This window comes from Streptomyces sp. URMC 129 (genome assembly GCF_051386415.1).
Taxonomy (GTDB): domain Bacteria; phylum Actinomycetota; class Actinomycetes; order Streptomycetales; family Streptomycetaceae; genus Streptomyces.
The window spans coordinates 1-56,978 of sequence record NZ_JBPQTQ010000003.1 but is presented as its reverse complement, the minus strand read 5'-3'; the positions used below and the strand labels follow the sequence as shown (position 1 = coordinate 56,978).

Annotated in this window: 54 protein-coding genes and 1 riboswitch (1 of these 55 running past the window's edge); of the genes, 46 read left to right on the top strand and 8 right to left on the bottom strand. The window is 74.7% G+C overall.

Annotated features, from left to right (window positions below; all coding sequences use genetic code 11):
* Positions 1–980 carry the 3' portion of a replication-associated recombination protein A gene (locus ACSNOC_RS01415; protein ID WP_436745323.1) on the top strand. The gene continues 391 nt to the left of window position 1, outside the view, so only the last 980 of its 1,371 coding nucleotides appear in the window; its start codon lies off the left edge, out of view; it ends in the stop codon at positions 978–980.
* 19 nt (positions 981–999) lie between these two features.
* Here the strand turns inward: ACSNOC_RS01415 and ACSNOC_RS01410 are convergent, their stop codons facing one another.
* On the bottom strand, positions 1,000–1,842 hold the full coding sequence (locus ACSNOC_RS01410; RefSeq protein ID WP_436745322.1) for a DUF2470 domain-containing protein: 843 nt from the start codon (positions 1,840–1,842) through the stop codon (positions 1,000–1,002).
* A 55-nt stretch (positions 1,843–1,897) separates the two neighbouring features.
* Between ACSNOC_RS01410 and rpsD the strand changes: the two genes are divergently transcribed.
* Entirely contained in the window at positions 1,898–2,509 is a 612-nt protein-coding gene (rpsD, locus tag ACSNOC_RS01405; protein WP_436745321.1) for a 30S ribosomal protein S4, read from the top strand.
* On the opposite strand, the gene ACSNOC_RS01400 is transcribed toward rpsD, so the two are convergent.
* Positions 2,497–4,770 carry an ATP-binding protein gene (locus ACSNOC_RS01400; RefSeq protein WP_436745320.1) on the bottom strand — a complete coding sequence of 758 codons (2,274 nt, stop codon included), beginning with the start codon at positions 4,768–4,770 and terminating at the stop codon, positions 2,497–2,499. The two genes, rpsD and ACSNOC_RS01400, sit on opposite strands and share 13 nt — an antisense overlap.
* Positions 4,771–4,980: 210 nt before the next feature.
* On the opposite strand from ACSNOC_RS01400, the gene ACSNOC_RS01395 reads away from it, so the two are divergent.
* From ACSNOC_RS01395 to nusB, 14 genes are all read left to right on the top strand, one after another.
* Positions 4,981–5,403: a DUF948 domain-containing protein gene (locus ACSNOC_RS01395; RefSeq protein ID WP_436745319.1), complete on the top strand. Its 423-nt coding sequence runs from the start codon at positions 4,981–4,983 to the stop codon at positions 5,401–5,403.
* A 6-nt stretch (positions 5,404–5,409) separates the two neighbouring features.
* Positions 5,410–5,763, top strand: a complete 354-nt coding sequence (locus ACSNOC_RS01390; RefSeq protein WP_436745318.1) for a DUF6167 family protein — start codon at positions 5,410–5,412, stop codon at positions 5,761–5,763.
* Entirely contained in the window at positions 5,763–8,432 is a 2,670-nt protein-coding gene (alaS, locus tag ACSNOC_RS01385; RefSeq protein ID WP_436745317.1) for an alanine--tRNA ligase, read from the top strand. Before ACSNOC_RS01390 ends, alaS begins: the two co-directional genes overlap by 1 nt.
* Positions 8,432–8,896, top strand: coding sequence for a Holliday junction resolvase RuvX (gene ruvX / locus ACSNOC_RS01380; protein ID WP_436745316.1), 465 nt, complete (start codon positions 8,432–8,434; stop codon positions 8,894–8,896). The genes alaS and ruvX overlap by 1 nt, the downstream gene beginning before the upstream one ends.
* A gap of 82 nt (positions 8,897–8,978) precedes the next feature.
* Positions 8,979–10,673 (top strand): endolytic transglycosylase MltG, encoded by a 1,695-nt coding sequence (mltG, locus tag ACSNOC_RS01375; protein ID WP_436745315.1) that lies wholly within the window; start codon positions 8,979–8,981, stop codon positions 10,671–10,673.
* Positions 10,673–11,509: a shikimate dehydrogenase gene (locus ACSNOC_RS01370; RefSeq protein ID WP_436745314.1), complete on the top strand. Its 837-nt coding sequence runs from the start codon at positions 10,673–10,675 to the stop codon at positions 11,507–11,509. Before mltG ends, ACSNOC_RS01370 begins: the two co-directional genes overlap by 1 nt.
* Positions 11,510–11,639: 130 nt before the next feature.
* Positions 11,640–12,824, top strand: a complete 1,185-nt coding sequence (gene aroC / locus ACSNOC_RS01365; RefSeq protein ID WP_436745313.1) for a chorismate synthase — start codon at positions 11,640–11,642, stop codon at positions 12,822–12,824.
* A 109-nt stretch (positions 12,825–12,933) separates the two neighbouring features.
* The gene (locus ACSNOC_RS01360; protein ID WP_436745312.1) at positions 12,934–13,449 is read left to right on the top strand and encodes a shikimate kinase; all 516 of its coding nucleotides are present in this window, start codon (positions 12,934–12,936) and stop codon (positions 13,447–13,449) included.
* Complete coding sequence (gene aroB, locus ACSNOC_RS01355; RefSeq protein ID WP_436745311.1) at positions 13,446–14,573, top strand: 3-dehydroquinate synthase; 1,128 nt, start codon at positions 13,446–13,448, stop codon at positions 14,571–14,573. The genes ACSNOC_RS01360 and aroB overlap by 4 nt, the downstream gene beginning before the upstream one ends.
* Positions 14,570–15,010, top strand: coding sequence for a type II 3-dehydroquinate dehydratase (gene aroQ, locus ACSNOC_RS01350; protein ID WP_436745310.1), 441 nt, complete (start codon positions 14,570–14,572; stop codon positions 15,008–15,010). Before aroB ends, aroQ begins: the two co-directional genes overlap by 4 nt.
* 103 nt (positions 15,011–15,113) lie before the next feature.
* Entirely contained in the window at positions 15,114–15,809 is a 696-nt protein-coding gene (locus tag ACSNOC_RS01345) for an AAA family ATPase (protein ID WP_436745309.1), read from the top strand.
* 61 nt (positions 15,810–15,870) lie between these two features.
* Positions 15,871–17,010, top strand: coding sequence for a M24 family metallopeptidase (locus ACSNOC_RS01340; protein WP_436745308.1), 1,140 nt, complete (start codon positions 15,871–15,873; stop codon positions 17,008–17,010).
* A gap of 64 nt (positions 17,011–17,074) precedes the next feature.
* Positions 17,075–17,641, top strand: coding sequence for an elongation factor P (gene efp, locus ACSNOC_RS01335; protein WP_436745307.1), 567 nt, complete (start codon positions 17,075–17,077; stop codon positions 17,639–17,641).
* 2 nt (positions 17,642–17,643) lie between these two features.
* Positions 17,644–18,069 (top strand): transcription antitermination factor NusB, encoded by a 426-nt coding sequence (nusB, locus tag ACSNOC_RS01330; protein WP_436745306.1) that lies wholly within the window; start codon positions 17,644–17,646, stop codon positions 18,067–18,069.
* A 47-nt stretch (positions 18,070–18,116) separates the two neighbouring features.
* Here nusB and bldD read toward each other — a convergent pair whose 3' ends face one another.
* Positions 18,117–18,617: a transcriptional regulator BldD gene (gene bldD, locus ACSNOC_RS01325; RefSeq protein ID WP_436745305.1), complete on the bottom strand. Its 501-nt coding sequence runs from the start codon at positions 18,615–18,617 to the stop codon at positions 18,117–18,119.
* A 198-nt stretch (positions 18,618–18,815) separates the two neighbouring features.
* On the opposite strand from bldD, the gene pyrR reads away from it, so the two are divergent.
* From pyrR to ACSNOC_RS01255, 14 genes are all read left to right on the top strand, one after another.
* Positions 18,816–19,391, top strand: a complete 576-nt coding sequence (gene pyrR / locus ACSNOC_RS01320; RefSeq protein ID WP_436745304.1) for a bifunctional pyr operon transcriptional regulator/uracil phosphoribosyltransferase PyrR — start codon at positions 18,816–18,818, stop codon at positions 19,389–19,391.
* Positions 19,392–19,465: 74 nt separating this feature from the next.
* Positions 19,466–20,464: an aspartate carbamoyltransferase catalytic subunit gene (locus ACSNOC_RS01315; RefSeq protein WP_436745303.1), complete on the top strand. Its 999-nt coding sequence runs from the start codon at positions 19,466–19,468 to the stop codon at positions 20,462–20,464.
* Positions 20,461–21,756, top strand: coding sequence for a dihydroorotase (locus ACSNOC_RS01310; RefSeq protein WP_436745302.1), 1,296 nt, complete (start codon positions 20,461–20,463; stop codon positions 21,754–21,756). The genes ACSNOC_RS01315 and ACSNOC_RS01310 overlap by 4 nt, the downstream gene beginning before the upstream one ends.
* A complete protein-coding gene (locus tag ACSNOC_RS01305) occupies positions 21,753–22,412 on the top strand; it encodes a hypothetical protein (protein WP_436745301.1) in 660 nt (219 codons plus the stop codon). The genes ACSNOC_RS01310 and ACSNOC_RS01305 overlap by 4 nt, the downstream gene beginning before the upstream one ends.
* A complete protein-coding gene (carA, locus tag ACSNOC_RS01300) occupies positions 22,409–23,563 on the top strand; it encodes a glutamine-hydrolyzing carbamoyl-phosphate synthase small subunit (RefSeq protein ID WP_436745300.1) in 1,155 nt (384 codons plus the stop codon). Before ACSNOC_RS01305 ends, carA begins: the two co-directional genes overlap by 4 nt.
* Positions 23,556–26,870: a carbamoyl-phosphate synthase large subunit gene (gene carB, locus ACSNOC_RS01295; protein WP_436745299.1), complete on the top strand. Its 3,315-nt coding sequence runs from the start codon at positions 23,556–23,558 to the stop codon at positions 26,868–26,870. Before carA ends, carB begins: the two co-directional genes overlap by 8 nt.
* A 6-nt stretch (positions 26,871–26,876) precedes the next feature.
* A complete protein-coding gene (locus ACSNOC_RS01290) occupies positions 26,877–27,992 on the top strand; it encodes a quinone-dependent dihydroorotate dehydrogenase (protein WP_436745298.1) in 1,116 nt (371 codons plus the stop codon).
* Entirely contained in the window at positions 27,989–28,834 is an 846-nt protein-coding gene (gene pyrF, locus ACSNOC_RS01285) for an orotidine-5'-phosphate decarboxylase (RefSeq protein ID WP_436745297.1), read from the top strand. Before ACSNOC_RS01290 ends, pyrF begins: the two co-directional genes overlap by 4 nt.
* Positions 28,835–29,063: 229 nt before the next feature.
* Positions 29,064–29,387 (top strand): integration host factor, encoded by a 324-nt coding sequence (locus ACSNOC_RS01280; protein ID WP_436745296.1) that lies wholly within the window; start codon positions 29,064–29,066, stop codon positions 29,385–29,387.
* A gap of 59 nt (positions 29,388–29,446) precedes the next feature.
* Positions 29,447–29,998 (top strand): guanylate kinase, encoded by a 552-nt coding sequence (gene gmk / locus ACSNOC_RS01275; RefSeq protein WP_436745295.1) that lies wholly within the window; start codon positions 29,447–29,449, stop codon positions 29,996–29,998.
* Positions 29,999–30,062: 64 nt separating this feature from the next.
* Positions 30,063–30,335 (top strand): DNA-directed RNA polymerase subunit omega, encoded by a 273-nt coding sequence (gene rpoZ, locus ACSNOC_RS01270; protein ID WP_059008417.1) that lies wholly within the window; start codon positions 30,063–30,065, stop codon positions 30,333–30,335.
* Positions 30,336–30,442: 107 nt separating this feature from the next.
* Complete coding sequence (gene coaBC, locus ACSNOC_RS01265) at positions 30,443–31,657, top strand: bifunctional phosphopantothenoylcysteine decarboxylase/phosphopantothenate--cysteine ligase CoaBC (RefSeq protein WP_436745294.1); 1,215 nt, start codon at positions 30,443–30,445, stop codon at positions 31,655–31,657.
* A gap of 267 nt (positions 31,658–31,924) precedes the next feature.
* Positions 31,925–33,133 carry a methionine adenosyltransferase gene (gene metK, locus ACSNOC_RS01260; protein ID WP_436745293.1) on the top strand — a complete coding sequence of 403 codons (1,209 nt, stop codon included), beginning with the start codon at positions 31,925–31,927 and terminating at the stop codon, positions 33,131–33,133.
* 77 nt (positions 33,134–33,210) lie between these two features.
* On the top strand, positions 33,211–35,343 hold the full coding sequence (locus ACSNOC_RS01255) for a primosomal protein N' (RefSeq protein ID WP_436745292.1): 2,133 nt from the start codon (positions 33,211–33,213) through the stop codon (positions 35,341–35,343).
* Between the two features lie 42 nt (positions 35,344–35,385).
* Here ACSNOC_RS01255 and ACSNOC_RS01250 read toward each other — a convergent pair whose 3' ends face one another.
* A complete protein-coding gene (locus ACSNOC_RS01250; protein ID WP_436745291.1) occupies positions 35,386–35,895 on the bottom strand; it encodes a hypothetical protein in 510 nt (169 codons plus the stop codon).
* Positions 35,896–36,148: 253 nt separating this feature from the next.
* On the opposite strand from ACSNOC_RS01250, the gene fmt reads away from it, so the two are divergent.
* From fmt to ACSNOC_RS01230, 4 genes are all read left to right on the top strand, one after another.
* Positions 36,149–37,081 (top strand): methionyl-tRNA formyltransferase, encoded by a 933-nt coding sequence (fmt, locus tag ACSNOC_RS01245; RefSeq protein WP_436745290.1) that lies wholly within the window; start codon positions 36,149–36,151, stop codon positions 37,079–37,081.
* A gap of 80 nt (positions 37,082–37,161) precedes the next feature.
* Complete coding sequence (locus ACSNOC_RS01240; protein WP_436745289.1) at positions 37,162–38,580, top strand: RsmB/NOP family class I SAM-dependent RNA methyltransferase; 1,419 nt, start codon at positions 37,162–37,164, stop codon at positions 38,578–38,580.
* A gap of 58 nt (positions 38,581–38,638) precedes the next feature.
* Positions 38,639–39,313 (top strand): ribulose-phosphate 3-epimerase, encoded by a 675-nt coding sequence (rpe, locus tag ACSNOC_RS01235; protein WP_436745288.1) that lies wholly within the window; start codon positions 38,639–38,641, stop codon positions 39,311–39,313.
* A gap of 161 nt (positions 39,314–39,474) precedes the next feature.
* On the top strand, positions 39,475–40,458 hold the full coding sequence (locus ACSNOC_RS01230; RefSeq protein WP_436745287.1) for a sugar-binding transcriptional regulator: 984 nt from the start codon (positions 39,475–39,477) through the stop codon (positions 40,456–40,458).
* A gap of 91 nt (positions 40,459–40,549) precedes the next feature.
* Here ACSNOC_RS01230 and ACSNOC_RS01225 read toward each other — a convergent pair whose 3' ends face one another.
* Entirely contained in the window at positions 40,550–41,470 is a 921-nt protein-coding gene (locus ACSNOC_RS01225) for an LLM class flavin-dependent oxidoreductase (RefSeq protein WP_436745286.1), read from the bottom strand.
* A gap of 257 nt (positions 41,471–41,727) precedes the next feature.
* On the opposite strand from ACSNOC_RS01225, the gene ACSNOC_RS01220 reads away from it, so the two are divergent.
* Together ACSNOC_RS01220 and ACSNOC_RS01215 are read left to right on the top strand one after the other, a co-directional pair.
* Positions 41,728–43,167 carry a GuaB1 family IMP dehydrogenase-related protein gene (locus ACSNOC_RS01220; protein ID WP_436745285.1) on the top strand — a complete coding sequence of 480 codons (1,440 nt, stop codon included), beginning with the start codon at positions 41,728–41,730 and terminating at the stop codon, positions 43,165–43,167.
* A 246-nt stretch (positions 43,168–43,413) separates the two neighbouring features.
* Positions 43,414–43,872 (top strand): phospholipase, encoded by a 459-nt coding sequence (locus ACSNOC_RS01215; RefSeq protein WP_436745284.1) that lies wholly within the window; start codon positions 43,414–43,416, stop codon positions 43,870–43,872.
* A gap of 25 nt (positions 43,873–43,897) precedes the next feature.
* Here the strand turns inward: ACSNOC_RS01215 and ACSNOC_RS01210 are convergent, their stop codons facing one another.
* The gene (locus ACSNOC_RS01210) at positions 43,898–45,127 is read right to left on the bottom strand and encodes an MFS transporter (RefSeq protein WP_436745283.1); all 1,230 of its coding nucleotides are present in this window, start codon (positions 45,125–45,127) and stop codon (positions 43,898–43,900) included.
* A 99-nt stretch (positions 45,128–45,226) separates the two neighbouring features.
* On the opposite strand from ACSNOC_RS01210, the gene ACSNOC_RS01205 reads away from it, so the two are divergent.
* From ACSNOC_RS01205 to ACSNOC_RS01165, 9 genes are all read left to right on the top strand, one after another.
* The gene (locus ACSNOC_RS01205; RefSeq protein WP_436745282.1) at positions 45,227–46,426 is read left to right on the top strand and encodes an ROK family transcriptional regulator; all 1,200 of its coding nucleotides are present in this window, start codon (positions 45,227–45,229) and stop codon (positions 46,424–46,426) included.
* Positions 46,427–46,519: 93 nt separating this feature from the next.
* Positions 46,520–46,650: riboswitch (FMN riboswitch) on the top strand.
* Positions 46,651–46,838: 188 nt separating this feature from the next.
* Positions 46,839–47,924: a bifunctional diaminohydroxyphosphoribosylaminopyrimidine deaminase/5-amino-6-(5-phosphoribosylamino)uracil reductase RibD gene (gene ribD / locus ACSNOC_RS01200; protein ID WP_436745358.1), complete on the top strand. Its 1,086-nt coding sequence runs from the start codon at positions 46,839–46,841 to the stop codon at positions 47,922–47,924.
* The gene (locus ACSNOC_RS01195; protein WP_436745281.1) at positions 47,925–48,560 is read left to right on the top strand and encodes a riboflavin synthase; all 636 of its coding nucleotides are present in this window, start codon (positions 47,925–47,927) and stop codon (positions 48,558–48,560) included.
* On the top strand, positions 48,557–49,213 hold the full coding sequence (locus tag ACSNOC_RS01190; RefSeq protein ID WP_436745280.1) for a nicotinamide mononucleotide transporter family protein: 657 nt from the start codon (positions 48,557–48,559) through the stop codon (positions 49,211–49,213). Before ACSNOC_RS01195 ends, ACSNOC_RS01190 begins: the two co-directional genes overlap by 4 nt.
* On the top strand, positions 49,210–50,511 hold the full coding sequence (locus ACSNOC_RS01185) for a bifunctional 3,4-dihydroxy-2-butanone-4-phosphate synthase/GTP cyclohydrolase II (RefSeq protein WP_436745279.1): 1,302 nt from the start codon (positions 49,210–49,212) through the stop codon (positions 50,509–50,511). Before ACSNOC_RS01190 ends, ACSNOC_RS01185 begins: the two co-directional genes overlap by 4 nt.
* 39 nt (positions 50,512–50,550) lie before the next feature.
* Positions 50,551–51,036, top strand: a complete 486-nt coding sequence (gene ribH, locus ACSNOC_RS01180) for a 6,7-dimethyl-8-ribityllumazine synthase (protein WP_436745278.1) — start codon at positions 50,551–50,553, stop codon at positions 51,034–51,036.
* A gap of 35 nt (positions 51,037–51,071) precedes the next feature.
* On the top strand, positions 51,072–51,344 hold the full coding sequence (locus ACSNOC_RS01175) for a phosphoribosyl-ATP diphosphatase (protein WP_436745277.1): 273 nt from the start codon (positions 51,072–51,074) through the stop codon (positions 51,342–51,344).
* A 61-nt stretch (positions 51,345–51,405) separates the two neighbouring features.
* A complete protein-coding gene (gene hisG, locus ACSNOC_RS01170; RefSeq protein WP_436745276.1) occupies positions 51,406–52,254 on the top strand; it encodes an ATP phosphoribosyltransferase in 849 nt (282 codons plus the stop codon).
* Positions 52,251–52,751 (top strand): PH domain-containing protein, encoded by a 501-nt coding sequence (locus ACSNOC_RS01165; protein ID WP_436745275.1) that lies wholly within the window; start codon positions 52,251–52,253, stop codon positions 52,749–52,751. Before hisG ends, ACSNOC_RS01165 begins: the two co-directional genes overlap by 4 nt.
* Here the strand turns inward: ACSNOC_RS01165 and ACSNOC_RS01160 are convergent.
* Positions 52,743–54,635: an AAA family ATPase gene (locus ACSNOC_RS01160; RefSeq protein ID WP_436745274.1), complete on the bottom strand. Its 1,893-nt coding sequence runs from the start codon at positions 54,633–54,635 to the stop codon at positions 52,743–52,745. The genes ACSNOC_RS01165 and ACSNOC_RS01160 overlap by 9 nt on opposite strands.
* A 51-nt stretch (positions 54,636–54,686) precedes the next feature.
* Entirely contained in the window at positions 54,687–55,265 is a 579-nt protein-coding gene (locus ACSNOC_RS01155; RefSeq protein WP_436745273.1) for a uridine kinase family protein, read from the bottom strand.
* 164 nt (positions 55,266–55,429) lie between these two features.
* On the opposite strand from ACSNOC_RS01155, the gene ACSNOC_RS01150 reads away from it, so the two are divergent.
* Positions 55,430–56,806 (top strand): peptidase C39 family protein, encoded by a 1,377-nt coding sequence (locus ACSNOC_RS01150; protein WP_436745357.1) that lies wholly within the window; start codon positions 55,430–55,432, stop codon positions 56,804–56,806.
* The last annotated feature ends 172 nt before the right edge of the window (positions 56,807–56,978 follow it).

The following is a 56,978-nucleotide window of genomic DNA, read 5'->3' as shown; positions in this document are numbered from 1 at the left end:
TCAGCAAGGCGCAGCAGGACTCGCTGCTCCCCGCCGTGGAGAACCGGTGGGTGACGCTGATCGCGGCCACCACGGAGAACCCGCACTTCTCGGTGATCTCCCCGCTGCTGTCGCGTTCCCTGCTGCTGACGCTGGAGCCGCTGACCGAGGACGACCTGCGCGGCCTGCTGCGCCGGGCGGTGGCGGACGAGCGGGGGCTCGGCGGCGCGGTGTCGCTGCCGGAGGACGCCGAGGGGCACCTGCTGCGGATCGCCGGCGGTGACGCGCGGCGGGCGCTGACCGCGCTGGAGGCCGGCGCGGGCGCGGCCCTGGCCAAGGGCGAGGCGGAGATCGGCCTGGCCACGCTGGAGGAGGCGGTGGACCGCGCGGCGGTGCGGTACGACCGGGACGGCGACCAGCACTACGACGTGGCCAGCGCGCTGATCAAGTCCATCCGGGGCTCGGACGTGGACGCCGCGCTGCACTATCTGGCGCGCATGATCGAGGCGGGGGAGGACCCGCGGTTCATCGCGCGGCGGCTGATGATCTCCGCCAGCGAGGACATCGGCATGGCGGACCCGACCGCGCTGCCGACGGCGGTGGCGGCGGCGCAGGCGGTGGCGCTGATCGGCTTCCCCGAGGCCGCCATCACCCTGGGGCACGCGACGATCGCCCTCGCGCTGGCCCCCAAGTCGAACGCCGCGGTGGTCGCGATCGGCGAGGCCCGGGCGGATGTCAGGGCGGGGCTGGCCGGCCCCGTGCCGGCGCATCTGCGCGACAGCCACTACCAGGGCGCCAAGCGGCTCGGCCACGGCGCCGGGTATCAGTACCCGCACGACCTGCCCGGCGGCGTCGCGGCCCAGCAGTACGCGCCGGACGCGGTGCACGGCAAGCGGTACTACCGGCCCACCCGGCACGGGGCGGAGGCGCGGTACGGGGAGATACTCGAGCGGGTCCGCCGGCGTCTGGCCGGGGACGAGGAGCCGCGCGAGGGCTCCTGAGCGCGGGTGCCCGGCCGGTTCAGTCGGCCGCCGCGGCCTCGAAGAGCCAGCGCAGGGCGTGGCGGAGCCGGCTGATGTCCCGGACGGGCTCGGGGAATTCGAAGCGGGCGTCGAAGCAGGCGGCGCCCGCCTTGAAGCGGATCCGCAGCCCGAAGCGGTCGAGCCCCAGCGGGGTGACCGCCCCCCAGGCCGCGCAGCCGGCCCCCCGGTCGCCCAGCAGGGCGCACAGGGACCGGAGTTCGGGACCGTGCGCGGCGGCCATGTGCTGCAGCAGCTCGGCCTCGTGGCGGGCCAGCGGGTCGGCCTCGGCCTCGGCCAGCTCCTCCGGCTCCACGTGCGCGGCACCCCACAGGTCGTCGGTGTACGCCTCGCCCACCTCGAGCCGCAGCAGCGCCCAGTCGGGGCCCGGCACCGGGCCGGCCGGGCAGTGCTCGGCGAGGAGCCGGATCCCGGCGTCGCGGTGCGCGCCCGTCACCGGCGTCAGCCAGCCGGCCACCCAGCCCCGGCCGCGGATCCGGTAGGGCACGGCGACCGGGGCGACATCGGTGATTTCCAGCACGGCCGTCACGTCGTCGTCCTGGGCGTGCGCCACGGCCCGCGCGGCGGGGGAGCGGGACGGGACCAGCAGCAGGACGTCGCCGGACGGTGTCACGGCCCGCGACTCGGGCACGGTGTGCCCGAGTTCGTCCAGCTCACAGCCCGGAATGGCGAGCGCGGCGGAGGCGTTGGACTCCAGGAGGGTGCGCACGCGCTCGGCGGCCGTGGGCTGCCGGGTGTCGTCGCCGGGGCGCGGCTGGCCCCCTTCCCGGTGTTCCTGGCTTCGGTGTCCGGTGCCGGGGGCGGGGTTCCCAGGTCGAATCATGCGCACTCCTCAGCTAAGGTAAGGCTCACCTAACTTACACGGAGGTCCGTTCAACGTGAACCAGTCGCGTCCCAAGGTCAAAAAGTCGCGAGCCCTGGGCATCGCGCTCACCCCGAAGGCCGTCAAGTACTTCGAGAAGCGCCCCTATCCGCCCGGCGAGCACGGGCGCGGCCGGAAGCAGAACAGCGACTACAAGGTCCGGCTGCTGGAGAAGCAGCGCCTGCGCGCCCAGTACGACATCAGCGAGCGGCAGATGGTCCGCGCCTACGAGCGCGCCCGCAAGGTGCAGGGCAAGACCGGCGAGGCGCTCATCATCGAGCTGGAGCGGCGGCTGGACGCCCTCGTGCTGCGCTCCGGCCTGGCCCGCACCATCTACCAGGCCCGCCAGATGGTCGTCCACGGCCACATCGCCGTCAACGGCCGCAAGGTGGACAAGCCGTCCTTCCGCGTCCGGCCCGACGACGTCGTCACCGTCCGGGAGCGCAGCCGTGCCAAGCACCCGTTCCTGGTCGCCCGCGAGGGCGGTTACGCGGCCGACGGCGAGACCCCGCGCTACCTCCAGGTCAACCTGGAGGCCCTGGCGTTCCGCCTCGACCGCGACCCCAACCGCAGCGAGGTCCCGGTCATCTGCGACGAGCAGCTCGTCGTGGAGTTCTACGCCCGCTGACCGCCGGCCGACCGCTCCTGCTCCCCGCCCTCCGTGCGGGGAGCGGGCGGCAGCGCCGGCCGGACCGGCTCCAGACCGGGCGGCAGCGCCCGGGACCCCCGGGCCCCCGCGTGCCCGCCGGTCTCCCCGGGCCAGCGGCGCAGCGCCCGCGCCACCGCCCGGTCGGTGCCCAGCCGTTCCCCCTCGTGGACGCACTCGCGGAACCGGGCCGCCCCCAGCCGCCGCAGCAGGTGCTGCCGGCAGGCCACGTGCGGCGCGTTGAACGCCTTCGAACCGAAGAGCTGCATCCCCACCGACTCCCACAGCTTGCCCGCCGCGCCCTGCAGCACGGCCGCCTCCGCCGGGTCGCCCTCGGTGGCCGTGATCCCCGCCAGCAGCTCCAGCGCCAGCACCGTGCCCACCAGGTCCCGGAAGGCGTAGTTCACCGGCAGCGACTCCTCCAGCAGGGCCCGCGCGGTGCCCGTGTCGCCCCGGCTCCACGCCGCGAACGCCAGCACGTACAGCGAGTACGTCCGCGCCCACCGCTCGCCGTGCTCGTCGGCCACCTCCCTGGCCTCCTCGCACAGCGCCACCGCCCCGGGCAGGTCGCCCTGGAACGCGATGGCCATGGCGAGCTGGGCCTGGCACATCAGCACGTCACTGGTCAGCTCCCCGGCCTCCTCGAAGCGGTCCAGCGCCTCCCGCAGCAGCCGTTCCGCGCGCTGCGTCTCGTCCTGGATCAGTGCCAGGCAGCCCGTGCGGTGCAGGCTGTACGCGGCGGCCCGCGCGTTGCCCGTGCGCTCGGCCCCCTCCCGGCACTCGTGCAGCGCCCGCACCGCCGCCTCCGGATCGCCCTGGAGCACCGCGACATAGCCCGCCACCCACAGGGCCTTCAGCCGCGTCTCCGCGTGCTCGGTGCGCAGTTGCAGCGCCCGGTCCAGCCAGACCCGCCCCTCGCTCAGCCGCCCGCAGCCGATCCAGCAGAAGGCCATCGACGCGGCCAGGTAGAGCCCGAGCCGCGCGTCCTCCTCGTCGCCGAGGGCGAAGTCCAGCGCGGCCCGCAGGTTGGGCATCTCGTCGCCGACGCGCCGCGCCACCTGCGCCTGGCGCGGACTGAACCACTCCAGCTCGCACCACGTCACCAGCCCGGTGAACCAGTCCCGGTGCCGCCGCCGCAGCCGCTCGGTGTCCCCGGTCGCCGCCAGCCAGTCCGCCCCGTACGCGCGCAGCGTGTCCAGCATCCGGTACCGCACCCCCGAGGGCGCGTCCTCACGGCTCACCACCGACTGCGCGACCAGTTCGGTCAGCACGTCGAGCACCTCCTCGGCGGGCAGGTCGGGCCCCGAGCAGACGTACTCCGCCGCCTCCAGGTCGAAGTGCCCGGCGAACACCGACAGCCGCGCCCACAGCAGCCGTTGCGCGGGCGTGCACAGCTCGTGGCTCCAGCCGATGGCCGTGCGCAGCGTCTGGTGGTGCGGCGGCGCGCCCCGGTGGCCGCCGATCAGCAGCCGGAACCGGTCGTCCAGCCGGGCCAGAGTCTGCTCCAGGGACAGGGTCCGCAGCCGGCCCGCGGCCAGCTCCAGCGCCAGCGGGATGCCGTCGAGCCGGTGACAGAGGTCGGCCACCAGCTTGTGGTTCGCCTCGTCCAGCGTGAAGCCCGGCAGCACGGCCGCGGCCCGCTCGGCGAACAGCCAGGCGGCCTCGCTCAGCGGCGCGAGCGTGCTCGCCTCGCCGGAGTCGGGGGCCGGCGCGTCCAGCGGGGCCAGCGGGTAGAGCCGCTCGCCCGCCACGCCCAGCGGGCAGCGCCCGGTGGCCAGCACCCGCAACCCCGGTGCCTGCCGCAGAAGTTCGTGCACGAGCGCGGCGGACTGCTCCACCATGTGCTCGAAGCCGTCCAGCACCAGCAGCAACCGCCGCTCGGCCAGCCGCTCCACGAGCACCACGCGCGGCGGGCGGCCGGTGTGGTCGGTGACCCCGAGCGCCTCCACCACGGCGTGCTCCAGCAGTTCGGGATCGCGGACCGTGGCCAGCTCCACCAGCCACACACCGTCGCAGAAGCGTTCCTGCGCCTGCCGGGCGGCCTGGATCGCGCAGCGCGACTTCCCGACGCCGCCCACCCCGGTCACGGTGACCAGCCGGGAAGTCGTCAACTCCCGCATCAGGGCGGCCACCTCGGTGTGCCGGCCGATGAACCTGGTGAGCTCCGCCGGGAGGTTGCCCGGCCGGCGCCCGATCCCCGGAGTCTCCCGAGCCGGAGGCTCGGAACCCTGAAAGCCTCGCATGAGACACGCAGCGTACTCGGAGGTATGCAGAACGTACAATTGTGGGCCGCCGCACTTGGCACGGGCGCCGGAATGCGGTACGAGCGCGGGCGCCGGGCGCGATAAGGTCGGGACCTGCCGCCGCACGCGGAACGGGCCGCCAGCCCAGACGAGCGGCGGCCGACCCGAAAGCTGTTCAGAAACAACCCGTCCGAGGGAAGCGGTGCGTTCGTGTCCGGTGGAGAAGTGGCCGGCCTCCTGGTGGCCGTCTTCTGGGCGATCCTGGTCTCGTTCCTCGCGGTCGCGCTGGTCCGGCTGGCGCAGACCCTCAGGGCCGCGACCAGGCTGCTGAACGGCGTGACCGAGCAGGCCGTCCCGCTGCTCGGCGAGGCGTCGCAGACCGTCCGCTCCGCGCAGACGCAGCTCGACCGGGTGGAGGCGATCGCCGTCGACGTCCAGGACGTCGCCGCCAACGCCTCGGCGCTGTCCGCCACCGTCGCCTCCACCTTCGGCGGGCCCCTGGTGAAGGTCGCCGCCTTCGGCTACGGCGTCCGCCGGGCCCTGCGCCGGCGCGGCGCCCCGCAGCCCGCCGAACCCACCGTCGTGGTCCGGCGCGTGCCCGCCGCCCGGCGCCGCCGGACGGGAAAGGACTGATTCCCCATGTTCCGCCGCGCGTTCTGGTTCACCACCGGCGCCGCCGCCGGCGTCTGGGCCACCACCAAGGTCCAGCGCACGCTGCGCCGCTTCACGCCCGAAAGCCTCGCGGCCCGGGCGGCGGACCGCGCCGTCGCGGCCGGACACCGGGCACGGCTGTTCGCCCTCGACGTCCGCGCCGGGATGGCGGAGCGGGAGAGCGAGCTGAACGAGGCCCTGGGCATCGGCCCCGAGCCGCCCGGCGCCGCCGGCCGGACGCTGCCGCCGCCGGCCCGCCGGGCCGCGCTCGGCCGGGCCCCCGACAACACCGCGGCCCCCGGTCACCGGGCTGCCTCCGAGTACGGAAAAGAGGACCACTGATGGAGTCGGCTGACATCCGCCGCCGCTGGCTGAGCTTCTTCGAGAAGCGCGGGCACACCGTCGTGCCGTCGGCGTCGCTGATCGCGGACGACCCGACGCTGCTGCTGGTCAACGCGGGCATGGTGCCGTTCAAGCCGTACTTCCTGGGCGAGGCCACCCCGCCCTACCCGCGCGCGGTCAGCGTGCAGAAGTGCGTGCGCACGCCGGACATCGAGGAGGTCGGCAAGACCACCCGGCACGGCACGTTCTTCCAGATGTGCGGCAACTTCTCGTTCGGCGACTACTTCAAGGAAGGCGCCATCCGCTACGCCTGGGAGCTGCTGACCACCCCGGTGGCCGACGGCGGTTACGGGCTGGACGCCGAGCGCCTGTGGATCACCGTCTACGAGCAGGACGACGAGGCCGAGCGGATCTGGCGCGACGTCGTCGGCGTCCCCGCCGAGCGCATCCAGCGCCTGGGCATGGGCCCCAACTTCTGGTCCATGGGCGTCCCCGGCCCCTGCGGCCCCTGTTCCGAAATCAACTACGACCGCGGCCCCGAGTTCGGCCCCGAGGGCGGCCCGGCCGTCAACGACGAGCGGTACGTGGAGATCTGGAACCTGGTCTTCATGCAGTACGAGCGCGGGCCGGGCGAGGGCAAGGAGGACTTCCCGATCCTCGGGGACCTGCCCGCCAAGAACATCGACACCGGCCTCGGCCTGGAGCGCCTGGCGATGATCCTCCAGGGCGTCCGCAACATGTACGAGACGGACACCCTGCGCGTCGTCATCGACAAGGCGGGCGAGCTGACCGGCGTGGCCTACGGCGCGGCCGAGGGCTCCGACGTCTCGCTCCGCGTGGTCGCGGACCACATGCGCACCTCCGTGATGCTCATCGGGGACGGCGTCACCCCCGGCAACGAGGGCCGCGGGTACGTGCTGCGCCGCATCATGCGCCGCGCCATCCGCAACATGCGCATCCTCGGCGCCACCGGTCCCGTCGTCGGGGACCTGGTGGACGTGGTCCTGGGCACCATGGGGCAGCAGTACCCGGAGCTGCTGACCGAGCGCAAGCGCATCGAGACCGTCGCGCTGGCCGAGGAGGCCGCGTTCCTGAAGACCCTCAAGGCGGGCACCAACATCCTCGACTCGGCCGTCACCGAGACCAGGGCCGCCGGCGGCACCGTCCTGTCCGGGGAGAAGGCGTTCCTGCTCCACGACACCTGGGGCTTCCCGATCGACCTGACCCTGGAGATGGCCGCCGAGCAGGGCCTGTCCGTGGACGAGGCCGGGTTCCGCCGCCTGATGAAGGAGCAGCGGGAGCGCGCCAAGGCCGACGCCCGCGCCAAGAAGCAGGGCCACGGCGACCTGTCGGCCTACCGCGAGGTCGCGGACGTCGCCGGCCCCTCGGAGTTCATCGGCTACACCCACACGGCCGGCGAGGCCACGGTGGTGGGGCTGCTGGTCGACGGCGTCTCCTCGCCCGCCGCGCAGGAGGGCGACGAGGTGGAGGTCGTGCTGGACCGCACCCCGTTCTACGCCGAGGGCGGCGGGCAGCTCGCCGACTCCGGCCGGATCCGGCTGGACTCCGGCGCCGTCGTGGAGATCCGCGACGTCCAGCAGCCGGTTCCCGGCGTCATCGTCCACAAGGGCGCGGTCCAGGTCGGCGAGGTGACGCTGGGCGCGGGCGCGCACTGCCAGATCGACGTCCAGCGCCGCCGCGCCATCGCCCGCGCCCACAGCGCCACCCACCTGACGCACCAGGCGCTGCGCGACGCTCTCGGCCCGACCGCCGCGCAGGCCGGCTCGGAGAACTCGCCGGGCCGCTTCCGCTTCGACTTCGGCTCCCCGGCGGCCGTGCCCGGCAGCGTCCTGACGGACGTCGAGCAGAAGATCAACGAGGTGCTGGCCCGTGAGCTGGACGTCACCGCCGAGGTGATGTCGATGGACGAGGCCAGGAAGCAGGGCGCCATCGCGGAGTTCGGCGAGAAGTACGGCGACCGGGTGCGCGTGGTCACCATCGGGGACTACTCCAAGGAGCTGTGCGGCGGCACCCACGTGCACAACACCGCCCAGCTCGGCCTGGTCAAGCTGCTGGGCGAGTCCTCCATCGGCTCCGGCGTGCGCCGGGTGGAGGCCCTGGTCGGTGTGGACGCCTACCGGTTCCTGGCCCGCGAGCACACGGTCGTCGCCCAGCTCACCGAGCTGGTCAAGGGCCGCCCCGAGGAGCTGCCCGAGCGGATCTCCGGGATGCTGACCCGGCTGAAGGACGCCGAGAAGGAGATCGAGCGCTTCCGCGCCGAGAAGGTGCTCGCCGCCGCCGGCGGCCTGGCGGCCGGTGCCCGCGACATCGGCGGGGTGGCCCTGGCCGCCGGGCGGGTGCCGGACGGCACCACCGCCGACGACCTGCGCAAGCTGGTGCTGGACGTGCGCGGCCGTATCCCGGCCGACCGGCCCGCCGTCGTCGCCCTGTTCACCGTGGTGGCGGGCCGTCCGCTGACCGTGGTCGCCACCAACGAGGCCGCCCGCGGGCGCGGCCTGGCCGCCGGGGACCTGGTGCGCACCGCGGCCAGGACGCTCGGCGGCGGCGGGGGCGGCAAGCCGGACGTCGCCCAGGGCGGCGGCCAGAACCCGGCCGCCATCGACGACGCGCTGGCCGCCATCGAGCGCCAGGTCGCGGGCGCCGCCTGATGCGGCGTGGCAGGCGGCTCGGCGTCGATGTCGGCGAGGCCCGGATCGGGGTCGCGAGCAGCGACCCCGACGGGCTGCTGGCCACCCCGGTGGAGACGGTGCCCGGCCGGGACGTGCCGGCCGCCCAGCGGCGGCTGGCCGAGCTGGTCGCCGAGTACGAGCCGATCGAGGTCGTGGTCGGGCTCCCGCGCTCGCTCAGCGGCGGCGAGGGCCCGGCCGCGGCGCGGGTGCGGGCGTTCGCCGAGCAGACCGCCCGCCGGATCGCGCCGGTCCCGGTCCGGCTGGTGGACGAGCGGCTGAGCACGGTCACCGCCACCCGAGGGATGCGGGCCTCGGGCGTCCGGGAGAAGAAGGGCCGTGCCCGGATCGACCAGGCCGCCGCCGTCGTCATCCTGCAGAGTGCCCTGGAGACGGAGCGGAGCGCGGGCCGTCCGCCCGGGCAGTGCGTCGAAGTGGTTGTCTGATCGCGGTACGGTAACGTTCGCGCGGAAGGGCAGTTGTGGGGTCCGGGGGAAGCGGCTGCCGCCTTGCGTCACAAGGGGATCGATGACTGAGTATGGCCGGGGTCCGGGCTCCGAACCGTGGCACCCCGACGACCCGCTCTACGGTGATCAGCACTGGGCGGGCGGCTACGACGGCACGGTCTCCCCGGAGGAGCAGCCCGGCTCCTGGGACCAGTACGCCGGGCAGCAGGAGCAGCACTACCCCCCGCATCAGCAGCAGCCGGAGCAGCAGCCGTACTATCCGGACCCGTACCCGCCGCAGCAGGGCGGCTGGGACACCGGTGGCCACTACTACGGCACCGATCCGTACGCCCAGCAGCACCAGCCGTCCGATCCCTACCCCCCCGCACAGCAGTACCAGGACCCCTACGCGGCGGCCCACGACCCCCACCACCCCCAGCAGCACCATCACGAGCAGCAGCAGTACGCGCCGGCCGCCCACCATCAGCAGCACGACCAGTACGACCCCCAGCAGCAGCATCAGCCGCAGCACGAGCCGCAGCACCGGCACCAGGCGCCGGCGCCCCACCCGGAGCCGGCGCCCGGGCCGGGCCGGGAGTCGGGCTGGGAGCCCGAACCCGCCCCGCGCGCACGGGACTTCTTCAGCCGCGACAACGACGAGGACGACGGCGGGGACCCGCCGGACGAGCCGCCCCGCCGCGCCGGGCGGCGCGGCGACCGCCCCAAGCGGCGGCGCGGCGGCCTCGGCTGCCTGGCCGCGGCGGTCCTGCTGGCGGGCGGCGTCGGCGGCGTCGGCTACCTGGGATACGGGTTCTACCAGGACCGGTTCGGCCCGGCCCCCGACTACGCGGGCGAGGGCACCGGCGAGGTGCAGGTGGAGATCCCCTCCGGCTCGACGGTCTCCCAGATCGCCAACATCCTGAAGGACGAGGGCGTCGTCAAGAGCCACGACGCCTTCGTGGCGGCGGCCGGTTCCGACGGACCGCTCATCCAGGCCGGCGTCTACACCCTCCGCGAACAGATGTCCGCCGAGGCGGCCGTCGAACTGCTCCTCGACCCGTCCGCCATCACCGCGCTCACCATCCCCGAGGGCAAGCGCGCCACCGAGGTGTACGCCATCGTCGACACCTACCTCGGGCTGGCGGAGGGCACCACCGAGGAGGTCGCGGAGACCGCCGACCTCGGCCTGCCGGACTGGGCCGAGGGCGACCCGGAGGGCTTCCTCTTCCCCACGCGCTACGACATCGCGCCGGACGCGTCCCCCGAAGAGGTCCTGACGCAGATGGTGGACCGCGCGGAGGCGGAGTTCGCCGAGATCGGCCTGGAGGAGGAGGCCGCACGGCTGGACCGGTCGGCCCGCGAGATCCTCGTCATCGCGTCCCTGATCCAGGCGGAGGCACAGGCCGACGACGAGTTCGGCAAGGTGTCCCGCGTCATCTACAACCGGCTGGACATCGACATGATGCTCCAGTTCGACTCGACCATCAATTACGCCATGGGGCGCTCCACGCTGGACACCTCCATCGCGGACACCCAGCTGGACTCGCCGTACAACACCTACCAGGTGTACGGGCTGCCGCCCGGCCCCATCGACAACCCCGGGCACCAGGCCATCGAGGCGGCGCTCAACCCGACCGACGGCGACTGGCTCTACTTCGTCACCGTCCGGCCGGGCGACACCCGTTTCACCGCCGACCCCGAGGAACACGACCGGAACGTCGCGGACTTCAACGAGGCCCAGGCCCAGGCCCGCGAGGAAGAGGGAGGGGACGGCTGATGCCCGCCGCACCGCCGGTCCGCCGCGCGGCCGTCCTCGGCTCGCCCATCGCACACTCGCTCTCCCCAGTGCTGCACCGGGCCGCGTACCGGGCGATGGGCCTGGCCGGCTGGACCTACGGCCGGTTCGAGGTGGACGAGGAGGGGCTGCCCGCCTTCGTCGCCGGGCTGGGCCCCGACTGGGCGGGCCTGTCGCTCACCATGCCGCTGAAGCGGGCGATCATCCCGCTGCTGGACGAACTGAGCGCCACGGCCGCCTCGGTGGAGGCCGTCAACACCGTCGTCCTCGCGCCCGACGGCCGCCGCCTCGGCGACAACACCGACGTGCCGGGCCTGGTGGAGGCGCTGCGCGAGCGCGGCGTGACCCGGGTGCCCGGCGCCGCCGTCCTCGGCGCCGGCGCCACCGCCTCCTCCGCGCTGGCCGCCCTGGCCCGGATCTGCGACGGCGAGGTGACCGCGTACGTCAGGAGCCCCGCGCGGGCCGCCGAGATGCGCACCTGGGGAGAGCGGCTCAAGGTGGCCGTCCGCACCGAGGACTGGTCCCTGGCCCACCGGGCGCTGGACGCGCCGCTGGTGATCGCGACCACCCCGGCGGGCGCCACCGACGCGCTGGCGGCGGCCGTTCCCGCGGCGCCCGGCACGCTCTTCGACGTGCTGTACGACCCCTGGCCCACCGCCCTGGCCGCGGCCTGGTCGGGGCGCGGCGGCGAGGTCATCGGGGGCCTGGACCTCCTGATCCACCAGGCGGTGCTCCAGGTCGAGGCGATGACCGGCACCGCGCCCGCCCCGCTGAAGGAGATGCGCGAGGCCGGACTGGCGGCCCTGGCCGCGCGCTGAGCGCGCGGGCCTGGCCCGCCCGTGTCGTCCGTGATCGTCTCGCAGGTCAGACGGCCTGGGGACGGGCGGTGCGGGCATGGCAGGATCGGGGACGACACACCGCACGGTCGAACAATCGCGAGGAGCACCCTTGAGCAGGCTGCGCTGGCTGACGGCGGGGGAGTCGCATGGCCCCGCACTCGTGGCGACGCTGGAAGGACTGCCCGCCGGGGTGCCCGTCACCACCGAGCTGGTGGCGGACGCGCTGGCCCGCCGCCGTCTCGGTTACGGCCGGGGCGCGCGGATGAAGTTCGAGCGCGACGAGGTCACGTTCCTCGGCGGCGTCCGGCACGGCCTGACCATCGGCTCCCCGGTCGCGATCATGGTGGGCAACACCGAGTGGCCCAAGTGGGAGAGGGTCATGGCGGCCGACCCCGTGGACCCGGAGGAGCTGGCCGGCCTGGCCCGCAACGCCCCGCTGACCCGCCCGCGCCCCGGCCACGCCGACCTCGCCGGCATGCAGAAGTACGGCGTCGCCGACGCGCGGAACATCCTGGAGCGCGCCTCCGCCCGCGAGACCGCCGCCCGGGTCGCCCTCGGCGCGGTCGCCCGCTCGTACCTGAAGGAGACGGCGGGGATCGAGATCGTCTCCCACGTGGTGGAACTCGGCGCCGCCCGCGCGCCGTACGGGACGTACCCGGTGCCGGGCGACACCGGGCGGCTCGACGCCCACCCGGTGCGCTGCCTCGACCCGGACGCCGGCGAGGCGATGGTCGCGGAGATCGACCAGGCCCACAAGGACGGCGACACCCTCGGTGGCGTCGTGGAGGTGCTGGCCTACGGCGTGCCGGTCGGTCTCGGCTCGCACGTCCACTGGGACCGGCGGCTCGACGCCCGGCTGGCCGGCGCGCTGATGGGCATTCAGGCCATCAAGGGCGTCGAGGTCGGCGACGGCTTCGACCTGGCCCGGGTCCCCGGCTCCCGCGCGCACGACGAGATCGTGCCCGGCCCGGACGGCATCCGCCGCGCCTCCGGCCGCTCCGGCGGCACCGAGGGCGGCCTCAGCACCGGCGAACTGCTGCGCGTGCGCGCCGCGATGAAGCCCATCGCCACCGTGCCGCGCGCCCTCGCCACCGTGGACGTGGCCACCGGCGAGGAGGCCCGCGCCCACCACCAGCGGTCCGACGTGTGCGCCGTCCCGGCCGCCGGGATCGTGGCCGAGGCGATGGTCGCGCTGGTGCTGGCGGACGCGGTGGCCGAGAAGTTCGCCGGCGACAGCGTGACCGAGACCCGGCGCAACGTGGTGGGCTTCCTGGAGAACCTGGAGGTCCGGTGAGCGACGGCCGCCGGGCCGCCGGGGGACACGGAGGACAGAGGCGGCAGTGTCGCCCGGCGTCCGGCCGGGACATGAGCCGCTGCCGCGGCGGGGCAAACGGGGAGGCACAGTGAGCGGACCCGCCGTGGTGCTGGTCGGGCCGCCGGGGGCGGGGAAGTCGACCGTGGGGGCGCTGCTGGCCGAGCGGCTGGGCGTCACCGTGCGCGACACCGACGCCGATGTGGAACGGACGGCGGGCAAGACCGTCGCCGAGATCTTCGTGGACGACGGCGAGCCCCGTTTCCGCGAACTGGAGGCGGCGGCCGTGCGCGCCGCCGTCACCGAGCACGAGGGCGTGGTGTCGCTCGGCGGCGGCGCCGTCCTCGATCCCGGTACCCGTGCCCTGCTGGCCGGGCTGCCGGTGGTCTTCCTCGACGTCGCGCTCGCCGAGGCCGTCCGCCGGGTCGGCCTGGACACGGCGCGCCCGCTGCTGGCGGTGAACCCGCGGCAGCGCTGGCGCGTGCTGATGGAGGAACGACGCCCGCTGTACACCGAGGTCGCCCGCGCCGTCGTACAGACCGCGGACCGCACGCCGGACGAGGTCGTCCAGGCGGTGCTCGACGCATTGGAGCTCAGGACAGCATGACCACCCCTTCCGAGAAGAGTCCGGCGGCGGCCGGCACGGACGTCCCCACCCGGATCACGGTCGGCGGCAGCGCGGGGACCGCGCCGTACGACGTGCTGATCGGCCGTCGCCTGCTGGGCGAGCTGCCGGGGCTGATCGGCGGCGAGGCCAGGCGCGTCGCCGTGCTGCACCCCGAGGCGCTGGCCGAGACGGGCCAGGTGCTCCGCGAGGACCTGGCCGCGCAGGGCTACGAGGCGATCGCCGTCCAGGTGCCCAACGCCGAGGAGGCCAAGACCGCCGAGGTCGCCGCCTACTGCTGGCGGGCGCTGGGCCAGTCCGGCTTCACCCGCACCGACGTCGTCGTCGCCGTCGGCGGCGGTGCCACCACCGACCTGGCCGGTTTCGTCGCGGCCACCTGGCTGCGCGGCGTCCGCTGGATCGCCGTGCCCACCACGGTGCTCGGCATGGTGGACGCGGCGGTCGGCGGCAAGACCGGCATCAACACCGCCGAGGGCAAGAACCTGGTGGGCGCCTTCCACCCCCCGGCCGGGGTCCTGTGCGACCTGGCCGCGCTGGACTCCCTGCCGGTGCACGACTACGTGTCCGGGCTGGCCGAGATCATCAAGGCGGGCTTCATCGCGGACCCGGTCATCCTGGAGCTGATCGAGGCCGACCCCCAGGCCGCGCGCCGCCCCGACGGGCCGCACACCGCCGAGCTGATCGAGCGGTCCATCCGGGTGAAGGCGGACGTGGTCTCCGGCGACCTGAAGGAGTCCGGCCCGCGCGAGGTCCTCAACTACGGGCACACCCTGGCCCACGCCATCGAGAAGAACGAGCGCTACAACTGGCGGCACGGCGCGGCCGTCTCGGTCGGCATGGTCTTCGCCGCCGAACTGGGCCGCATCGCGGGCCGCCTGGACGACGCGACCGCCGACCGGCACCGGGCGATCCTCTCCGCGGTGGGCCTGCCCGTCACCTACCGCGGCGACCAGTGGCCCCGGCTGCTGGAGACCATGCGCATCGACAAGAAGTCGCGCGGCGACCGGCTCCGTTTCATCGTCCTCGACGGCCTGGCCAGGCCCACGGTACTGGAAGGGCCCGACCCGGCGATGCTGCTGGCCGCGCACGCGGAGATCGCCGCGTGAGCCGCCGCGTCCTGGTCCTCAACGGGCCCAACCTGGGCCGCCTCGGCTCCCGCGAGCCCGACGTGTACGGCTCGACCTCCTACGCCGGGCTGGTCGAACGCTGTGGCGCGCTCGGCAAGGAGCTGGACCTGGCGGTCGAGGTCAGGGAGACCAACGACGAGGGCGAGCTGATCCGCTGGCTGCACGAGGCGGCGGACGGCGCGATCCCCGTCGTCCTCAACCCCGGCGCGTTCACCCACTACTCGTACGGGCTGCGGGACGCCGCCGCCCAGCGCACCGCCCCGCTCGTGGAGGTGCACATCTCCAACCCGTACCGCAGGGAGGAGTTCCGGCACACCTCGGTGATCGCGGCGGTCGCCAGCGGCACGGTGGCCGGGTTCGGAATCGGTTCCTATCTCCTGGCGTTGCGCGCGCTCGCCGAGGAGATGGCAGGCTGAGAGGCGCGCGGCACTCCACGCCCGCGCCGAGCGTTTCACTTCAGACCACAGGCATGCGTGGCCGCCGGCGGCCGCGCCCGGACAAGACGTAGGTGGGGAGCGGATGCAACAGCCCGGTGGGATGCCCATGCCTCCTCCCGCCCCGCTCGACGGCGGCACGGCCGGGTATCTCCGGCTCCCGCCGCCCGGCGCGGTGCCCGCCCCGGCTCCCGCGCCGGGGGCGGCGGTGCCGGACGCCACGCACGCCGGGGTGGCGGTGCTGCTGATCGGCCCGGCCGGGGCCGGAAAGACGACCGTGGCCCGGTACTGGGCGGACCGAAGGCCCGTGCCGACGGCCCACATCAGCCTGGACGACGTACGCGAGTGGGTGCGCTCCGGCTTCGCCGACCCCCGCTCGGGCTGGGACGACCGCTCCGAGGCCCAGTACCGCCTGGCCCGCCGCACCTGCGGCTTCGCCGCGCGGAACTTCCTGGCGAACGGGATCTCCTGCATCCTGGACGACGCGGTCTTCCCCGACCGGCCGGCGGTGGGCCTCGGCGGCTGGAAGCGGCACGTGGGCCCCGGCCTGATTCCCATCGTGCTGCTGCCCGGTCTGGAGGTCGTGCTGGAGCGGAACGCGGCCCGCACGGGCACCCGGCGGCTGTCCGACGAGGAAGTCGCCACCATCCACGGCCGGATGGCCGGCTGGTACGGCTCGGGCCTGCCCATCATCGACAACTCCCGGCACGACGTGGCCACCACCGCCCGGATGCTGGACGACGCGGTGACCCGCAGCCTCACCAGCCCGCCGCAGTGGTGACCTGCGCTCGTCCGGCCCTGTTCAGGCGGCCGAAGAGGGGCGGGCTGCGTAGGCTCGGGCCATGTCCGAGGTACACGCGGTCCGGCGGTCACGGCTGCGGTCCCGCTGCTCGCCGGCGGGCGGTGTGGCCGCCCTGATCACCCGGCCGGCCAACGTCCGCTACCTGGCCGGCTCCGCGCCCGCCGCCGAGTCCGGCCCCTGCGAGGTGCCGCCCGGCGCGGCGCTGCTGGTGGGCCACGACGGCGACGACGTGCTGTTGGGCCACTGGGACCCGGCACGGGATCCCGCCGGGCCGCCGGCCGAGGAGAGCGGACTGCGCGCCGTGCCGCTCGGCGGCGACACCGATCCGGCGGTGGCGTCGGCCGAGCTGGCCGCCCGCGCCGGCGCGGAGGCCCTCGCCCTGGAGGAGCACCACCTGACCGTGGCCCGGCACCGCGCGGTGGCCGCCGCCGCGCCCGGACTGAAGCCGGCCGACCTGGGCTGCGCGGTCGAGGCCCAGCGGCTGGTGAAGGACGAGGACGAGATCGCGGCGCTGCGCGTGGCCGCCGAGATCACCGACCGGGCCCTGGGGGAGCTGCTGGAGTCGATCCTCGTCGGCCGCACCGAGCGCCATCTCGCCCTGGAGCTGGAGCGCCGCCTGGTGGACCACGGCGCGGACGGCCCGGCGTTCCCCACCTCGGTCGCCACCGGTACCCACTCCGGGCTGGCCGGGCACCGGCCCACCGACCGCCGGGTCGAGGAGGGGGACTTCCTCACCGTCCGGCTGGGCGCGCGGTTCCGCGGCTACCGCTGCCAGATCGGCCGCACGTTCGTCATCGGAACGAGCCCGGCCGACTGGCAGATCGAGCTGTATGAGGTCGTCTTCGCCGCGCAGCGGGCGGCACGCGAGGCGCTGACGCCGGGCGCCGAGTACCGGGAGGTGGACGCCGCCGCCCGGAGCGTGCTGGCGGCGGCCGGGCACGGTGCGGCGCTCGGGCCGGTCACCGGGCACGGTGTGGGGCTGGAGATCGGGGAGGACCCTCGGTTGTCACCCGCCGCCATGGGTAGACTGGGCCCTTGTGTTCCGGTCACCGTCGAGCCGGGGGTACATCTCCCAGGCCGGGGCGGTGTCCGGATCGACGACACGCTCGTCGTCCGCTCGCCCGCGGACGGCGGACCCGAGCTACTCACCATCACGACCAAGGAACTCCTCGCTCTGTGAGCCCTGGCGGGCCGCGCGGGGGACCGCGGTCATCCCAAGGCAGTCTGTAGGAGATTCCGCGACCGTGGCCACCACGAACGACCTCAAGAACGGCATGGTGCTCAAGCTCGACGGGGGCCAGCTCTGGTCCGTTGTCGAGTTCCAGCACGTCAAGCCCGGCAAGGGCGGCGCCTTCGTCCGCACCAAGCTCAAGCACGTACTCTCCGGCAAGGTGGTCGACCGGACCTTCAACGCCGGCACCAAGGTCGACACGGCCACCGTGGACCGGCGCGGCATGCAGTTCTCCTACAAGGACGGCGCCGACTTCGTCTTCATGGACACCGAGACCTTCGACCAGCTCTACGTGAACCCCGAGACCGTGGGGGAGGCCGCCAACTACCTGCTGGAAGGGCAGGAGTGCACGGTCGCCATCCACGAGGAGAACCCGCTGTTCGTGGAGCTCCCGGCCGCCGTCGAGCTGGTCGTGGAGTACACCGAGCCGGGCGTCCAGGGCGACCGCTCCACCGGCGGCACCAAGCCGGCGCGGCTGGAGACCGGCTACGAGATCGGCGTGCCGCTGTTCATCACCACGGGCGAGAAGATCAAGGTCGACACCCGCTCCGGCGAATACCTTGGCCGGGTGAACAACTAACCGTGGCTGCCCGCAGCAAGGCCCGCAAACGCGCGCTGCAGATCCTCTTCGAGGCGGACCAGCGCGGTGCCGGCCCCACCGACGTCCTCGCCGACTGGGTCCGGCTGGCCCGGACCGACGACCGGCAGCCGCCGGTCAGCGAGTACACCCGGGAGCTGGTGGAGGGATACGCCGAGCGGGCGGAGCGGATCGACGAGCTGATCGCCCAGTACACCGTGGGCTGGCCGATGGACCGCATGCCGGCGGTGGACCGCAACATCCTGCGGCTGAGCACCTTCGAGCTGATCTGGCAGGACGGCACGCCCGACGCCGTGGTGCTGGACGAGGCGGTGCAGCTCGCCAAGGAGTTCTCCACCGACGACTCGCCGGCGTTCGTCAACGGGCTGCTCGGCCGGCTGAAGGACCTCAAGCCCACGCTCCGCCGCTAGGGCCGGCGGGTGGCGGACCGCGGGGCCCGCCACCCGCCGTGCGGGGTTCAGGCCTCCTCGGCCTGTACCGCGCGGCGCGCGTCGGCGCCCAGCACGCCCCAGCTGATGAGCTGCTCGGTCAGCACGGACGGCGACTGGTCATAAATCACGGCGAGGGTGCGCAGATCGTCCTGACGGATGGACAGCACCTTGCCGTTGTAGTCGCCGCGCTGGCTCTGGATCGTCGCCGTGTACCGCTGGAGCGGCCCGGCCTTCTCGCTCGGCACGGTGGCGAGCCGCTCAAGGTCGAGCACGAGCTTCGGCGGCGGCTCGGCGGCGCCCCCGGGCGTCGAGCCGGGCAGCAGCTCCTGCACCGGAACCCCGTAGAAGTCCGCCAGCTCCGCGAGGCGCTGCACGGTCACGGCCCGGTCGCCGCGCTCGTAGGAGCCGACCACGACCGCTTTCCACCGGCCCTGGGACTTCTCCTCGACCCCGTGAAGCGACAGACCCTGCTGGGTGCGGATGGCCCGGAGCTTGGCTCCGAGCTGTTTGGCGTATTCGCTGGACATGTGTCTCCCCGGACGGCTACTTCGTAACTCACTGTGAGGTTACGCAGCGTAATAAGCCCCGTCAAGCGGGGGCGCCGCAGTCGGTCTCTGACCAGGGGCGATGCGCAGCGTGCCGATGCGGCCTGCTATTGTCGGGCCGGATCGACCAGACGTCCTTTAAGGCCCGTCCCGTGAGGCGGGGAAGGAGGTCCTCTTCGTATGGACAGCGACACCCCTGCTCCGGACCGCTCCGTGATGGAGGCGCCGGACATCGCGCGGGCACTGACCCGCATCGCCCACGAGATCGTCGAGCGCGCCAAGGGCGCCGGCGACGTGGTGCTTCTCGGCATTCCCACCCGCGGCGTCTTCCTCGCCGACCGGCTCGCCGGCAAGCTGCGCGAGGTCACCGGCCACCCGGTGCCCGTCGGCTCCCTCGACATCACCATGTACCGGGACGACCTGCGGCTGCGCCCGGCCCGCGCGCTGGCCCGCACCGACATCCCCGGCGAGGGCATCGACGGCCGGCTCGTCGTCCTCGTCGACGACGTGCTCTTCTCCGGCCGCACCATCCGGGCCGCCCTGGACGCGCTGAACGACATCGGGCGCCCGCGTGCGGTGCAGCTCGCCGTCCTCGTCGACCGAGGCCACCGCGAGCTGCCGATCCGCGCCGACTACGTCGGCAAGAACATCCCGACCTCCCTGCGGGAGACGGTCAGGGTCCTGCTCACCGAGGAGGACGGCCGTGACGGCGTGCTGCTGGGCGTGCGCGCGCACGCCCCGTCCGGCGAGCGCTAGCGGGCGCCGGACGCCATGAGACCCCTCGCACCGGCACGCCCCCCTCGATCCACGGAAGGCACCAGAGGCACCAGATGAAGCGCCACCTCATCTCGGCCACCGACCTCACCCGCGACGACGCCGTGCTCATCCTCGACACCGCCGAGGAACTCGCCCGCGTCGCAGACCGGCCGATCAAGAAACTCCCGACGCTGCGCGGGCGCACCGTCGTCAACCTCTTCTTCGAGGACTCCACCCGCACCCGCATCTCGTTCGAGGCGGCGGCGAAACGGTTGTCCGCCGACGTCATCAACTTCTCCGCCAAGGGGTCCTCGGTCTCCAAGGGCGAGTCGCTGAAGGACACCGCCCTCACCCTGGAGGCCATGGGCGCCGACGCCGTCGTCATCCGCCACCACGACTCCGGCGCCCCGCACCGGCTGGCCACCTCCGGCTGGATCGCCGGCTGCGTCGTCAACGCCGGCGACGGCACCCACGAGCACCCCACCCAGGCGCTGCTGGACGCCTTCACCCTCCGCCGCCGCCTGGTCGGCGGCCCGGCCGGCGGCGCCGGGGCCGACCTGGGCGGCCGGCGCGTCACCATCGTCGGCGACATCCTGCACAGCCGGGTGGCCCGCTCCAACGTCCACCTGCTGACCACGCTCGGCGCCGAGGTCACCGTGGTCGCCCCGCCGACGCTGCTGCCGATCGGCGTGGACCACTGGCCCTGCCAGGTCTCCTACGACCTCGACGCCGTGCTGCCGAAGTCCGACGCGGTGATGATGCTGCGCGTCCAGCGCGAGCGGATGAACGCCGCCTACTTCCCCACCGAGCGCGAGTACGCCCGCCGCTACGGCCTCAACGGCGACCGCATGGCCCGGATGCCGGAGCACGCCGTGGTGATGCACCCCGGGCCGATGAACCGGGGCATGGAGATCACCGCCGACGTCGCGGACTCGCCGCGCTGCACCGCCGTGGAGCAGGTGTCCGGCGGCGTCAGCGTCCGGATGGCCGTCCTGTACCTGCTGCTGGGCGGCGCCCCGCCCGCCGCCACCGCGACCACCCGCCCGACGGAGAACCAGGGAGATCGAGCATGAGTCACAGCCGCCGGACGCTGATCCGCGGTGCGAGGGTCCTGGGCGGGGAACCGCGGGACGTCCTGATCGACGGGGAGACCGTCGCCGGGGTCGGGACCGGGCTCCCGGCCGACGGCGCCGAGGTGGTCGACGCCGGCGGGCTGGTCCTGCTGCCGGGGCTGGTCGACCTGCACACCCACCTGCGCGAGCCGGGCCGCGAGGACTCCGAGACGGTCCTCACCGGCACCAGGGCCGCCGCCGCCGGCGGCTTCACCGCCGTCCACGCCATGGCCAACACCTTCCCGGTCGCCGACACCGCGGGCGTGGTGGAGCAGGTCTGGCGCCTGGGCCGGGAGTCCGGATACTGCGACGTCCAGCCGGTCGGCGCCGTCACCGTCGGCCTGGAGGGCAAGCAGCTCGCCGAGCTGGGCGCCATGCACGACTCCGCCGCCGGGGTCGTGGTCTTCTCCGACGACGGCAAGTGCGTGGACGACGCCGTGATCATGCGGCGGGCCCTGGAGTACGTGAAGGCGTTCGACGGCGTCATCGCCCAGCACGCCCAGGAGCCCCGGCTGACCGAGGGCGCCCAGATGAACGAGGGCGTCGTCTCCGCCGAGCTCGGCCTGGCCGGCTGGCCGGCCGTCGCGGAGGAGTCGATCATCGCGCGGGACGTGCTGCTCGCCGCCCACGTCGGCTCCCGGGTGCACGTCTGCCACCTCAGCACCGCCGGCTCGGTCGAGCTGGTCCGCTGGGCCAAGTCCAAGGGCTGGCAGGTCACCGCCGAGGTCACCCCGCACCACCTGCTGCTCACCGACGACCTGGTCCGTTCCTACGACCCCGTCTACAAGGTGAACCCGCCGCTGCGCACCGAGGCCGACGTGCTCGCGCTGCGCGAGGCGCTGGCCGACGGCACCATCGACTGCGTCGCCACCGACCACGCCCCGCACCCGCACGAGGACAAGGACTGCGAGTGGGGCGCGGCGGCCATGGGGATGATCGGCCTGGAGACCGCGCTCTCCGTCGTCCAGCACACGATGGTCGACACCGGCCTGCTGGACTGGGCGGGTGTCGCCGACCGGATGTCGGCCCGCCCGGCCGCCATCGGCCGCCTCGCCGGCCAGGGCCGCCCGGTCGCCCCCGGCGAGCCGGCGAACCTCACCCTCCTCGACCCCGCCCACCGCGCCGTCGTGGACCCGGCCGGGTTCGCCTCCCGCAGCCGCAACAGCCCCTACCGCGGGCGCGAGCTGCCGGGCCGCGTCACGCACACGTTCCTGCGCGGCCGGGCCACGGTGAAGGACGGTGAGCTGGCGTGACGATCCCCAGACAGACCCCGGCGCTGCTGGTGACCGAGGCCGAGCGCCGCTCGCAGGAGGTCACCGACTGGGCCGCCCGCATCGGCTGGGTCATCGGGCTGCTGCTGTTCGTCGCCCTCGTCTACTGGCTGATGCGCGAGGGCTGGAAGTGGCGCGCGACCCTCCAGGGCGACCTGCCCGCGCCGCCGCCCCTGCCGTCCGGCTCCCGGGCGCCGCGGCTGCGGATGACCGGCCGCTACCACGGCACCACCACCGCGGGCCGCTGGCTGGACCGCATCGTGGCGCACGGCCTCGGCGTCCGCAGCCGGGCCGAGCTGTCCCTGACCGGCGCGGGCGTCTCCGTCGTCCGCCCCGGCGCCACCGACTTCCTCATCCCGGCCGGCCGGATCCGCGGCGCGCGCCTGGACAAGGGCATCGCCGGCAAGGTCCTCACCGAGGGCGGACTGCTGGTGATCACCTGGGAGCACGGCGACCGGCTGCTCGACTCCGGCTTCCGTGCCGACCACCCGGCCGAGCACGCCGAGTGGATCGAGGCGCTCGGCGCGTTCTCCCCGTTCGACGACCCCCTGCTCGGCGGCCCCGGCACCACCGGCGCCCCCGGCTCGACCAGCACCTCGGGCACCACCCGCGAGACCCCCCAGGAAGGCGCACGATGACCCCCTCCGCCGGACATTCCCCCGGACACACCACAGCGGCACCCGCCGTGCTGGTCCTCGAGGACGGCCGGTTCTTCCGCGGCCGCGCGTACGGCGCGGTCGGGGAGACCTTCGGGGAAGCCGTGTTCGCCACCGGCATGACGGGGTACCAGGAGACCCTCACCGACCCGTCCTATCACCGCCAGGTGGTCGTGATGACCGCTCCGCACGTCGGCAACACCGGGGTCAACGACGAGGACCCCGAGTCCCGGCGGATCTGGGTCGCGGGCTACGTCGTCCGCGACCCCGCCCGGGTCCCGTCCAACTGGCGCTCGGTGCGCACCCTGGACGAGGAGCTGTCCGCGCAGGGCGTCGTGGGCATCAGCGGCGTGGACACCCGCGCCCTCACCCGGCACCTGCGCGAGCGCGGCGCCATGCGGGCCGGGATCTTCTCCGGCGCCGCCCTCGGCGACCGGGCCGCGCTGCTGGAGCGGGTGCGGTCCTCACCGGCCATGACCGGCGCCGACCTGGCCGCCGAGGTGGCCACCACCGAGGCGTACGTCGTTCCCGCCATCGGCCCGAAGCGGCTGACCGTGGCCGCCGTCGACCTGGGCATCAAGGGCATGACGCCGCACCGGATGGCCGAGCGGGGGATAGAGGTCCACGTGCTGCCCGCCACCGCCACCCTCGACGAGGTGTACGCGACCGGCCCGGACGGCGTCTTCTTCTCCAACGGCCCCGGCGACCCGGCCGCCGCCGACCACCCCGTGTCCCTGATGCGCGGCGTGCTGGAGCGCGGCACCCCGCTGTTCGGGATCTGCTTCGGCAACCAGATCCTCGGCCGCGCGCTCGGCTTCGGCACCTTCAAGCTGAAGTACGGCCACCGCGGCATCAACCAGCCGGTGAAGGACCTGGCCACCGGCCGGGTCGAGGTCACCGCGCACAACCACGGCTTCGCCGTCGACGCGCCGCTCGACCGGGTCTCCGACACCCCCTACGGCCGGGTCGAGGTCTCCCACGTCTGCCTCAACGACGACGTGGTCGAAGGGCTGCGGCTGCTCGACCGGCCGGCCTTCAGTGTCCAGTACCACCCCGAGGCGGCGGCGGGCCCGCACGACGCGGCCTACCTCTTCGACCGCTTCGTGTCCCTGATGGAGGGCCAGCGTGCCTAAGCGCACCGATATCCAGTCCGTCCTGGTCATCGGCTCCGGCCCGATCGTGATCGGGCAGGCCGCCGAGTTCGACTACTCCGGCACCCAGGCCTGCCGCGTCCTCAAGTCCGAGGGACTGCGCGTCATCCTGGTCAACTCCAACCCGGCGACCATCATGACCGACCCGGAGATCGCCGACGCCACGTATGTCGAGCCGATCACCCCGGAGTTCGTCGAGAAGATCATCGCCAAGGAGCGCCCCGACGCCCTGCTGCCGACCCTCGGCGGCCAGACCGCGCTCAACACCGCGATCGCCCTGCACGAGGCCGGCACCCTCGACCGTTACGGCGTCGAGCTGATCGGCGCCAACGTCGAGGCCATCCGCAAGGGGGAGGACCGCGACCAGTTCAAGGCGGTCGTCGCCGCCGTCCGCGCCGCCACCGGGCACGGCGAGTCCGCCCGCTCGGTGATCTGCCACTCGATGGACGACGTCCTGGCCGGGGTCGAGGAGCTGGGCGGCTACCCGGTCGTCGTGCGGCCCTCGTTCACCATGGGCGGCGCCGGCTCCGGCTTCGCGCACGACGAGGAGGAGCTGCGCCGCATCGCCGGGCAGGGCCTGGCCCTGTCGCCGACCACCGAGGTGCTCCTGGAGGAGTCCATCCTCGGCTGGAAGGAGTACGAGCTGGAGCTGATGCGCGACCGGAACGACAACGTCGTGGTCGTCTGCTCCATCGAGAACCTCGACCCGATGGGCGTGCACACCGGTGACTCCATCACCGTCGCCCCGGCCATGACGCTCACCGACCGCGAGTACCAGATCCTGCGCGACATCGGCATCGCCGTCATCCGCGAGGTCGGCGTCGACACCGGCGGCTGCAACATCCAGTTCGCCGTCGACCCCGACAACGGCCGGGTCGTCGTCATCGAGATGAACCCGCGCGTCTCCCGGTCCTCCGCCCTGGCCTCCAAGGCGACCGGCTTCCCCATCGCCAAGATCGCCGCCCGGCTCGCCATCGGCTACACGCTGGACGAGATCCCCAACGACATCACCGAGAAGACGCCCGCCTCCTTCGAGCCGACCCTCGACTACGTGGTGGTGAAGGTCCCGCGCTTCGCGTTCGAGAAGTTCCCGGCGGCCGACTCCAGCCTCACCACCACCATGAAGTCGGTGGGCGAGGCCATGGCCATCGGGCGGAACTTCACGGAGGCCCTCAACAAGGCGCTGCGGTCGACGGAGAAGAAGGACTCCCCGTTCGACTTCACCGGCGACCCCGGCGACAAGGACGAGCTGCTCGCCACCGCCCGGATCCCCACCGACGGCCGGCTGGGCACGGTGATGCGCGCCATCCGCGCCGGCGCCACTCCCGAGGAGGTCTTCGAGGCCACCCGGATCGACCCCTGGTTCGTCGACCAGCTCTTCCTGATCAAGGAGATCGCGGACGAGCTGGCCGCCGCCGAACTGCTCAGCCCCGAACTGCTGGCCACCGCCAAGCGGCACGGCTTCTCCGACGCCCAGATCGCGGGCGTGCGCGGGCTGCGCGAGGACGTGGTCCGCGAGGTCAGGCACGCGCTGGGCGTGCGCCCGGTGTACAAGACGGTCGACACCTGCGCCGCCGAGTTCGCCGCCCGCACCCCGTACCTGTACTCGTCCTACGACGAGGAGACCGAGGTCACCCCGCGCGAGAAGCCCGCCGTGATCATCCTCGGCTCCGGGCCCAACCGCATCGGCCAGGGCATCGAGTTCGACTACTCCTGCGTCCACGCCTGCTTCGCGCTCAGCGACGCCGGCTACGAGACCGTGATGGTCAACTGCAACCCCGAGACCGTCTCCACCGACTACGACACCTCCGACCGGCTCTACTTCGAGCCGCTCACCCTGGAGGACGTGCTGGAGATCGTGCACGCCGAGACCCAGGCCGGCCCGGTCGCCGGCGTGCTGGTCCAGCTCGGCGGGCAGACCCCGCTCGGCCTGGCGCAGGCACTGAAGGACAACGGTGTCCCGATCGTGGGCACGTCGCCCGAGGCGATCAACCTGGCCGAGGAGCGCGGCGCGTTCGGCCGGGTGCTGGCCGAGGCCGGGCTGCCCGCGCCCAAGTACGGCACCGCGTTCTCCTTCGAGGAGGCCAAGGCCATCGCGGCCGGCATCGGCTACCCGGTGATGGTCCGCCCCAGCTACGTGCTGGGCGGGCGCGGCATGCAGATCGTGTACGACGAGCCGTCGCTCGCCGAGTACCTGCGCCGCCACGCCGGCCTGATCTCCGAACACCCGGTGCTCATCGACCGGTTCCTGGACGACGCGATCGAGATCGACGTCGACGCGCTCTACGACGGCCGGGAGCTGTACCTCGGCGGCGTGATGGAGCACATCGAGGAGGCGGGCATCCACTCCGGCGACTCGGCCTGCGCGCTGCCCCCGATCACCCTGGGCGGCTTCGACATCAAGCGGCTGCGCGCCTCGACCGAGGCCATCGCGCGCGGGGTCGGCGTGCGCGGCCTGATCAACATCCAGTTCGCGCTGGCCGGCGACATCCTCTACGTGCTGGAGGCGAACCCGCGCGCCTCGCGGACCGTCCCGTTCACCTCCAAGGCCACCGCCGTGCCGCTGGCCAAGGCCGCTGCCCGGATCTCGCTGGGCGCCAGCATCGCCGAGCTGCGCGCCGAGGGCCTGCTCCCGGCCCGGGGCGACGGCGGCACCCTGCCGCTGGACGCGCCGATCTCGGTGAAGGAGGCCGTGATGCCGTGGTCCCGGTTCCGGGACGTGCACGGGCGCGGCGTGGACACCGTGCTCGGCCCCGAGATGCGCTCGACGGGCGAAGTCATGGGCATCGACTCGGTGTTCGGCACGGCCTACGCCAAGTCCCAGGCCGGGGCGTACGGCGCGCTGCCCACCAAGGGCCGGGCGTTCGTCTCCGTGGCCAACCGGGACAAGCGGGCCATGATCTTCCCGGCCCGCGCGCTGGTCGAGCACGGCTTCGAGCTGCTGGCCACCTCCGGCACCGCGGAGGTCCTGCGGCGCAACGGCATCAACGCCACCGTGGTCCGCAAGCAGGGCGAGGGCGAGGGCCCGAACGGCGAGCCGACCATCGTGCAGCTCATCCACGACGGCGAGGTCGACCTCATCGTCAACACCCCCTACGGCACCGGCGGACGGCTCGACGGCTACGAGATCCGCACCGCGGCCGTCGCCCGGGGCGTGCCCTGCCTGACCACCGTCCAGGCGCTTGCGGCGGCGGTGCAGGGCATCGACGCCCTCAACCGCGGGGAGGTCAGCGTCCGTTCGCTCCAGGAGCACGGCCGCGACCTCATCGCCGCGCGCGAGGGACGGTAGCCGCCGATGTCCCCCTACGATCTGCTGTTCTCCACCGTCCTGCGCCGGATGGACGCCGAGCGGGCGCACGCCCTGGGCTTCGGCCTGATCCGCGCGGGCGCCCGCGCGCCGGGGCTGCGCGCCCTGGTGCGGGCGCGGTACGCGCCGGCGCGCCCCGAGCTGCGGGTGCGCGCCCTCGGCCTCGACCTGCCGGGACCGTTCGGCCTCGCCGCCGGTTTCGACAAGAACGCCGTCGGCGTCGCCGGGCTCGCCGCCCTCGGCTTCGACTTCGTCGAGATCGGCACCGTGACGGCCCGGCCGCAGCCGGGCAACCCGCGCCCGCGCCTGTTCCGGCTCACCCGGGACCGGGCCCTGGTCAACCGGATGGGCTTCAACAACGACGGCTCCGCCGCCGTCGCCGCCCGCCTCGCGGGCAGGCCGCGCGGCCCGGTCGTCGGCGTCAACATCGGCAAGACCAAGGCCGTCCCCGAATCGGAGGCCGTGGCGGACTACGTCACCTCCACCGAACGGCTGGCCCCGCACGCCGACTACCTGGTGGTCAACGTCTCCTCGCCCAACACCCCCGGGCTGCGCGACCTCCAGGCCGCCGACCGGCTCCGTCCGCTGCTCACGGCCGTCCGCGAGGCGGCCGACCGGGCCGTGCCGGGCCGCCGGGTCCCGCTGCTGGTCAAGATCGCCCCCGACCTCGCCGACGAGGACGTGGACGCCGTCGCGGACCTCGCCCTCGACCTGCGGCTGGACGGCGTGATCGCCACCAACACCACCATCGCCAGGGACGGCCTGGCCACCGACCCCGGCACCGTCGAGGCGGCCGGCGCCGGCGGCCTGTCCGGCGCGCCCGTCAAGGAGCGCGCGCTCGCCGTACTGCGCCGCCTGTACGCCCGCGTGGGCGACCGGGTCACGCTGATCGGCGTCGGCGGCGTGGAGACGGCCGACGACGTCTGGGAACGCCTCCTGGCCGGGGCCACGCTGGTGCAGGGCTACACCGGCTTCGTCTACGCGGGCCCCGGCTGGGTCCGCGCCATCCACCGCGGCCTCGCCGAGCGGCTGGCCGCGAGCCCCTACGCCACCCTCGCCGAGGTCGTCGGAGCCGGGGCGCGCACCGGAAGGGAAGCCGCGTGACCCCCCCCGAGCCCTTCGGCGCCCGGCTGCGCCGCGCCATGGACGAGCGCGGCCCGCTGTGCGTGGGCATCGACCCGCACCCGGCCCTGCTCACCGCGTGGGGGCTCGGCGACGACATCGGCGGCCTGGAGCGCTTCACCAGGACCGTGGTCGACGCGCTGGCCGACCGGGTGGCGGCCCTCAAGCCGCAGTCGGCGTTCTTCGAGCGGTTCGGCTCGCGCGGCGTCGCGGTGCTGGAACGGGCCGTCGCGGACGCCCGGTCGGCCGGGGCGCTGGTGGTGATGGACGTCAAGCGCGGCGACATCGGCTCCACGATGGCCGCGTACGCCGGGGCGTATCTCGACCAGGGCGCGCCCCTGTTCTCCGACGCGGTCACCCTCAGCCCGTACCTCGGCTTCGGCTCGCTGCGCCCGGCGCTCGACCTGGCGCGGGCCGGCGGCGCGGGGGTGTTCGTCCTGGCGCTCACCTCCAACCCCGAGGGGGCCGAGGTGCAGCGGGCGGTGACGGCCGGGGGAGCGCAGGTCGCGCGGGCCGTCCTGGACCAGCTGGCGGCGGAGAACGCGGGCGCCGTGCCGCTGGGTTCGTTCGGCGCGGTGGTGGGCGCGACGCTGGCCGAGGCGGGCGCCGATCTGGACATCAACGGGCCGCTGCTGGCCCCGGGGTTGGGCGCGCAGGGCGCCACGGCCGCGGATCTGCCACGGGTGTTCGGCGGCGCGGTCCGCAACGTCCTGCCCGCGGTCAGCCGGGGCGTGCTGCGGCACGGGCCCACGGCCGCGGCACTGCGTGCCGCGGCGGCCCGTGAGGCGGAATCCGCCGCCCGGTTCACCGGTGCCGGAGGGTGACCGGCCGTCGCCCGGCGGTGGCAGACGTAGGCATATGTCCGTTATGTCGGTGTCGCTCCTGAGCTGACCAGGACTTTTTGCCGATTCTCCCTGACTTAATGCCGCGTCGGCCGCTAGTCTCCGTCGAAGCGGGGCTCCCGAGCGCGTTGCTCGTTGCTCCACCGGTGCGGGGCTACTAGGTTCCTCACCGTTCCGTATCCGACAGTTCGACACCCGAGGTGACGTAGGCGTGGCTCTTCCGCCCCTTACCCCTGAACAGCGCGCAGCCGCGCTTGAGAAGGCCGCCGCGGCTCGCCGGGAGCGCGCCGAGGTCAAGAATCGGCTCAAGCACTCCGGCGCCTCGCTGCACGAGGTCATCAAGCAGGGCCAGGAGAACGATGTCATCGGCAAGATGAAGGTCAGCGCACTGCTGGAGTCGATGCCTGGCGTCGGCAAGGTCCGCGCGCGGCAGATCATGGAGCGGCTCGGCATCTCCGAGAGCCGCCGGGTCCGCGGTCTCGGCTCCAACCAGATCGCGGCGCTGGAGCGTGAGTTCGGCGGTTCCCCCGCCTGACGCCCAGCCTCCCCGCGGGCGGTTTTCGCGACCGCCGCGGGAGGCGCGATAATCGCCGCATGACCGATCGTCCGCGACTGACCGTGCTCTCCGGCCCCTCCGGGGTGGGCAAGAGCACGGTCGTCGCCCATCTGCGCAAGGCCCACCCCGAAGTGTGGCTCTCCGTCTCCGCGACGACGCGGAAACCGCGGCCCGGGGAGCGGCACGGCGTGCACTACTTCTTCGTGGACGACAAGGAGTTCGACAAGCTCGTCGCCAACGGCGAGCTCCTCGAATGGGCCGAGTTCGCCGGGAACCGCTACGGAACGCCCCGCCGCGCCGTCCTCGACCGGCTGGCGGCCGGGATCCCGGTGCTCCTGGAGATCGACCTCCAGGGCGCCCGGCTGGTGCGCGCCGCCATGCCCGAGGCCCGGCTCGTCTTCCTCGCGCCGCCGAGCTGGGAGGAGCTGGTCCGCCGGCTCACCGGCCGGGGCACCGAACGGCCGGAGGTGATCGAGCGGCGGCTCGCCGCGGCCAGGACCGAGCTGGCGGCGGAGCCGGAGTTCGACATCACGCTGGTGAACACGTCCGTCGAGGAGGTCGCCGCCGAGCTGCTAGCCTTGGTGCGTTGACCATTTTGCTGACATTTGTTGACCTGGGGTTCAGGCCCCACGGACCCCCAGCGGAAGGCAGAGCGTGTCCTCCTCCATCACCACGCCCGAGGGCATCATCAACCCGCCGATCGACGAGCTGCTCGAGGCGACCGACTCGAAGTACAGCCTGGTGATCTACGCCGCCAAGCGCGCGCGGCAGATCAACGCGTACTACTCGCAGCTCGGCGAGGGTCTGCTGGAGTACGTCGGCCCGCTCGTGGACACCCACGTGCACGAGAAGCCCCTGTCGATCGCGCTCCGCGAGATCAACGCGGGCCTGCTGACCTCCGAGGCCGTCGAGGGCGCCACCGACTGAGCGGGGCGTCGCCACGGGCCCGGCGGGTACCCCCCGCCGGGCCCGTGGCGTGTCGTGGTGCAGGATGGACGTGCCGGATCGCGGTGGCAGCGGGAGGAAGGCGAGCGATGGAGCAGCAGCCCAGGGTCGTCCTCGGCGTGGGTGGCGGGATCGCCGCCTACAAGGCCTGTGAGCTGCTGAGGCGCCTCACCGAGTCCGGGCACGAGGTGCGCGTCGTGCCCACCGCGTCCGCACTGCACTTCGTCGGCGCCGCCACCTGGTCCGCGCTGTCCGGGGCGCCCGTCGCCACCGAGGTCTGGGACGACGTGCACGAGGTGCCCCACGTGCGGATCGGGCAGCGCGCCGACCTCGTCGTCATCGCCCCGGCCACCGCCGACGTGCTCGCCAGGGCCGCCGGCGGGCGCGCCGACGACCTGCTGACCAACGTGCTGCTCACCGCGCGCTGTCCGGTCGTCTTCGCGCCCGCGATGCACACCGAGATGTGGGAGCACCCCGCCACCCAGGAGAACGTGGCCACCCTCCGCCGCCGCGGCTGCGTCGTCATCGAGCCCGCCGTGGGCCGCCTCACCGGCGTCGACACCGGCAAGGGCCGGCTGCCCGACCCCGAGGCGATCTTCGAGGTGTGCCGCCGCGTCCTGGACCGCGGCGCCCGGGCCGTCGACCAGGACCTCGCCGGCCGGCACGTGGTGATCAGCGCCGGTGGCACCCGCGAGCCGCTGGACCCGGTGCGCTACCTGGGTAACCGGTCGTCCGGCAAGCAGGGCTACGCCCTCGCCCGCACCGCCGTCGCCCGTGGCGCCCGGGTCACCCTGGTCGCCGCCAACACCGCCCTGCCCGACCCGGCCGGCGCGGAGGTCGTGCGCGTGGGCACCGCCGAGGAGCTGCGCGACGCCGTACTGAAGGCCGCCGCCGACGCCGACGCGGTGGTGATGGCCGCCGCCGTGGCCGACTTCCGGCCCGCCGCCCGCGCGGAGCAGAAGATCAAGAAGCGCGACGGCCACGACCCCGAGCCGGTGGCCCTCGTCCGCAACCCCGACGTGCTCGCCGAACTGTCCGCCACCCGGCCCGTGCCCGGCCAAGTCGTCGTCGGCTTCGCCGCCGAGACCGAGAACGTCCTGGCCAACGGCCGGGCCAAGCTCGCCCGCAAGGGCTGCGACCTGCTGGTGGTCAACCAGGTGGGAGAGGGGCTGGCGTTCGGCACCGAGGAGAACGAAGCGGTGATCATCGACGCGGCCGGCGGCGAGACGCCCGTCCCGCACGGCCCCAAGGAGGCGCTGGCCGACCGGGTCTGGGACGCGGTGGCCCGGCACCGGCCCGCCTGACCGCGCGCCGCGGCCGGGCCCGGAGCGGGCGGCGGGCCCCCGGCGCCGGGGCGGCGCCCGGTGGCGTCTCGGAGTGCGGGCACGCCCTCCTCAGGGTGAACCACGGCCGTTAAAGTTGACCTTGGGAGCCGGTGCACCCGGGGTTTGCGCCATCGGTTCACAAGGACTCCCCGCCGGATACACTGGCGCCGACTGTGCCCGCCGTAGCCGGTCGCCAGTGCTTTCACCAGTGCTTGAGCCAGCAGCCGCTGCAACCCAGGGAGCGATGTGTCCCGCCGCCTCTTCACCTCGGAGTCCGTGACCGAGGGTCACCCCGACAAGATCGCCGACCAGATCAGCGACACCATCCTCGACGCGCTCCTCAAGGAGGACCCCTCCTCCCGCGTGGCCGTCGAGACCCTGATCACCACCGGCCTGGTGCACGTGGCCGGCGAGGTCACCACCAAGGCGTACGCGCCGATCGCCTCCCTGGTCCGCAACAAGATCCTGGAGATCGGCTACGACTCCTCCAAGAAGGGGTTCGACGGCGCCTCCTGCGGCGTCTCGGTCTCCATCGGCTCCCAGTCCCCCGACATCGCCCAGGGCGTGGACGCCGCCTACGAGGCGCGGGTCGAGGGCGACGAGGACGAGCTCGACCGCCAGGGCGCGGGCGACCAGGGCCTGATGTTCGGCTACGCCTGCGACGAGACCCCCGAGTTGATGCCGCTGCCGATCCGGCTCGCGCACCGCCTGTCCTACCGGCTCTCCGAGGTCCGCAGGAACGGCACCATCCCCTACCTGCGCCCCGACGGCAAGACCCAGGTCACCATCGAGTACGACGGCGACAAGGCCGTCCGCCTGGACACCGTGGTCGTCTCCAGCCAGCACGCCAGCGACATCGACCTCGACTCGCTGCTGGCCCCCGACATCAAGGAGTTCGTCGTCGAGGCCGAGCTGAAGGCCCTGGTCGACGAGGGCATCAAGCTCGACACCGAGGGATACCGGCTGCTGGTCAACCCCACCGGGCGGTTCGAGATCGGCGGCCCGATGGGCGACGCCGGCCTCACCGGGCGGAAGATCATCATCGACACCTACGGCGGCATGTCCCGGCACGGCGGCGGCGCGTTCTCCGGCAAGGACCCGTCGAAGGTCGACCGTTCGGCCGCCTACGCCATGCGCTGGGTCGCCAAGAACGTGGTCGCGGCCGGGCTCGCCGCCCGCTGCGAGGTCCAGGTCGCCTACGCCATCGGCAAGGCCGAGCCCGTCGGCCTCTTCGTGGAGACCTTCGGCACCGCGACCGTGCCCGCCGAGCGCATCGAGCAGGCGATCAGCGAGGTGTTCGACCTGCGCCCGGCCGCCATCATCCGGGACCTCGACCTGCTGCGCCCGATCTACGCCCAGACCGCGGCCTACGGCCACTTCGGCCGCGAGCTGCCGGACTTCACCTGGGAGCGCACCGACCGGGTCGACGCGCTGCGCGCCGCGGCCGGTCTGTAACGAGCACCGGCCGGAAACGGCACCCGGGGCCCCGCGCGGGCCCCGGGCCGTCCGAGCCGTCTGGTGTACTGGCCTGCGTGGTGGACGAGGGACGCGAGCGCGCCGCCCGGCCTGCCGGTGAGCAGCTCGCGCTGGTCAAGCCGGCCGCGGGCGGCACCGCGCCGCGCGCCAGGCCCCGCACCTGGCGCGGCGCGCCGCCGGCCGAGCGCCTGCCGGTGGCCCGCGTCCTGGTGGACAAGGGACTGGTCCACCTCGACCGGCTGTTCGACTACGTGGTGCCCGCCGCCATGGACGCCGAGGCCCAGCCCGGCGTCCGCGTCCGGGTCCGCTTCGGCGCCCGGCAGCGCGAGGGCCGCCGCGAGGGCGGCGGCCTGATCAACGGCTTCATCGTCGAGCGCCGCGCCGACAGCGACTTCCCCGGCGTCCTCGCCCCGCTCGCCCAGGTCCTGTCCACCGAACGCGTGCTGGACCCGGAGCTGCTGCGGCTGTGCCGCGCCGTCGCCGACCGGTACGCCGGGGCCCTCGCCGACGTGGTGCAGCTCGCCGTCCCGCCCCGGATGGCCCGCGCCGAGCGGCAGCCCTCCGCCGCGCCGGCCGGGCCGCCCGAGGCCCCCGGCCCCGGCGGCTGGACGCGCTACCCGCACGGCCCGGCGTTCCTCACCGCGCTGGCCAGGGGCGACGCCCCCCGCGCGGTGTGGACCGCGCTGCCGGGACCGCACTGGCCCGACGAGCTGGCCCGCGCCCTGGCCACCGCCCTGGCGGCCGGGCGCGGCGGGCTCGCCGTGCTGCCCGACGGCCGGGCCGCCGCCCGCGTCGACGCCGCCCTCACCGCGCTGCTCGGCACCGGCCACCACGTGCTGCTCACCGCCGACGCGGGCCCCGAGGCGCGCTACCGGCGCTGGCTCGCCGTCAGCCGGGGCGCCGTCCGCTGCGTCGTCGGCACCCGGGCCGCGATGTTCGCCCCGGTCCGCGGCCTCGGCCTCGCCGCGATCTGGGACGACGGCGACGAGGCGCACCGCGACGACCGTGCCCCCCACCCGCACGCCCGCGAGGTGCTGGTGCTGCGGGCCGCCCACGAGGGCGCGGCCGTGCTGCTCGGCGGCCACGCCCACACGGCGGAGGCCGCCCAGCTGGTGGAGACCGGCTGGGCCCGGCCGCTCGCCGCCGGACGGGACACCGTCCGCGCCACCGCGCCGCTGGTCCGCACGGTCGGCGGCGAGGACGAGGCGCGCGACCCGGCCGCCCGCTCCGCCCGGCTGCCCAGCCTGGCCTGGCAGGCGCTGCGCGACGGGCTGGCCCGTGGCCCGGTCCTGGTGCAGGTGCCGCGCCGGGGCTACGCCCCCCGGCTGGCCTGCGCCCGCTGCCGCGCCCCGGCCCGCTGCGGCCGGTGCCACGGCCCGCTGGCCGCCGTCGGGCCGGACGAGGCGCTGCGCTGCGGCTGGTGCGGCACCGAGGCGCCCGGCTGGCACTGCGAGGAGTGCGGCGGCGGGCGGCTGCGGGCCGTCGTGGTCGGGGCCCGGCGCACCGCCGAGGAGCTGGGCCGCGCGTTCCCCGCCGTTCCGGTCCGCACCTCGGGCCGCGACCACGTGCTGGACACCGTGCCGGACCGGCCCGCGCTGGTCGTCAGCACGCCCGGCGCCGAGCCGGTGCCCGAGGGGCCGGGCTACGCGGCGGCGCTGCTGCTCGACGGCTGGGCGCTGCTCGGCCGCCCCGACCTGCGGTCGGGCGAGGAGGCGCTGCGCCGCTGGCTCAACGCCGCCGCGCTGGTCCGCCCGCACGGCGAGGGCGGCACGGTGGTCGTGCTGGCCGAGCCCACCCTGCGCCCGGTGCAGTCCCTGGTGCGCTGGGATCCGGCCGGGCACGCCGTGCGGGAGCTGGCCGACCGCGCGGTCCTGGGCTTCCCGCCCGTCTCGCGGATGGCCGCCGTGAGCGGCCCGCCCGAGGCGGTGGCGGCGCTGCTCGCCGCCGCGCGGCTGCCGCCCGCCGCCGAGGTGCTGGGCCCGGTGCCGCTGCCCGTCACCGAGCCGGGCCGGCCCCGCCGTACGGGCGAACCACCGCCGGGGGAGCGGTGGGAGCGGGCGCTGATCCGGGTGCCGCCCGGCAGCGGCGGCCCGCTCGCCGCGGCGCTGAAGACGGCGCAGGCCGCCCGCCTCGCCCGGCACGACGGCGCACCGGCCTGGGTGCGCATGGACCCGCCCGACATCGGCTGACGGGCGTCCGGCCCGCGCGGACGGCGGGGGAAGGGGCGCGCGTCAGCCGCTGCGCTGCCCGGGCAGCGCCCCCGCCCCCGGCCTGGCCGCCTCGCCGCCCAGTGGCTGGCCCGGCCGTGGGGGCACCGGCCGCGCCGGGGGCGCGCCCGTGGTCACGGGCACCTCCGGCCGCACGCCCTCGCGGGCGCCGGGCGCCTGCGCCCCGGCGCGCCGCGCGCCGTACCTGCGGTGCACCGCCTGTTTGGTGACGCCGAGGGCCGAGCCCACCGCGTCCCAGGAGAAGCCGAGGGAACGGTCGAAGTCGACGGCGGCCGTCACCAGGGCCTCCACACTGTCCCGGAGTTCCTGGGCGAGCCGCACGGTCGGGGCGGGGGCCCGCCCGTACACCACGAAGCCGGCCGACGGGCCGGTCCTTCGCGGACGGTAGACGTTGCCGAGCTGGGCGGTCAGCGTGCGCAGGGCGTCCACCTGTCGGCGGACCCGCTCGATGTCCCGCACCAGCAGATGCAGGCTGGCCCGTGCCTGAGCGTCAGGGGTGGCGTGGTCGGCCATGAACAAGCCTCTCGAACCGGCGTCAAGGAAGCGGGCCGAAAGTCGGCCCATTGCGGTCAATCTGCCTTGACCAACGCGCCACCGGTCGCCGGAGTCACGCTGATGGGGCGCGCCGTCAACTCATGGGAGCGCACGGGAAGTCGTACGCCCCTCGCGCCCGCCCTCCCAGCGCCGCCCCGCGCCCGGGCCGTAGACTTCTGCCCACGCCCCCCGGACCGCACCGCCCACGAACGGATCAGGTGACACACGCACGATGAGGCTCGTTTTCGCCGGCACTCCGGAGGTCGCCGTCCCCGCCCTGGACGCCCTGCTCGCGTCCGACCGCCACGAGGTCGTGGCGGTCGTCACCCGGCCCGACGCGCCGGCCGGCCGCGGGCGGCGCCTGGCGCCGAGCCCGGTGGCCGAGCGGGCCCGCGAGGCGGGCATCGAGATCCTCCGCCCGGCCCGGCCGCGCGAGCCGGAGTTCCTGGACCGGCTGCGGGCCATCGCGCCCGACTGCTGCCCGGTCGTCGCGTACGGTGCCCTGCTGCCCAGGGCCGCCCTCGACATCCCCCGCCACGGCTGGGTCAACCTGCACTTCTCGCTGCTGCCCGCCTGGCGCGGCGCCGCGCCCGTGCAGCACGCGGTGCTGGCCGGGGACGAGGTCACCGGCGCCACCACGTTCCTCATCGAGGAGGGCCTGGACTCCGGGCCGGTGTACGGCGTCCTCACCGAGCGGGTCCGCCCCGACGACACCAGCGGCGACCTGCTCACCCGGCTCGCGCTCGCCGGGTCCGGGCTGCTGGCGGCGACCATGGACGGCATCGAGGACGGCACCCTGAAGGCCGTTCCGCAGCCCGCCGAGGGCGTCACCACCGCCCCCAAGCTCTCCGTCGAGGACGCCGCCGTCGACTGGGCCGCCCCCGCCCTGCGCGTGGACCGGCTGGTGCGCGCCTGCACCCCCGCGCCCGGCGCGTGGACCGTCTTCCGCGGTGAGCGGCTGAAGCTGCGGCAGGTCCGGCTCGCCCCGGACGTCACCGGCCTGGCCCCCGGCGAGCTGGCGGCCGACAAGCACACCGTGCGGGTCGGCACCGGATCGCACGCCGTGGAGCTGGCCTGGGTGCAGCCGCAGGGCAAGCGGCCCATGCCCGCCGCCGACTGGGCAAGGGGCGTCCGCGTCGCCCCCGGCGAGCGGCTCGGCGGGTAGACGCCGGGCCGCGGGGCCGCCCCCCGGGGCGGCCGTACCCTGGAGAATCCACCGTCCCGTCTGCCGAAAGTGACCGTTCCGTGAGCAGCCGGCCGCGCCGCCAGCCCAGGCCCTACCGCCGTCCCCAGAAGGACCCGGTCCGGATCCTCGCCTACGACGCGCTGCGCGCGGTGGACGAGCGCGGCGCCTACGCCAATCTCGTGCTGCCGCCGCTGCTGAACCGGGCCAGGGCGGCGGGCACCCTCGACGCCAGGGACGCCGCCCTCGCCACCGAGCTGGTCTACGGCACCCTGCGCCGCCAGGGCACCTACGACGCGGTGCTGGCCGCGTGCGTGGACCGGCCGCTGCGCGAGGTGGACCCACCGGTGCTCGACGTGCTGTCGCTCGGCGCGCACCAGCTCCTCGGCACCCGCATCCCCAGCCACGCCGCGGTGAGCTCGGCCGTGGAGCTGGCCCGCTGCGTGCTGGGCGACGGGCGGGCGAAGTTCGTCAACGCGGTGCTGCGCAAGGTCGCGGCCCGCGACCTCGACGGCTGGGTGGAGGAGCTGGCGCCGCCCTACGAGGCGGACGCCGAACGGCACCTGGCCCTGCGGCACGCGCACCCGCGCTGGGTCGTCTCCGCCCTGTGGGACGCGCTCGGCGGCGGCCGGGAGGGCATCGAGGCCCTGCTCGCCGCCGACAACGAACGCCCGCACGTCACCCTCGCCGCCCGGCCCGGCCGCTCCACCCCCGCCGAACTGCTCGCCGCCGCCCCGCACGCCGAGCCGGGCCGCTGGTCGCCGTACGCGGTGCGGCTCGCCGAGGGCGGCGAACCGGGCGCGCTCGACGCGGTCGCCGAGGGGCGGGCCGGCGTCCAGGACGAGGGCAGCCAGTTGGTGGCCCTGGCCCTGGCGGGCGCGCCGCTGACCGGGTCCGACGCCCGCTGGCTGGACGGCTGCGCCGGCCCCGGCGGCAAGGCGGCGCTGCTGGCCGCGCTGGCCGCCGAGCGCGGCGCCTCGCTGCTCGCCGCCGAGAAGCAGCCGCACCGGGCCCGGCTGGTCGCCCGCGCGCTGGAGGGCAACCCCGGCCCCGCGCACGTCGTCGTCGCCGACGGCACCCGCCCGGCCTGGCGGCCCGGCACGTTCGACCGGGTGCTGGTCGACGTGCCGTGCACCGGCCTGGGCGCGCTGCGCCGCCGCCCCGAGGCGCGCTGGCGGCGCACGCCGGAGGACGTCGAGGGGCTGACGGCCCTTCAGCGGGAGCTGCTGCGCGGCGCGCTGGCCGCCGCCCGGCCCGGCGGCGTCGTCGGGTACGCGACCTGCTCGCCGCACCTGGCCGAGACCCGGCTGGTCGTCAGGGACGTGCTCAAGGGGCTGACGGACACCGGCGCGGAGTGGATCGACGCCCGCCCGCTGCTGCCCGGCGTGCCGGACCTCGGCGACGGCCCCGACGTCCAGTTGTGGCCGCACCTGCACGGCACCGACGCGATGTACCTCGCGCTGCTGCGGCGCACGTCGTGAGGGCGGCGGACCTGAACGTGTGTACGCGTCCCGGGTCCGGCTGCTGAATACTGAGCGCATGGCTCAGATCAATCCCAGCATGCTGTCCGCCGATTTCGCGCGTCTCGCCGAGGAGGCCGCGGCCGTCAAGGGGGCCGACTGGCTCCACATCGACGTCATGGACAACCACTTCGTGCCCAACCTGACGCTCGGGCTGCCCGTCGTCGAATCCCTCGTCAAGGCCACGGACACACCGCTGGACTGCCATCTGATGATCGAGGACCCGGACCGGTGGGCGCCGGCCTACGCGGAGGCGGGGGCCGGTTCGGTCACCTTCCACGTCGAGGCCGCCGCGGCGCCCGTCCGGCTGGCCCGCGAGATCCGCGCGAAGGGCGCGCGCGCCTCGCTGGCGCTGAAACCGGCCACCCCGATCGAGCCCTACGAGGATCTGCTGCCCGAACTGGACATGATTCTGGTGATGACGGTCGAACCCGGTTTCGGGGGGCAGGCGTTCCTCGACATCATGCTGCCGAAGATCCGGCGCACCCGGCGGCTCATCGAGCGTCACGGGCTGCCGCTGTGGCTCCAGGTCGACGGCGGCGTCTCCGCTGACACGATCGAGCGATGCGCCGAGGCGGGGGCGGACGTGTTCGTGGCCGGATCGGCCGTGTACGGCGCGGACGACCCGGCCGCGGCGGTGCGCGCCCTGCGCGAGCGCGCCGAGCAGGCCGCCGCCCGCCCCACGTCCGGGTGAACACCAGTCGTCGATCCGGTTCCACGCTCTGCTCACGGCGCAAGACAAGGATCAGCGCCCCTGCGGATCTGCGAGGATGAACGTGCAGAACGTGAGCGGGGACACAAGAGCCGGAGGACAGTGAGGTGAGTGCGGTGCAGACCGGGAGGTCAGCCACGCGGATGGGGCCCGCCGAGCTCATGCAGGCGGCGGCGATGGCGCGCCGCTTCTACTTGGAGGGCAAGTCCAAGATCCAGATCGCGGACGAATTCGGGGTCAGCCGCTTCAAGGTCGCCCGTGTGCTGGAGTCCGCCGTGGAGCACGACCTGGTGCGCATCGAGATCCGGGTCCCCGCCGAGCTGGACGCCGAGCGTTCCGACGCGCTGCGGGCCCGTTACGGCCTGCGGCACGTCGTGGTCGCCGAATCTCCTTCCGAGGCGGCGGACGACACCCCCGACCCGGAGCATCTGGGCGAGGTGGCCGCGGAGTTGCTGGGGGAGCTGGTGGCCGAGGGGGACGTGCTCGGGCTGGCCTGGGGGCGCTCGACGATTCACATGGCGGCGGCGCTGCGGGAGTTGCCGCCGTGCACGGTGGTGCAGCTGACCGGCGTGTACGACGCGGGCACGGCGGAGCGCGGCTCGGTCGAGGCGGTCCGGCGGGCGGCGGCGGTCTCCGGGGGCGCCGCGCACCCGATCTACGCGCCGATGCTGCTGCCCGACCCGGGGACGGCGGCGGCGCTGCGCAGACAGCCGGGGATCGCGGCGGCCTTCGAGTATTTCGACAAGGTCACCATCGCCGCGGTCTCGATCGGCTCGTGGGAGAAGGGCATCTCGACCGTGCACGACATGCTCGGCAAGGACGAGCGCGAGCACTACGCGTCGCTGGGGGTCGCGGCGGAGATGTCCGCCCACCTCTTCGCGGCGGACGGCCGCCGTATCGGGCGGGACCTGGGGGAGCGCTGCATCACCGTGGAGGCCGAGCGGCTGCGCCGCGTGCCCGAGGTGGTCGCGATCGCGGGGGGCCGGCGCAAGGCGGACGCGATCGGCGCCGTGCTGCGGTCCGGGCTGGTCACCAGCCTGGTCACGGACACCACGGCCGCCGACCGCCTGCTGTCCCAGCCCCCGGGCCGCCGCCCCGCCCTCGACCGGGCGGACCCGGACGAGTAGGGCGACGAGCCGGGAGCACCACCGGGTGGGGGAACGGCGGCCGGGCCGACGTGTCCGCGGGGGACACGGCCGATACGGCCGCCGTCACGGCTCAGACGGCCCGCGCCGTCTCGCCGAGCTGCTCGCGGACGGGGTTGATGATCTCGTCCGCCGCCCAGCGGGCCGCGCCCTCCGGGTACGGCGGACGCAGGCTCAGCACGATGTGGGTGGCGCCCGCCTCGACGAATTCCAGGACCAGGGCGCGGGTGGCGGCCGGGTCGTCGTAGACGGCGTGGGTCTGCACCGAGCGCGTGATCTCGGCCGGGTCGCGGCCGATGGCGGCGCAGTGCTCGTCGAGGACCCGGTTGCGGTCGCGGACGACGTCCACGCTGTTGTGCGGCGGGCCCGAGATGTTCCAGATGTCGGCGTGCTCGGCCACCACGCGCAGGGTCCGCCGGCCCGCGCCGCCGATCACCAGCGGCGGGCGGCGGACCGGCCGCGGGAAGCAGGTGGCCCCCTTCAGCTCGTAGAAGCGGCCGGAGAAGTCCACCTCGTCCTCCGTCCACAGCCGCCGCAGGATGGCGCACGCCTCGCCCAGCCGGGCCACGGCGTCGGCCGGCGCGTGCAGGTCGATGCCGAACGCCTCGTACTCGGCCGCCGCCGGGGTGGGCCCGGACGCCAGCCGGGTGCCGCCGGCGCCGATGCCGACCGTCAGCCGCCCGCCCGCGATGTGGTCCACCGTGGCCGCCATCTTCGCCAGCACGGCCGGCGGCCGTACCGGGGCGCCGCTCACCAGCACGCCCAGGCCGAGGCGCTCGGTCCGCGCGGCCAGCGCCGACAGGAGCGTCCACCCCTCCAGCACCGGCCCGTCCTTCCGCGCGAACAGCGGGACCATGTGATCCCACACCCACGCGTGCTCGATCTCGGGAATGGCGTCCGCCTCCTGCCACACCCGCAGGACGTCGTTCCACGTCGTGTACGCCGGAGTCGTCTTGATTCCGAAGCTCAGCCGTCCGCGATCCTCCACCGTCATGACCGGTCCCCTTCCCCTCGCGCTGCACGGTTCCGTGCTTCATCAACTACCGTTGCCCAGCTAACGATGCGCTCCGCGCGGGGCTCGCCCGCATGCACGAATTCCTCACGGTCTCCATGCGCCGGGGAAAGGATCATCACCCCGGGGCGGTGAACGGCTCGGCCCTCCGCTCCGGAATGGGCGATACTGGGCACAGGAGCCGCAGCTCCCCACCCGCCAGATCCGCACACAGCAGGTGAGAGAGCGAGCGAGCAGGCATGAGATTCCTCAACGACTCGGCGCCGGCGTACGACCTGACGTACGACGACGTCTTCATGGTCCCCAACCGGTCCGCCGTCGTCTCCCGGCAGGACGTCGACCTGGCCACCCCGGACGGCACCGGCACCACCATCCCGATCGTCGTGGCCAACATGACCGCCGTCGCCGGGCGGCGCATGGCCGAGACGGTGGCCCGCCGCGGCGGACTGGCCGTCATCCCGCAGGACATCCCGCTCGACGTCGTCACCGAGGTCATCGGCTGGATCAAGCGCCGCCATCTGGTGCTGGACACCCCGATCGTCCTGGCCCCCACCCAGACGGTCGCCGACGCGCTGTCCCTGCTGCCCAAGCGGGCGCACGGCGCGGGCGTCGTGGTCTCCGACGAGCGGCCGGTCGGCATCGTCACCGAGGCGGACCTGACCGGCGTCGACCGCTTCACGCAGGTGAGCGAGGTCATGTCGAAGGACCTGCTGCTGCTCGACGCGGGCATGGACCCGCGCGAGGCGTTCACCACGCTGGACACCGCCCACCGCAAGATCGCCCCGGCCGTGGGGCCGGACGGGCGGCTGGCGGGCATCCTCAGCCGCAAGGGCGCGCTGCGGGCCACCCTGTACACCCCGGCCACCGATGCGGGCGGCCGGCTGCGCGTCGCGGCGGCCGTCGGCATCAACGGCGACGTCGTGGGCCGGGCCAAGGCGCTGCTGGACGCGGGCGTGGACACCCTGGTGGTGGACACCGCGCACGGGCACCAGGAGACGATGATCGCCACCCTGCGGGCGGTGCGCGGCCTGGACCCGCGCGTCCCGGTGGTGGCGGGGAACGTGGTCTCGGCCGAGGGCACCCGCGACCTCATCGAGGCGGGCGCGGACATCGTCAAGGTCGGGGTCGGTCCGGGCGCCATGTGCACGACGCGGATGATGACCGGGGTGGGCCGGCCGCAGTTCTCGGCGGTGCTCGAATGCGCGGCCGAGGCGCGGAAGTCCGGCAAGCACGTCTGGGCCGACGGCGGGGTGCGGCACCCGCGCGACGTGGCGATGGCGCTGGCCGCGGGCGCGTCGAACGTGATGATCGGCTCGTGGTTCGCGGGGACGTACGAGTCGCCCGGCGACCTCCAGCAGGCGGCCGACGGGCGGCTGTACAAGGAGAGCTTCGGCATGGCCTCCGCCCGCGCCGTGCGCAACCGCACGTCCGAGGAGTCGCCGTACGACCGGGCACGCAAGGGGCTGTTCGAGGAGGGCATCTCCACCTCCCGGATGTTCCTGGACCCGGCCCGGCCCGGCGTGGAGGACCTGATCGACTCGATCATCGCGGGCGTCCGCTCGGCCTGCACCTACGCGGGGGCGGCCACGCTGGAGGAGTTCGCCGAGAACGCGGTCGTCGGCGTGCAGAGCGCCGCCGGGTACGCCGAGGGGCAGCCGCTGCACGCGAGCTGGCAGTAAGGGGAGCGGCAACCCCGGCGCGCGGTGCGCGCGTTGCCCGTGTGACGCCCCGGGCGCGCGCCGCGCGCCGCGCGCCCGGAGCGGGGGCGCGCGGGTGACGCGCGTCGACCGCGCGCGGCCTGCTTTTTCACGGCTCGTCAACTCTTGTGCACTACGACGCCGTTGAGAGGTCCTTCCCGGCTGCTTAGCTCTGGTCCCGGACCCTGCGGCCCGTTCGCGCGGGCCGCCTGATCTCCGGAGGACCGCATGCGCACCCGCCAACGGCTCGCCACCGCTCTGTCCGCGTCCGTTCTCGCCCTCGGCGCCGTCGGGGTCTCGGCCTCCCCGGCCACCGCCGCGCCCGCCGACAAGCCGCAGGTGCTGTCCAGCTGGACGCAGACCAGCGCCACCAGTTACAGCGCCTGGCTCGCGGCCCGCGACAACCAGTCCGCCTGGTCGGCCTACGCGTTCGACTGGAGCACCGACTACTGCTCCTCGTCGCCGGACAACCCGTTCGGCTTTCCCTTCAGGCTGTCATGTGCGCGACATGACTTCGGGTACCGGAACCACAAGGCCGCGGGTACCTTCGACGCCAACAAGTCCCGCCTCGACGACGCCTTCCACGCCGACCTGAAGCGGGTCTGCGACGGCTACTCCGGAGCCACCGAGGCGTCCTGCGACGCCACCGCGTGGACGTACTACCAGGCCGTCAAGACCTTCGGCTGAGCCGGGTGCCGGGAACCCCTCGGGCTCAGCCGAGGGGTTCGCCCGCGCCCCGCGCGGCCTTCCGCCCCGACGCCACCGGCGTGCTCCCGCGCGGGGCGCCCAGCACCCCGGCGGCCACCACCAGCACCACCGTGGCCGCCGTCACCACGGCGAATGACACCCGCAGCGACGACACCTCCCCGATCAGGCCGACCAGCGTCGGGGCGGCGAGCCCGGTGCTGTACGTGATCGTCGCCACGCCCGCGATCGCCTGACTGGGGTTCGGCCCGCTGCGGCCCGCCGCGGCGAACGCCAGCGGGATCACCACCGCGATGCCCACGCCCAGCAACCCGAAGCCCGCGATGCCCTGCGCCGGGGTCCGGGCCGTCACCACCAGCAGGCCGCCCAGGACGGCGAGCGTGCCGCTCGCCCGTACCGTCCGCACCGGGCCGAACCGGCGCACCGCCACGTCACCGGCGAGCCGGGTCACGGCCATGGCGCAGGCGAACGCCGTGTAACTGGCCGCCGCCACGGTCGTCGAGGCGCCGGTGATCTCCTCCAGGTAGACGCCCGACCAGTCACCGCTGCCGCCCTCGGCCAGGATCGCGGCCATCCCCACCATGCCGATCAGCAGCGCCGAGCGGGGCGGCAGCGCGAAGTGCGGCGGCGGCGCCGCGTCCGGCTCGGCGCGCACGTCGAGCAGGCCGCGGGTGGCGGGCCAGGCCGCGGCGGCCAGGGCCAGGGCCGCGAGCCCCAGGTGGACCCGGGCGTCGAGCCCCGCGTGCACCGCGGCCACGCCCGCCGCCGCGCCCAGCAGCGTGCCGACGCTCCACACCCCGTGCAGCCCGGACATGATCGAGCGCCCGTGGTGGTTCTCCACCTCCACGCCCTGGGCGTTCATCGCCACGTCCGCCATCCCGGCCGTCACGCCGAAGACGGTGAGAGCCGCGCAGAGCGTCACCAGGGAGGGCGCCGGCGCGGGGAGCGCGAGCGACGCGCACCACAGCGCGAGCAGTCCCCGCATGGCGGCCAGCGCCCCGAAGCGGTGAATGATCCGGCTCGCGAGCGGCCCCCCGAGGGAGGCGCCGATCGCGGGGAACGCGAGCGCCAGGCCGAGCGAGGCCGTGCTGAGGTCCAGGTGCTCCTTGAGCCACGGGATGCGCGTCGCGAAGCTGCCCTGGGCCGCGCCGTGCAGGGCGAAGACAGCGCTCACCGCGACGCGGGCGCGGCGTACGGCCGCCGGTCCGGGGGCGGCGGCGGGGTGCGGCAGCGGCATGGGCGTTCCCGATTCCTGTGAGTGCCGGAGCGGACCTGAACGGATTGTCGATAAACTATCAGGAAGCCTTACTGATAAAAAGTCTGCGAGGATGCCCGCATGACCACCGCGCGCACCGCGTCGCCGCGTACGGCCCGCGCCATCAACGACCGCATCGCCCTGGAACTCCTCGCCGAGCATGGCCCGTTGACCGCCTCCCGGCTCCGCGAGCTGACCGGCCTGTCCCGGCCCAGCGTCGCCGACGTGCTGGAACGCCTCGGCCACGGCGGCCTCGTCACCGTCGTCGGCGAGGCGGGGGAGGACCGGCGCGGCCCCAACGCCCGGCTCTACGGGCTGGTCGCCGGGCGCGCGCACGTCGCCGCGTTCGACGTCCGCACCGGCGGCGTCACGTTCACCCTGGCGGACCTGACCGGCCGGACCGTCGGCGGCGGCGCGGTCCCCCTGCGCGCGGCCGGCGGGCGCGGCATCGTCCCCGCCGTCCTCGACGCGCTGCGCGACGCCCTGCGGGAGGCCGGCGTGCCCGCCGTGCACACCGCCGTGGTCGGCGCCCCCGGCCTCGCGGACCCGGCCACCGGGCTGCTGCGCCCGTTCACCTCGCTGCCCGCGTGGCACGCCGACCTGCTCGCCGCCCTGCGCGAACGGCTCGCCGCCCCCGTCCTGGTGGAGAACGAGGTCAACCTCGCCGGCATCGCCGAGCACCGGCTCGGCGCCGTCCGCGACCGTGACACCTTCGTGCTGCTGTGGATCGGCCACGGCATCGGCGCCGCCGTCGTCCTCGACGGCGCCCTGCGCCGCGGCGCCTCCGGCGGCGCTGGCGAGGTCGGCTTCCTGCCCATGCCCGGCACCGGCGGCCTGCCCTCCGCCACCGACTGCGACGGCGGGCTGCACGGGCTGGCCGGCAGCGCCGCCGTCTGCGCCCTGGCCCGCGCGCACGGCCTGCCCGCCGGCGAGGCCGCCGACGCCCCGGCCGCCGAGGCCGCCGTGCGCCTGGCCGCGGCCGACGACACCGGGCCGCGCGCCGCGTTCCTCGACGAGCTGGCCGAACGCGTCGCCGTCGCCATCGCCGGCGTCGTCGCCGTCCTCGACCCCGGCACCGCCGTCCTCGGCGGCGAGGTCGGCCGGGCCGGCGGCGCCGCCCTCGCCGGCCGCGTCGCGCGCCGGCTGCGCTCGCTGTCCCCGCTGGAGACCGAGGTGCGCGCGGCGACCGTCACCGGCAGCCCGGTGCTCAGCGGCGCCCTGCTCACCGCGCTGGGCGCCACCCGCGGCGAACTCTTCGGCACCGCGGGCCTGTCGGGCTGAGCCGGTCCGGCCCGCGCGCCCGCTGTGAGTCGCCCCACAGCGCCGGGTGCGCCGCGGCCGGTTCATGGCACACTGGTTCCCGTACCAGTGACGTAGCGCACTCCGGGGTCGGTGAAATTCCGAACCGGCGGTTATAGTCCGCGACCCGTCCGCTGCCAGCGGCCGGTTGACCAGGTGGAATTCCTGGACCGACGGTCAAAGTCCGGATGGGAGGCAGTGCGCGGCGGAGCGGGCCCGGCATGCCGTGGCCGTGGCCATCCCTGTGCGGGTGGTCGCGCGTCCCAACGCCCCCGGTCCCGGTGTTCTCCGCCGAGATCCCAGCGCCCCGGAGCCGTGCCCGACCAGGCAGGAGGATCCGGTGGCCGCCCCCGTCGCAGCGCCCCGCGCCGGCCGTGAGGCCGAGACCGACGCCATGCGCCGCGCCGTCGCGCTCTCCGCCCGCGGCCTCGGCGCCACCAGCCCCAACCCCGTCGTCGGCTGCGTCGTCCTCGACGCCACCGGGAAGCCGGTGGGCGAGGGCTGGCACCAGCGGGCCGGCGGCCCCCACGCGGAGATCCACGCGCTGGCCGCGGCGGGCGACGCCGCCCGCGGCGGCACCGCGCTCGTCACCCTCGAACCCTGCAACCACACCGGCCGCACCGGCCCCTGCGCCCAGGCCCTCGTCGCCGCCGGGATCGCCCGCGTCGTGTACGCCGTGGCCGACCCCAACCCGCGGGCGGCGGGCGGCGCGGCCACCCTGGCCGCGGCTGGCGTCGAGGTCGAGGCGGGCCTGCTCGCCGAGGAGGCCGCCGCCGTCAACGCCGCCTGGCTGACCTCCGTCCGGCGCGGCCGGCCCCACGTGCGCTGGAAGTACGCCGCCACCCTCGACGGCCGCACCGCCGCGGCCGACGGCACCAGCCGCTGGATCACCTCCGCCGCCTCCCGCGCCGACGTCCACCGGCTGCGCGCCGAGTCCGACGCCGTGCTCGTCGGCTCCGGCACCGCCCGCGCCGACGACCCGCACCTCGCCGTGCGCGGCGTCCCCGGCGCCCGCCAGCCGCTGCGCGTCGTCGCCGACACCGAGGCCACCGCCGTGGCCCCCGGCGCCCGGGTGCTGGACGGCGCCGCGCCCACCCTCGTCGCCGTCGCCGACGACGTGCCGGAGGAACGCGCCGCCCGTCTCGCCGACCGCGCCGAGGTGGTCCGGCTGCCCCGCGCCGCGCACGGCCGCGGCCTCGACGTCGCCGCCCTGCTCGCCGCCCTGTACGCGCGGCAGGTCCGCTCCGTGCTGCTGGAGGGCGGCGCCACCCTGGCCGGCGCCTTCGCCGCCGCCGGGGCCATCGACGAGGTCACAGGCTATCTCGCCCCCGCCCTCCTCGGCGGCGGCCCGCACGCCCTGGCCGACGCCGGAATCACCACCATCGCCGACGCGTTGCGGCTGCGCGTCACCGACGTGACCCGGGTCGGTCCCGACGTACGGATCACCGCCGTCCCCGCCACCCCCCATGAGGAGCGCTGAGTGTTCACCGGAATCATCGAAGAGCTGGGCGAGGTCACCGCCGTCGAGCAGACCGGCGACTCGGCCCGGCTGCGGCTGCGCGGCCCCCTCGTCACCGAGGGAGCCGCCCACGGCGATTCCATCGCCGTCAACGGCGTCTGCCTGACCGTCGTGGACACCGGCGGCGGCGAGTTCACCGCCGACGTGATGGCCGAGACTCTCAGCCGTTCCAGCCTCGGCGCCCTGGTCCCCGGCTCCCGCGTCAACCTGGAGCGCCCCATGGCGCTCGGCGGGCGCCTCGGCGGCCACCTCGTCCAGGGCCACGTGGACGGCACCGGCACCATCCTCGACCGCGCCCCCGGCGACCAGTGGGAGATCGTCACCGTCTCGCTGCCCGCCGGGCTCGCCCGCTACGTGGTGGAGAAGGGGTCCATCACCGTGGACGGCGTCAGCCTCACCGTGGTCGACGCCGCCGACGACCGCTTCACCGTCAGCCTCATCCCCACCACCCTGGCCCTCACCACCCTCGGCCTGAAGCAGCCGGGCGACCCGGTGAACCTGGAGGTGGACGTCCTGGCCAAGTACGTCGAACGGCTCCTCGCCCACGGCACCGCCCCGCGCGGCACCGGGGCCGGGGCGGGAGCGGGGCTCCCGTGAGCGTCGTCGACCGGCTCGACGCCACGGTCTTCACCGCGTTCGGGCAGGACGTCATCTGGTCCGACATGCTCGGCAACGTCGCCGGGCTCGCCGCCCTCGCCCTCGGCTGGCGGCGCTCCCTGCTCACCTGGCCCGTGCAGCTCCTGTCCGGCCTGATCCTGGTCACCGCCTACGCCTCCGCCGACCTCGGCGGGGGAGTGGGCAAACAGCTCCTGGTCATCGCCGTCGCCGGGTGGGGCTGGTGGCAGTGGAGCCGCGGCCGGGACGGCTCGGCGGACGGCCAGGTCGCCGTCCGGTTCGCCACCTGGCGGGAGCGCGCCGCGCTGGCCGGCGCCGCCGCCGCGGGGACGCTCGCCGTCGGCGGGCTGTTCACCGCCTACCCCGGTCTGTCCTGGAACCCCTGGCCCGACGCCTACATCTTCGTCGGCACCCTGGTCGCCATGATCGCCCAGGCCCGTGGCCTGGTCGAGTTCTGGTTCGCCTGGCTGCTCGTGGACCTGGTCGGCGTCCCGCTGGCCTTCGACAGCGGCCTGGCCTTCTCCGCCCTCGTCTACGTCGTCTACCTCGTCCTCGTCCTGTGGGGCATGCGCGACTGGTGGCTGCGATCCCGCAGCGCCGCGCCACGGCCCGCCTGGGAAGGAGCAGCAGCATGACCGCCAGAGAGAACACCGCCGTCCCGGCCACGGCCGCCGAGCCGCCGCTGGACCCGATCGAGCGCGCGATCGCCGACATCGCCCTCGGCCGCCCGGTGGTCGTCGTCGACCGCGCCGACCGCGAGAACGAGGGCGACCTCGTGATGGCGGCCGAGCTGATCACCCCCGAGATCGTGGCCTTCATGATGAGCGAGTGCCGCGGCCTGATCTGCGTGCCCATGGAGCCGGAGGACATCGAACGGCTCGACCTGCCGCAGATGGTGGAGAAGAACACCGAGTCGATGAGCACCGCCTTCACCGTCTCGGTCGACGCCACCGCCGCGCACGGCGTCGGCACCGGCATCTCCGCCGCCGACCGCGCCACCACCATCCGGCTGCTCGCCGACCCGGCCGCCGTTCCCGCCGACTTCGCCCGCCCCGGCCACGTCTTCCCGCTGCGCGCCCGCACCGGGGGCGTCCTGGTCCGCGAGGGCCACACCGAGGCCGGCGTCGACCTGGCCCGGCTGGCCGGCCTGCGCCCCGCCGCCGTCGTGGTCGAGATCGCCGCCGAGGACGGCACCATGCTCCGCCTGCCCGAGCTGCGTTCCTTCGCCCGCAGGCACGGCCTGGCGATCGTCTCCATCGAGGACCTGATCGCCTACCGCCGCGCCGCCGGCGAGGAGGCCATGCCCTCCGTGCGGCGCGAGGCCGCCATCACGCTGCCCACCGTCCACGGCGACTTCCGCGCCTACGGCTACCGTTCCGCCGCCGACGGCGTCGAGCACATCGCCCTGGTCGCCGGGGACCTCGGGGACGGCGAGGACGTGCTGGTCCGGGTCCACTCCGAGTGCCTCACCGGCGACGTGTTCGGCTCCCGGCGCTGCGACTGCGGGCCCCAGCTGCGGGCCTCGCTGGACCGGATACAGGCCGAGGGCCGCGGCGTGGTGCTCTACCTGCGCGGGCACGAGGGCCGGGGCATCGGCCTGCTGTCCAAGCTGCGCGCCTACGAGCTGCAGGAGCGCGGCCGGGACACCCTCGACGCCAACCTGGAGCTCGGCCTGCCCGCCGACGCCCGCGACTACGCCGCCGGTGCGCGGATCCTGGCCGACCTCGGCGTACGCTCCCTGCGGCTGGTGACGAACAACCCGGAGAAGGCCGCCGCGCTCGCCCGGCACGGGCTGCTCGTCACCGGCCGCGAGCCGTCCCCCGTGCCGGCCGGCGAGCACAACCTCCGCTACCTGCGGACCAAGCGCGACCGGATGGGCCACGACCTGCCGTGGCTCGACGCGGCCCCGGTCCCGGCCTGCGGCAATCAGTGACCATCCCCCAACCCCGGACGAGGAACGAGGAGTAGACGAGTGAGCGGCAAGGGCGCCCCGGAGCTGACCACGATCGACGGCGCGGATCTGCGCGTGGGCGTGGTGGCCGCCCAGTGGCACAAGACGGTGATGGACGGACTCGTCGCGGGCGCCCTGCGCGCGCTGGAGGAGTACGGGGTGCCCGGCCACACCCTGGTGCGGGTCCCGGGCAGCTTCGAACTGCCGGTCGCCGCGCGGACCCTGGCCGCCCGCGGCTACGACGCCGTCGTCGCGCTCGGCGTCGTCATCCGCGGCGGCACCCCGCACTTCGACTACGTCTGCCAGGGCGTCACCCAGGGCCTGACCCAGGTCGGCGTGGACACCGGCGTCCCCGTCGGCTTCGGCGTCCTGACCTGCGACACCGAGGAGCAGGCCCTGGACCGGGCCGGACTGGCCGGGTCGAAGGAGGACAAGGGCCACGAGGCGGTCAGCGCGGCCGTCGCCACCGCCGCCGTGCTGCGCGCCGTCCCCGAACCCCGGCGGTGAGGGGACGGCCCGGCACGCCGTAGGGTAAGACCACCATGGCCAACAAGACTTTCGACGAGCTCTACGCCGAGCTCCAGCACAAGGCAGCCGCCGGGGACCCCCGCACCTCCAGGACCGCCGAGCTCGTGGCGGCGGGGGTCCACACCATCGGCAAGAAGATCGTCGAAGAGGCCGCGGAGGTGTGGATGGCCGCCGAGCACGAGGGCGCCGACCGCACCGCCGAGGAGATCTCCCAGCTCCTGTACCACCTGCAGGTGCTGATGGTCGCCCGGGGCATCTCCCTGGACGACGTATACGCTCACCTCTGACCGCTCCGGCCCCGCCGGCCGCTCCCGACCGCACGCGACGTCACGTAAGGAAGCCCCGCTCATGCTGCGCATCGCCGTCCCCAACAAGGGTTCACTGTCCGAGCCTGCGGCGGCCATGCTCCATGAGGCGGGCTACCGGCAGCGCAAGGACCGGCGCGAGCTGGTCCTCATCGACGCGGAGAACCAGGTCGAGTTCTTCTACCTGCGCCCCCGCGACATCGCCGTCTACGTCGGCTCCGGCCGCCTCGACATCGGCATCACCGGCCGCGACCTGCTCCTCGACTCCGGCGCCCGCGCCGAGGAGATCATGGAGCTGGGCTTCGCCGCCTCCACGCTGCGCTACGCCACCCGGCCCGGCACCGTCACCGACGTCCGGGAGTTCGGCGGGCTGACCGTGGCCACCTCCTTCGCCGGGGTCGTCGCCAAGCACCTGGCCGACAACGGCGTGAACGCCTCCGTCGTCTCCCTCGACGGGGCGGTGGAGACCGCGATCCAGCTCGGCGTGGCCGAGGTCATCGCCGACGTCGTGGAGACCGGCACCACCCTGCGCAACGCGGGCCTGGAGATCATCGGGGACCCGATCCTCCACTCCGAGGCGGTCGTGATCCGCCGCCCCGGGGACACCTCGCAGGAGACCAAGGTCCAGCAGTTCCTGCGCCGCCTCCAGGGCGTCCTGGTCGCCCGCAGGTACGTGATGATGGAGTACGACATCCGTGCCGCGCTGGTGGAGAAGGCCGTGGCGCTGACGCCGGGCCTGGAGTCGCCCACTGTCTCCCCGCTGCACGACAAGGGCTGGGTCGCCGTCCGGTCCATGGTGCCCGTGCAGGACGCCCAGCGCGTCATGGACGAGCTGTACGACCTCGGCGCCCGCGCCATCCTGACCACCGGCATCCACGCCGCCCGGCTGTGACGGCACCGACGCCCGCCGGGCCCCCCGGACTGCCCGACCTGCCCGTCACCTTCCGGCCGGTCGTCACCCGGATCGTGCTGATGGCCATCGGCGCCGCCGTCTTCGGCGCCCTCACGCTCGTCGCCGTCCTCCTCCCGGCGGGCGGCGCGGTGAGCTGGAGCCTCGGGGACCGGCTGGCGTTCGTCGGCTGCGGCCTGCTCGCGTGGGCCGTGCTGGCGCTGCTCAGCCGCCCCCGGGTGACCGCGGGCCCGGACGGCGTCACCGTCGTCAACCTCACCACCACCCGGCATCTGGCGTGGCCCGAGATCCTGCGCGTCACCCTGCGGCCCGGCGACCCCTGGGTCACTCTCGACCTGGCGGACGGCACCGTGCAGGCCGTGATGGCGATCCAGCCCGGGGTGGCCCGGAGCCGGGCCCTGGCCGACGCCCGCGCGCTGCGCGCCCTCGCCGAGGCGTTCGGCGGCGTCGCGGACGCGGGCGGCCGGCCGTCACGGTAGCGGCGGCAGCCCGTCCTCCTCGGTCTCCTGCCGGAGCCCGCTGCGGCTGGAGAGCACCTCGCCGTACGCCTGCATCAGATCCGGCAGCCGCAGCGTGGACAGCTCCTGCCGGGTCGGCGCCGTGGCCGAGTCCGACAGCCGCATGTCGCGGAACGCGCAGCTCGACTCGTACAGCGTGCGCAGGAAGCGGCCGTTGCCCAGCTCGTCGATCCAGCCCTCGGTCACCACGTGCTCGCTGATGCTGCGCAGCTCCTCCAGCGCCTCCGGGTCCCAGGTGTCGCCGTTCTCGGCCGCCAGCAGCTCCCCGATCGCGGTCAGTTCGGCCGGCTGGTAGCTGGGGAACTCCACGCGCGCCGAGAACCGGGAGCCGAGCCCGGGGTTGGCGGCCAGCAGCCGGTCCATGCCCGCCGGATAGCCCGCCAGGATCACCACCAGGTGCTCCCGGCTGTCCTCGGCCCGCTTCAGCAGCACCTGAAGGGCCTCGTCCCCGTAGGCGTCGCCCTTGCTGTAGCCGGAGTGGACCAGACTGTACGCCTCGTCGATGAACAGCACCCCGCCCAGCGCCGAGTCGATCAGCCGGTTCGCCTTCACGGCCGTCTGCCCGAGGAACTCCCCGACCAGATCCGCCCGCTGGGCCTCCACCAGCCGGTCGTGGCTGAGCACGCCCAGCGCGTGGAAGATCCGGCCCAGGATCCGCGCCACCGTCGTCTTGCCGGTGCCGGACGGGCCGGAGAAGACGAAGTGCCGCTTCGGCGGCTGCACCGGCAGCCCCTGGCCCGACCGCAGCCGCGCCATCCGCAACTGCGCGGACATCGCCCGCACCTGCTCCTTCACCGGTTCCAGGCCCACCATCCGGTCCAGCTCCACCAGCGTCCGCGCCAGCAGCGCCGGATCCGGCGCGGGCGGCAGGGTCCGCGACACCGCGGGCGGCGCCGTGTGCCCGGCCGCCGCGCCCGTCCCGGCCGGCCGCTCGCCGGCCGCCGCCGGGAACGGCACCCGCTGCTCCCGGTACCCGGCGGGCAGCGCCAGCCCCTCCTCGCCGGTCGTCACCCCGGCCGGCAGCGGCCCGTCCGCGAGGCCGGGGACCGAGGCCAGCATGTGCGCCGCGTCCGGGTCCTCGGCGGCCAGCGCCGACAGCCGCACCGCCGTGTCCATGAAGTCCGGGTCGACATGGTGCACCGCCCGGTACAGCGGGATCGCCGCCGCGGTGCGCCCGCTGCCCTCCCTCGCCCTGGCCAGCCAGTACCGCAGCTCCTTGCGCTGCGGCTGCTCGCTGCGGCAGCGCATCAGCGCGGCCGTCAGCAGCGGCTCGGCCTGGTCGTACATCTCCATCCTGACCCGGGCCATCCCGGCGAACAGGCCCGCCTCGACGCCGAGATGGGGATCGCCGGTCAGCGTCGCGGTGAACCGGTACAGCCCCTCCCAGTCCTTCGCCAGGTAGCACCGGCAGGCGTGCAGGAAGCGCGCGTGCGGATCGGACTCGGGCGGGGGGCACTCGGCCAGCGCCCGGTCCAGCTCCGCCATCCGCCGCCCGTCCAGGAGCTGCGAGGCGTGCGCCAGCAGCAGGTCCCGCTCGGTCTCCAGCACCGGCTGCACCCACCAGCCCAGCCAGTACCAGGAGCTCAACGGCCGCTTGTGCCGCGCCCGTTGCTCACCGAAACGGGCCCGGTTGCGGTACATCTGCTGGAGCGCGGCGGGCACGTCGGTGCGCAGCGCGTGCAGTCCGAGCCAGGCGTCGGCCATCCCCGGGTCCTCCCGCACCGCCGCGCGGAACTCCTCCTCCGCCTCGGGGTAGGCCGCCGCCGTGTACGCGTCCACGCCGCGCAGCCAGGCCAGATCGGCCCCGGTATGCGGAACCTGCGCCCCGTCCGTGCCAGAACTCATGACGACCCCCACAACGGGCTCCCGCTGCCTGCCCCCAGTACCCGGAGGGCCTCACTCGCGGGCATGGTAATCACCATCCCTCGGTGTTATCAGGATATCCGCATGGGGCCTTGACGGATCATCAGCGAAGTGAGCACGCTCGGCCGCTTCCCATTCCGCCCAGAATCCGGCCAGTTCCGGACCGTCCCGGCGGCGCCCGCGGGCCCAGGCGACCCCGGCGGGGACCGACAGCCAGATGAGGAAGGCGAGATGGGGACGCAGCGCGCGCCGGCCCGCGCCGACGCCTTCCAGCAGCACCACCGGCGCGGCCGGGGCCACGGCGGTGGTGGTGAACGCGCGCCGCTCCCAGTCGTACACCCCGTACCGGGCGGCGCGCCCGGCGGCGAGCGGGCGCAGCACCTGGCGGGTCAGCGGCTCCACCCAGTCGAAGAACGCGCCGTGACTGGCCAGGTCGTCCAGGCGCACCACCGGCGCGCCGCCCAGGGCGCGGGAGAGCCGGCCGGCCAGCGTGCTCTTGCCCGAGCCCGCGTGCCCGTCGATCGCCACCAGCCGCACCGGGCCGCAGGACGGCGGCAGGGCGGCGAGCCGGGCCGGCAGCCCGGCGAGCCCGCGATCGGCGGCGGAGATCATCGCCGCCAGGGTAACGGTACGCCGGACGGCCCTGGTGACGACCGGGGGTCGCAACCCGTTCCCGCTCCCTCACTGGTCGTCAGCACCGGCACGCGCGATAGTGGTGACCTGCCGCACTCGCGCCGCTCCGCGGTGGACACGTCCGGACGCCGACCGGGGAGACCATCACCGTGACCAGTACGCCACGCCGCATCGTCCTCGCCGCCGCCTTCGCCGCCGCCGTCGGCCCGGCCGCCGCCGTCTCCGCGGGCACGGGCTCCGCCGCCGCGGCGCCGCGCCGCGCCGGCCGCACCACGGCCACCGCCTCGACCATCGGGTACCGGAGCTGGGTCTCCGCCGCCGACTGGCGTTCCGGCACCGCCGGGGGCACCGCCGTCAGGAGCGGGCAGCGGCCCGGCGTCACCCTGAGCAGCCCGCTGGGCACCGTGGAGTACGCCGACCCGCACACCGGCACCACCGGCTCCTGGGAGTACGCCACCTGGCTCTCCCCGGAGCACCGTGCGGCCACCCCGGCGAGTGAGCTGATCGCCTCGTGGAACGCGGACACCCCGGCGGGCACCTGGCTGCGCGTGGAGGTGCTCGGGACGTACACGGACGGCACCGGCACCCCCTGGTACACGCTGGGTGTCTGGGCCGCCGGCGACGAGGACGTCCGCCGTGCCTCCGTCGACGGCCAGACGGACGGGAAGAGCACCGTCTGGACCGACACGCTGGCCATCGACGACACCGCCGCGGGACCGCGGCTGGCGTCCTACCGGCTGCGGCTGACGCTCTACCGGGCCCCCGGCTCCGGCGCCGCGCCCACCGTGTGGCGGCTGGGCGCCATGACCTCCGACGTGCCCGACCGGTTCGAGGTGCCCGCGACCGAGCCGGGCCTCGGCGCGGCCGTCGAGATCGACGTGCCGCGGTACTCGCAGAACATCCACATCGGCCAGTACCCCGAGTACGACAACGGCGGGGAGGCCTGGTGCAGCCCCACCTCCTCGCAGATGATCATCGAGTCCTGGGGCCGCCGCCCGACGCCCGAGCAACTGGCCTGGGTGAACCCCGAGTTCGCCGACCCCCAGGTCTGCCACGCCGCGCGGTACACGTTCGACCACGAGTACCAGGGCTGCGGCAACTGGCCGTTCAACGCCGCCTACGCCGCCACCTACCCCGACCTCCAGGGCGTCGTCACCCGCCTCGCCTCCCTCACCGAGGCGGAGCGGCTCGTCGCGGCGGGCATCCCGCTGATCACGTCGCAGTCCTTCACCGAGGGCGAGCTGGACGGCGCCGGCTACGGCACCGCCGGCCACCTGATGACGGTCATCGGCTTCACGGCCGAGGGCGACGTCATCGCCAACGACCCGGCCGCCGACGACAACGACGCGGTCCGCCGCGTCTACCCCAGGCGGCAGTTCGAGAACGTGTGGCTGCGGACCAAGCGGTACGACGCCAAGGGCGACGTGCGCAGTGGCACCGGCGGCGTCTGCTACCTGTACTTCCCCACCGGCCTGACCTCCGACCAGCGCCACGCGCTGGCCTGCGCCGGGATCCGCTGACGTGGTCCCCGGCACACCCGCGCCGGGGACGCCGGGCCACCACGTCCGGCGCGAGCACGACCCCGCGCCCGGCCGCCGCGACCCGGCGGCCCGGCGCGTCAGCCGCGACCTGCCGACCACCCCCCGCGGGAAGGAGCACGATGACGTCCCCCGGCCACCCCCGGCCCGTCCC

Coding starts and splice junctions, on each gene's coding strand:
- ACSNOC_RS01410 (WP_436745322.1), bottom strand. CDS start 1,842: ATGATTCGACCTGGGAACCCCGCCCCCGGCACCGGACACCGAAGCCAG.
- ACSNOC_RS01400 (WP_436745320.1), bottom strand. CDS start 4,770: ATGCGAGGCTTTCAGGGTTCCGAGCCTCCGGCTCGGGAGACTCCGGGG.
- ACSNOC_RS01390 (WP_436745318.1), top strand. CDS start 5,410: ATGTTCCGCCGCGCGTTCTGGTTCACCACCGGCGCCGCCGCCGGCGTC.
- alaS (WP_436745317.1), top strand. CDS start 5,763: ATGGAGTCGGCTGACATCCGCCGCCGCTGGCTGAGCTTCTTCGAGAAG.
- ruvX (WP_436745316.1), top strand. CDS start 8,432: ATGCGGCGTGGCAGGCGGCTCGGCGTCGATGTCGGCGAGGCCCGGATC.
- mltG (WP_436745315.1), top strand. CDS start 8,979: ATGACTGAGTATGGCCGGGGTCCGGGCTCCGAACCGTGGCACCCCGAC.
- ACSNOC_RS01370 (WP_436745314.1), top strand. CDS start 10,673: ATGCCCGCCGCACCGCCGGTCCGCCGCGCGGCCGTCCTCGGCTCGCCC.
- aroB (WP_436745311.1), top strand. CDS start 13,446: ATGACCACCCCTTCCGAGAAGAGTCCGGCGGCGGCCGGCACGGACGTC.
- ACSNOC_RS01345 (WP_436745309.1), top strand. CDS start 15,114: ATGCAACAGCCCGGTGGGATGCCCATGCCTCCTCCCGCCCCGCTCGAC.
- ACSNOC_RS01340 (WP_436745308.1), top strand. CDS start 15,871: ATGTCCGAGGTACACGCGGTCCGGCGGTCACGGCTGCGGTCCCGCTGC.
- bldD (WP_436745305.1), bottom strand. CDS start 18,617: ATGTCCAGCGAATACGCCAAACAGCTCGGAGCCAAGCTCCGGGCCATC.
- pyrR (WP_436745304.1), top strand. CDS start 18,816: ATGGACAGCGACACCCCTGCTCCGGACCGCTCCGTGATGGAGGCGCCG.
- ACSNOC_RS01315 (WP_436745303.1), top strand. CDS start 19,466: ATGAAGCGCCACCTCATCTCGGCCACCGACCTCACCCGCGACGACGCC.
- ACSNOC_RS01310 (WP_436745302.1), top strand. CDS start 20,461: ATGAGTCACAGCCGCCGGACGCTGATCCGCGGTGCGAGGGTCCTGGGC.
- carA (WP_436745300.1), top strand. CDS start 22,409: ATGACCCCCTCCGCCGGACATTCCCCCGGACACACCACAGCGGCACCC.
- ACSNOC_RS01290 (WP_436745298.1), top strand. CDS start 26,877: ATGTCCCCCTACGATCTGCTGTTCTCCACCGTCCTGCGCCGGATGGAC.
- gmk (WP_436745295.1), top strand. CDS start 29,447: ATGACCGATCGTCCGCGACTGACCGTGCTCTCCGGCCCCTCCGGGGTG.
- coaBC (WP_436745294.1), top strand. CDS start 30,443: ATGGAGCAGCAGCCCAGGGTCGTCCTCGGCGTGGGTGGCGGGATCGCC.
- ACSNOC_RS01250 (WP_436745291.1), bottom strand. CDS start 35,895: ATGGCCGACCACGCCACCCCTGACGCTCAGGCACGGGCCAGCCTGCAT.
- fmt (WP_436745290.1), top strand. CDS start 36,149: ATGAGGCTCGTTTTCGCCGGCACTCCGGAGGTCGCCGTCCCCGCCCTG.
- rpe (WP_436745288.1), top strand. CDS start 38,639: ATGGCTCAGATCAATCCCAGCATGCTGTCCGCCGATTTCGCGCGTCTC.
- ACSNOC_RS01230 (WP_436745287.1), top strand. CDS start 39,475: ATGGGGCCCGCCGAGCTCATGCAGGCGGCGGCGATGGCGCGCCGCTTC.
- ACSNOC_RS01225 (WP_436745286.1), bottom strand. CDS start 41,470: ATGACGGTGGAGGATCGCGGACGGCTGAGCTTCGGAATCAAGACGACT.
- ACSNOC_RS01220 (WP_436745285.1), top strand. CDS start 41,728: ATGAGATTCCTCAACGACTCGGCGCCGGCGTACGACCTGACGTACGAC.
- ACSNOC_RS01215 (WP_436745284.1), top strand. CDS start 43,414: ATGCGCACCCGCCAACGGCTCGCCACCGCTCTGTCCGCGTCCGTTCTC.
- ACSNOC_RS01210 (WP_436745283.1), bottom strand. CDS start 45,127: ATGCCGCTGCCGCACCCCGCCGCCGCCCCCGGACCGGCGGCCGTACGC.
- ACSNOC_RS01205 (WP_436745282.1), top strand. CDS start 45,227: ATGACCACCGCGCGCACCGCGTCGCCGCGTACGGCCCGCGCCATCAAC.
- ribD (WP_436745358.1), top strand. CDS start 46,839: ATGCGCCGCGCCGTCGCGCTCTCCGCCCGCGGCCTCGGCGCCACCAGC.
- ACSNOC_RS01185 (WP_436745279.1), top strand. CDS start 49,210: ATGACCGCCAGAGAGAACACCGCCGTCCCGGCCACGGCCGCCGAGCCG.
- ACSNOC_RS01175 (WP_436745277.1), top strand. CDS start 51,072: ATGGCCAACAAGACTTTCGACGAGCTCTACGCCGAGCTCCAGCACAAG.
- hisG (WP_436745276.1), top strand. CDS start 51,406: ATGCTGCGCATCGCCGTCCCCAACAAGGGTTCACTGTCCGAGCCTGCG.
- ACSNOC_RS01160 (WP_436745274.1), bottom strand. CDS start 54,635: ATGAGTTCTGGCACGGACGGGGCGCAGGTTCCGCATACCGGGGCCGAT.
- ACSNOC_RS01155 (WP_436745273.1), bottom strand. CDS start 55,265: ATGATCTCCGCCGCCGATCGCGGGCTCGCCGGGCTGCCGGCCCGGCTC.